The following is a 55,544-nucleotide window of genomic DNA, read 5'->3' on the forward strand; positions in this document are numbered from 1 at the left end:
CTTGGACCTCGACGGCGTCTTGTCCAGGACGGTCGTCTCGCCGTAGATCGTGTCGCCGTGGAAGGTCGGCGCGATGTGCTTGAGCGACTCGACCTCCAGGTTGGCGATGGCCTTCCCGGACACGTCCGGGACCGACATGCCGAGCAGCAGCGAGTAGATGTAGTTGCCGACGACGACGTTCTTGCCGAAGTCGGTCGTCTTCTCGGCGTAGTTGCTGTCCATGTGCAGCGGGTGGTGGTTCATGGTCAGCAGGCAGAAGAGGTGGTCGTCGTACTCCGTGACCGTCTTCCCGGGCCAGTGCTTGTAGACGGCGCCGACCTCGAACTCCTCGTACGTGCGTCCGAACTGCATGATCAGGCCTCCGGAGCTTCGAACGTGGAGGTGCGCCGCATGCCGGCCGCGCGTCCCTTGCCGGAGATGACGAGCGCCATCTTGCGGCTCGCCTCGTCGATCATCTCGTCACCGAGCATCGCGGAACCCTTCTTGCCGCCCGCCTCGGAGGTGTAGTAGTCGTACGCGTCCAGGATCAGCTCCGCGTGGTCGAAGTCCTCCTGCGACGGCGAGAAGATCTCGTTCGCGGCGGCGACCTGGTCCGGGTGCAGCACCCACTTGCCGTCGAAGCCCAGGGCGGCGGCCCGCTGCGCGACCGCGCGGTAGCCCTCCTGGTTGCGGATCTGCAGGTAGGGACCGTCGATGGCCTGGAGATTGTGCGTACGGGCCGCCATCAGGATGCGCATCAGGATGTAGTGGTAGGCGTCCGCCGGGTAGCCGGGCGGCTGCTCGCCCACGACCAGCGACTTCATGTTGATCGACGCCATGAAGTCGGCCGGGCCGAAGATGATCGTCTCGACGCGCGGCGAGGCGGCCGCGATCGCGTCGACGTTGACCAGGCCCTTGGCGTTCTCGATCTGCGCCTCGATGCCGATCTTGCCGACCTCGAAGCCCATCGTCTTCTCGATCTGCGTCAGCAGGAGGTCCAGTGCCACGACCTGCTGCGCGTCCTGGACCTTCGGCAGCATGATGCAGTCGAGGTTCTGGCCCGCGCCCTCCACCACCGTGACGACGTCGCGGTACGTCCACTCGGTGGTCCAGTCGTTGACGCGCACGACCCTGGTCTTGCCCGTCCAGTCGCCCTCGTTGAGGAACTTCACGATGGTGTGCCGGGCCTCGGGCTTGGCGAGCGGCGCGCACGCGTCCTCCAGGTCCAGGAAGACCTGGTCGGCCGGCAGGCCCTGGGCCTTCTCCAGGAAGCGCGGGTTCGAGCCCGGTACGGCGAGGCAGGAGCGGCGCGGGCGCAGCCGGTCGACGGCGGGCGTGGGCGTGGTCATGCGGAGACCTCCAGGGGGTCGAGCTTGTTCGCTGTGCGGATCTCGTCGACGATACGGCCGATGATCTCCGTGATGCCGAAGTCCTTCGGGGTGAAAACCGCGGCCACTCCGGCGGCCCGCAGCGCCTCGGCGTCCGCCGGCGGGATGATCCCGCCCGCGATCACCGGAATGTCGGTGGCGCCCGCCTCGCGCAGGCGCACGAGAACGTCCGGCACCAGCTCGGCGTGCGAGCCGGACAGGATGGACAGACCGACGCAGTGCACGTCCTCCGCGAGGGCGGCGCTCACGATCTGCTCGGGGGTGAGCCTGATGCCCTGGTAGACCACCTCGAAGCCCGCGTCGCGGGCCCGCACGGCGATCTGCTCGGCGCCGTTGGAGTGACCGTCCAGGCCGGGCTTGCCGACCAGCAGGCGCAGCCGTCCCGAGCCGAGTTCGCCGGCCGTACGGGCCACCTTCTCCCGTACGTACGCGAGCGGGGTGCCGGCCTCGGCGGTGACCGCGACCGGGGCGCTGCTCACGCCCGTCGGCGCGCGGAACTCGCCGAAGACGTCCCGCAGCGCCCAGGACCACTCGCCGGTGGTGACGCCCGCGCGGGCGCACTCGACCGTGGGCCCCATCAGGTTCCCGGTGCCCGCCGCGGCCTTCTTGAGGGCCGCCAGGGCCTCGGAGGCGCGGGCCTCGTCGCGGTTGTCGCGCCACTCGTGGAGCTTGGCGACGACGCGGGCCTCGTTGGCCGGATCGACCGTCATGATCGCCCCGTCCAGATCCGCGGTGAGCGGGCTGGGCGCGGTCGACTCGTAGCAGTTGACGCCGACGATCTTCTCCTCGCCCGACTCGATGCGCGCGCGGCGCTCCGCGTGCGAGGAGACCAGCTGCGACTTGAGGTAGCCGGACTCGACGGCCGCCATCGCGCCGCCCATCTCCGCGATGCGGTCCATCTCGGCGCAGGACTCGGCGACCAGCGCCTCCACCTTGGCCTCGATGACGTGCGACCCCGCGAAGATGTCCTCGTACTCCAGCAGGTCGCTCTCCAGGGCGAGCACCTGCTGGATGCGCAGCGACCACTGCTGGTCCCAGGGGCGGGGCAGGCCCAGCGCCTCGTTCCAGGCGGGGAGCTGCACGGCGCGGGCGCGGGCGTCCTTGGAGAGGGTGACGGCCAGCATCTCCAGGACGATGCGCTGGACGTTGTTCTCCGGCTGCGCCTCGGTCAGACCCAGGGAGTTGACCTGCACGCCGTAGCGGAAGCGGCGCTGCTTGGCGTCCTCGATGCCGTACCGCTCGCGGGTGATCTGGTCCCAGATGCGGCCGAAGGCCCGCATCTTGCACATCTCCTCGACGAAGCGGACGCCCGCGTTCACGAAGAAGGAGATGCGGGCGACGACGTCCCCGAACTTCTCCGGCTCCACCTGCCCGCTGTCGCGTACGGCGTCGAGGACGGCGATCGCCGTGCTCATGGCGTACGCGATCTCCTGGACCGGCGTGGCGCCGGCCTCCTGGAGGTGGTAGCTGCAGATGTTGATCGGGTTCCACTTGGGGATGTGGTTCACCGTGTAGGTGATCATGTCCGTCGTCAGGCGCAGGCTGGGCACCGGCGGGAAGACGTGCGTCCCGCGCGACAGGTACTCCTTGACGATGTCGTTCTGCGTCGTCCCCTGGAGCCTGGTGATGTCGGCGCCCTGCTCCTCCGCCACCACCTGGTACATCGCCAGCAGCCACATGGCGGTGGCGTTGATGGTCATCGAGGTGTTCATCTGCTCCAGGGGGATGTCCTGGAACAGCCGCCGCATGTCACCGAGATGGGAGACCGGGACCCCGACCCGGCCGACCTCGCCGCGGGCGAGGACGTGGTCGGGGTCGTAGCCGGTCTGCGTCGGAAGGTCGAACGCGACCGACAGGCCGGTCTGGCCCTTGGCGAGGTTGTTGCGGTACAGCTCGTTGGACGCCTCGGCGGTCGAGTGACCGGCGTACGTCCGCATGAGCCAGGGCCGGTCCTTCCGACGCTCGCCCATCAGATGTTCCGGAAGCGGTTGATGGCGTCGATGTGCTGCTCGCGCAGCTCGTGGTTGCGCACACCGAGGCCCTCACGGGGCGCCAGCGCCAGCACGCCGACCTTGCCCTGGTGCAGGTTGCGGTGGACGTCGTACGCGGCCTGGCCGGTGTCCTCCAGCGAGTACACCTTCGAGAGCGTCGGGTGGATCCTGCCCTTGGCGATCAGGCGGTTGGCCTCCCACGCCTCGCGGTAGTTGGCGAAGTGCGAGCCGATGATGCGCTTCAGCGACATCCACAGGTAGCGGTTGTCGTACTCGTGCATGTAGCCCGAGGTCGAGGCGCAGGTGGTGATCGTGCCGCCCTTGCGGGTGACGTACACGGACGCGCCGAAGGTCTCGCGGCCGGGGTGCTCGAAGACGATGTCGATGTCCTCGCCGCCGGTGAGCTCGCGGATGCGCTTGCCGAAGCGCTTCCACTCCTTGGGGTCCTGGGTGTGCTCGTCCTTCCAGAACGTGTAGCCCTCGGCGCTGCGGTCGATGATCGCCTCGGCGCCCATCGCGCGGCAGATGTCCGCCTTCTGGTCGCTGGAGACGACACAGATCGGGTTGGCGCCGCCGGCCAGTGCGAACTGGGTGGCGTACGAGCCGAGTCCGCCGCTCGCGCCCCAGATCAGCACGTTGTCGCCCTGCTTCATGCCGGCGCCGTTGCGCGAGACGAGCTGGCGGTACGCCGTCGAGTTGACCAGGCCGGGGGCCGCCGCCTCCTCCCAGCTGAGGTGGTCGGGCTTGGGCATCAGCTGGTTGGACTTGACGAGTGCGATCTCCGCCAGGCCGCCGAAGTTGGTCTCGAAGCCCCAGATGCGCTGCTCGGGGTCGAGCATCGTGTCGTTGTGGCCGTCGGAGGACTCCAGCTCGACGGACAGGCAGTGCGCGACGACCTCGTCGCCGGGCTTCCAGGCGTTCACGCCGGGGCCGGTGCGCAGGACGACGCCCGCGAGGTCGGAGCCGATGACGTGGTACGGGAGGTCGTGGCGCTTGCTCAGGTCGCTGAGCCTGCCGTACCGCTCCAGGAAGCCGAACGTCGACACCGGCTCGAAGATCGAGGTCCAGACGGAGTTGTAGTTGACCGAGCTGGCCATGACCGCGACCAGGGCCTCGCCCGGCCCGAGCTCGGGCACCGGCACGTCCTCGACGTGGAGGGACTTGCGGGGGTCCTTGTCCCGGCTGGCGACGCCGGCGAACATCTCGGCCTCGTCCTTGTGCACGGTCACCGCGCGGTACGACTCGGGGACGGACAGGGCGGCGATGTCTGCCGCGGTGCTGTCCTGCGACTGGATCGCGTCCAGGATTTCCTTCACGGGGGGGCCTCCGGCGGATGGGGTCTCCCCTGCTCGAGCGCAGTCGAGAGCCAGGGGATGCGTTGTCTGACCACAACGCTTCGAGGGGAAACGTCGGGGTGCTGCTGTGGAGGTGTGCCGTCGGTTCGGCGGTGGTGCGGGTGTTCGGCAGCGCGGGTAGCGCGGGAGGTTGCCTGTGACGCAGGCGTCCGGGCGCGCAGGCACATGGCTTGCGGGGACAGCCGGCGTACGGGAGATCACTGCACGCCGGCCGCCCGGACAACATCAACGTATGACACCCCGTGCCACGTGACAAGACACTGAGTGCCAACAATTTCTCTCACTTGTCACCTCGCCGTCACATATGAGCGATGATCGATCGATTGGCTTCATCACAGCACGCGAAGACGCCGCCCGCCTCCCGGCTTACGGGGGGCGGACGGCGTCTTCGTCCAGGGGCGGAGCCGCCTGGTCAGTTCTGCTTGAGTGCTCGCTCGATCGTGCGCATGACCTCGTCCAGGGGCGCGTCCGTGCGGGCCACCGCCACCAGCACGTCACCGTTCACCGAGGCCGACGCCGACTGCGCCGGCTTCGGGCGGGCCGTCGAGCGGCCCGCGCCGATGCCGGTGCCGAAGGTGTCGCGGACGATCGAGAACGCGTGGTCCAGCTGCGCCTCCACGTCGCCCTGGCCGCCCGCCCGCAGCCACCGCCGCAGTACGTGGTTGTGGGCCGTCACCACGGCGGAGGCGGCCACCTCCGCCAGCAGCGGGTCGTCGTTGTCGTCGTGGTGGTCGTGCTCGTCGAAGTGGCCCAGCAGGTAGCGCGTGAACAGCCGCTCGTAGCGGGCCACCGAGGCGATCTCCGCCTCGCGGAGCGTGGGGACCTCACGGGTGAGCTTGTAGCGGGCGACGGAGACCGCGGGGGACGCCGCGTACATCCGCATGACTTCCTTGATGCCCCGGCAGACGGTGTCGAGCGGGTGCTCGTGCGGGGACGCCGCGTTGAGGACCGCCTCGGCGCGCACCAGCGTGTCGTCGTGGTCCGGGAAGATCGCCTCTTCCTTGGAGCGGAAGTGCCGGAAGAAGGTCCGGCGGGCGACCCCGCCGGCGGCGGCGATCTCGTCGACGGTCGTCGCCTCGTACCCCTTCGTCGCGAACAGCTCCATCGCCGCGGCCGACAGCTCACGGCGCATCTTGAGCCGCTGAGCCGCCGCGCGGCTGCCCGCGGAGCTTTCGGGCGCGTCGGACGCGGAGCTCGTACGGGACGGCCGTCGGGGGGAGTCAGCGGGCTCGGACATGCTCCGAACGTACTGCATCTGCGCAGGAGAGCGCGCCTGTGGGTGCGGACCGCCGGCCGGCTCCAGCAGTCCGCCCCATCCGGTCACACCCTCCTGCTCAGCGCCCGGCATACTCCCGGAAGCCGCGTCCCGTCTTGCGGCCGAGGCAGCCGGCCGCCACCAGGTGTTCGAGCAGCGGCGCCGGGGCCAGGCCCGGGTCGCGGAACTCGCGGTGCAGGACCCGCTCGATGGCGAGGGAGACGTCGAGGCCGACCACGTCGAGGAGCTCGAAGGGGCCCATCGGGTAACCGCCGCCCAGCTTCATCGCGGCGTCGATGTCGTCCAGCGACGCGTAGTGCTGCTCGACCATCTTGACCGCGTTGTTCAGGTACGGGAAGAGCAGCGCGTTCACGATGAACCCGGCCCGGTCGCCGCAGTCCACGGGGTGCTTGCGGATCTTCCCGCACACCTCGCGGACGGTCGCGTGGACCTCGTCCGAGGTGAGGACGGTACGGACCACCTCGACCAGCTTCATCGCGGGCGCCGGGTTGAAGAAGTGCATCCCGACGACGTCCTGGGGGCGCGAGGTCGCGCGGGCGCAGGCGACGACGGGCAGCGAGGACGTGGTCGTGGCGAGCACCGCGCCCGGCTTGCAGACCTTGTCGAGCGTCGCGAAGAGCTGCTGCTTGACCTCCAGGTCCTCCGCGACCGCCTCCACCGCCAGATCGACGTCGGCGAACGCATCGAGCGAGTCGGCGGGAGCGACCCTGCCCAGGGCCTCCTCGCGCGCCTCGGCCGTCATCCGGCCCTTGTCGACAGAGCGGGAAAGGGACTTGGCGATACGGGCCTTCGCCTTCTCCGCCTTCTCCTGGCTCCGGGCCGCGAGCACCACGCCGTACCCGGCCTTCGCGAACACCTCCGCGATGCCGGACGCCATGGTCCCGGAGCCGGCGACCCCCACCGACCGCACCGGCCGCCCGACGGCGGCGTCCGCGGACTCCCGGGGGGTGAGCGCGTCGGGCACCACGTCCTGGCTGCCGGCCGCCGCGTACGTGTAGAAGCCGCGGCCCGACTTGCGCCCGTTCAGCCCCGCCTCGCTGAGCTGCTTCAGGACGGGGGCGGGCGCGTGCAGCCGGTCGTGGGACTCGGAGTACATCGCCTCCAGGACGGTGCGGGCCGTGTCGACACCGATCAGGTCGAGCAGGGCGAGGGGGCCCATCGGCAGGCCGCAGCCCAGCCGCATCGCGGCGTCGATGTCCTCGCGGGAGGCGTACTTGGCCTCGTACATCGCGGCGGCCTGGTTGAGGTAGCCGAAGAGCAGGCCGTCGGCGACGAAACCGGGCCGGTCGCCGATCGCGACCGGCTCCTTGCCCAGATCCCGGGCGAGCGCGGTGACGGCCTCGACCGCCTGCGGCGCGGTGAGCACCGAGGAGACGATCTCGACCAGCTTCATCGCGGGCGCCGGGTTGAAGAAGTGCAGGCCCAGCACGCGCTCGGGACGCGCCGAGTCGGCGGCGAGACGGGTCACGGACAACGCGTTCGTGCCGGTCGCCAGGACCGTCGTGGGGCGCACGACGGCGTCCAGGGCGCGGAAGACCTGCTGCTTGGCCTCGTACGACTCGGGCACGACCTCGATCACGAGATCGGCCTCCGCGACGGCCTGGAGGTCGGAGAAGGTACGGAAACGGGCGAGGGCGTCGCGCCGCTCCTCGCCGGTCATGCGCCCACGCTCCACCGCGCGGGCGGTGGAGGCTTCGAGGGAGGAGACGGCCTGCCGGGCGGCCGCTTCGCTGATGTCGACGCCGATGACTTCGCGGCCGGCGCGGGCGAGGACCTCGGCGATGCCGGTGCCCATGGTGCCGAGACCGATCACGCCGACAGTACGGAGAGGGATGTCCATCACGGGACTCCAGAGAATGAGTGACGACTGAGGGGCGCACGGCGCGGGGAAGTCGCGAATCGCGTGCGGAAAGCACAGGTCGTAGTGCGGGGGCCGACGGACTCTGTCCCGGAGTCACGTCGCGGAGGAAAACACCGAACCGACAAAGCACTCGGGGCGGCTGCGTCACCAGGCCGCCATGAGGTGATCAATCAGCGGGGGGTGGCCCGCTCACTTGAGGGTAACCGGCCAGTAACGAGCGCGCCAGACCTGGAGGGACCCGGCGAGATGTGATCTGGGACGCCCGGTGTGTCCCTACCGCTTATACGCTGACGCCATGGACGAGGAGCTGCGGTCGCTCATGGACCGGGTGCGGGGCGAGGCACGGGACGGGGCGGGCGCGGGGACGGATGCCGGGGCGGGCGCAGGGGCGGGCGGCCCGTACGAGCGGCTGTTCGCCACCGAGGACCTGGACGAGCTCGCCCTGGTGCTCACCGAGGCCGAACGGCCCCTGTGGGCCCGCGAGACCGCCGCCTTCCGCCTCGGCTGCGCCGGTGACCGGCGGGCCTTCGAGACGCTGGTGCTGCTCCTCAACCACCGTGACCCCGAGCGGTGCGTCACCGCCGCGTACGCGCTGGCGCGCCTCGGCGACCCGCGCACCGCCCGCGCCGCCGCCGCGCTCGCCACCAACCCGCTGCGCACCGCGTACGCCCTGCACCCGGTGCGGCTGCTCACCGAGCTCCGGGCGCCCGAGACCGTACCCGCGCTGATCACCACCCTGCGCGGGCTGCTCGCCCCCGCGAACCCCCACTGGCGGGTGGCGCTCGCCTGCGTCGAGGGCCTGGGGAAGCTGCGGGACGCGCGGGCGCGTCCGGTGCTCGAAGCGGCGCTGGGTCACCCGCGCCTGACCGCCGCCGCGTCCGCCGCGCTCAGCCGCCTCGCGTAGCGCGTCTCGGGGACGGCGACGCCCCGCACGTCGAAGGACGCCTCGGCGCCGTCCGGCACGAAACCCGCCTTCTCGTAGAAGCGGCGGGCGAGGGCGTTCTCCGTGAGGACCCACAGCAGCATGCGCGGGTGGCCGTCGGCGGCGGCGCGGGCGAGCAGTTCGGCCGTCAGGGCGCGGCCGGCGCCGGCCGAGCGGTGCCCGGGCAGGACGTAGAGGGCGTACAGCTCGGCGTCGGCGGTGGGCTCTCCCTCGTCGCGGTACGGCCCGTAGCAGCCCCAGCCGATCACCTGGCCGTCGCGCTCGGCGACCACATCGCGGCCCGCGCCTTCGCCCGCGCTCTCGACGAGATGCGCGCGCCGCCGCCCGGCGTCCTCCTCGACGCTCATCGCGTCGAGGTGGGCCTGGGGAACCATCCCGGCGTACGCCGACTGCCACCCCCGCACCCGCACGCGGGCGACGGCCTCGCAGTCGTCGGTGGTCATGTCCCGCAGGTGTATGCCGCCGCTGTCCATGGGGCCGCACTTTAACCAGGGCCGGGCGGGCGGAGCCGCCGGGCGATGCCACGGACCGGCCGGTGCCCCGACGGGGACTCGGGCGCTGCCGGCGTGCGGCGGCGACGTCCCTTCGCCCGCCGGCAGCGGTCCGCGTCGTCTGCCTCACGTGACGGCCGGTACTCATACCCCCGTCCAGCAGGCGGACTGTCGACTCGTTCTGCCGCCGCCCCCCGGCTCGCACAGGCAGAAGGGCCCGCCGCGGGGCCGCCGGCGCGTCTTCGCCGAGGTCCCGATTTTGGGCGGCCGCACCGGAGGTGGTTGGGTAAGCCGCACCCTTGAAAACCCAAGTGCTGGAGGAACAGGCATGGCGCAGGTCGAGGCCACCACGGAGCGGATCATCGCGGCGGATGCGGAGACGGTGTTCGACACGCTGGCCGACTACAGCGGCGCGCGCGGAAAGCTCCTGCCCGAGCACTTCTCCGAGTACGAGGTGCGCGAGGGCGGCGACGGCGAGGGCACCCTCGTGCACTGGAAGCTCCAGGCCACCAGCAAGCGCGTCCGCGACTGTCTGCTCGAGGTGACCGAGCCGACCGACGGGCAGCTCGTCGAGAAGGACCGCAACTCGTCCATGGTCACCACCTGGACCGTCACCCCGGCCGGCGAGGGCAGGTCGAAGGCCGTCGTCACCACCGTCTGGGACGGCGCCGGCGGCATCGGCGGCTTCTTCGAGAAGACCTTCGCGCCCAAGGGCCTCGGCCGGATCTACGACGTCCTGCTCGCCAACCTCGCCGCCGAGGTCGAGAAGTAGCCCGTCACCGGTTCGAGTGGTCTTCCCCGCGCGCCGGTTGTGCGCCGCAGGGGCTCCCACCGGGGGTGAAGCCGCCCGCGTACGCCTCCCGCCTCACTCGCCCCGCTTGCTCCCCCTTGTCGCGCAATGCGAGAAAAGGGCGGCGCAGTGCGACGAGGGGAGCAGTACGTGGGCGGGACCACTCTGGCGAAGACGGCAGCGGCCGGGGCCGTTGAGCCGCCGCCCCCAGCCCAACTCCCGCCCGCCGAAGGGGCCGAGGACCGGCCCCTCAGCCCGCGCCGCGTCCGGCTGGCCTTCTTCGGGCTGATGCTCGCGCTGCTCCTCGCGGCGCTGGAGCAGATGATCGTGGCCACCGCCCTGCCGAAGATCGTCGGCGAACTCCAGGGCCTGGACCGGATGTCGTGGGCGATCACCGCCTATCTGCTCACCGCCACGATCGGTCTCCCGGTCTACGGAAAACTGGGCGATCTGTTCGGCCGCAAGGGCGTCTTCCAGTTCGCCGTCGTCATCTTCGTCGTCGGCTCGGCGCTGGCCGGCTGGTCGCGCACCATGGACCAGCTCATCGCCTTCCGCGCCATCCAGGGCATCGGCGCAGGCGGCCTCATGGTCGGCGTCCAGGCGATCATCGCCGACATCGTGCCGCCGCGGGACCGCGGCCGCTTCATGGGGCTCATCGGCGCCGCCTTCGGCCTCGCGTCGGTGGCGGGGCCGCTGCTCGGCGGGTTCTTCACCGACCACGCGTCCTGGCGCTGGTGCTTCTACATCAACGTCCCGTTCGGGCTGGTGACCATGGCCGTCATCGCCGTCGTACTGAAGCTTCCGAAGCCCGCCGTACGGCCGCGCCTGGACGTACTCGGCGCGCTGCTGCTCGCCGCCGCGTCCACCTGCCTGGTCCTGCTGACCAGTTGGGGCGGTACGGAGTACGCCTGGGACTCGCGGGTCATCCTCGGCCTCGCCGCCGGGGCCGCCGGAACGACTCTGCTGTTCGTCGTCGTCGAGCACTACGCGCCCGAACCCCTCATGCCGCTGCGGCTGTTCCGCGACTCCGTCTTCACCGTCACCGGACTCGTCGGCGCGGTCGTCGGCATCGCGCTCTTCGGCGCCGCCAGCTACCTGCCGACCTTCCTCCAGATGGTCGGCGGCGCCAGCGCGACGGAGTCCGGGCTGCTGATGCTGCCGATGATGGGCGGCGTGGTCGTCGCCTCGATCGTCTCGGGGCAGCTCATCAGCCGCACCGGCCGCTACCGCGTCTACCCGGTCGCCGGCGGCGCGTGCTCGGTTCTCGGGATGTGGCTGCTGTCCCGGCTGGAGGCCGACACCCCACGGCTGCACTACAGCGTCTGGATGGCCGTACTGGGCGTGGGCATCGGTCTGGTCATGCCGGTGCTCATCCTCGCCGTGCAGAACTCCGTGCCCCCGGCCGACCTCGGCACCGCCACCAGCGCCCACACCTACTTCCGGCAGATCGGCGGCAGCGTCGGCGCCGCGGTCTTCGGCACCCTCTTCGCGAACCGGCTCGCCGACGGGCTCGCCGAGCGGCTGCCCGCCGGCGCCGGCCTCCCCGATCCGGCGGGCATCACGCCCCAGCTCGTGCACGCCATGGAGCCCGCGCTGCGCGACGCCTACATCGCGGCGTACGCCGAGGCGATGCCGCGGATCTTCCTCTACCTCGTGCCGGTGCTCGTACTCGGCCTGCTCATCGCCTGCTTCCTCAAGGAGAAACCGCTGGTGTCCCACAACGCCCCCGCAGCCGAGCCCTCCACGATCCCCACGGCCCGCGCCGGCGGCCCGTACCCCGCCACCCCCTGCCCGGCGGGCGTCCCCGTCTGCGGCACCGTCCAGCACCACGACGGCAGCGTCGTGCCGCGCGCGGCCCTCACCCTCATCGACGGGTCGGGGCGCCAGGTCGGGCGCGGCGCGAGCGGCGACGACGGGCGGTACGCGCTGAGCGTGGCCGGATCGGGGTCGTACGTGATGATCGCCGCGGCCGGCGGGCACCAGCCGCAGGCCGTCACCGTCACCGTCGGCGAACGCCCCGTCGAACTCGATGTGGTGCTCGGTGGCGCGGGCCGCCTCGCCGGGACCGTACTCACCGCGGACGGGACGCCGGTGCCCGGCGCCGCCGTGACGCTCACCGACGTACGCGGAGAGGTCGTCGCGTCGACGCGCAGCGGCCGCGAAGGCGGGTACGTGATCACGGAGCTGGTGGCGGGGGAGTACACCCTGGCCGGGAGCGCGCCCGCGTTCCGGCCCGCCGCGCTGCCGGTGAGCGTGCAGGCCTCGCGGGAGACCAGGCAGGACGTCGAGCTGGCGGGCGGCGCGATGCTGCGCGGCACCGTACGCGCGACCGGTGGCCGGCCCGTCGAGGACGCCCGGGTGACGCTGCTCGACGCCGGGGGCAACGTGGTGGACACACTCACCACGGGGCCCGACGGCACGTTCCGCTTCGTCGACCTGTCGTCCGGCGAGTACACGGTGATCGCCGCGGGCTACCCGCCGGTCGCCACCGTGCTCCAGGTCGCCGGCGGCGGACGGACCGAGCGCGACCTGCAACTCGGCCACGCGGACTGACCTCCGCGCGGGCCTCGGACCGCCGGCCGTGGGCCGTGGGCCGTTCGGAGTGGGGCCGGAGGTTCGCGGGCCGCTGGGGCGGGGCACGGCCGGTGCCCGGTTCTACGCTGGACCCGGCCCCGGTGCGGGGCGCCGGTGGACCCACGGGAGAAACGATGCCGGAGCAGGGCCGTGAACCGGCCGACGCACAGCGCGGACAGTGGCAGCGGACGTACGCCGACCACCCGTGGATGTACGGGGACGCCCCCTCCGCGGCAGCTCTCCATGCCGCCGCGGTGTTCCGGGTGGCCGGTGCGCAGGACGTGCTGGAGCTGGGGGCGGGGCACGGGCGCGACGCCCTGTACTTCGCCGCCTGCGGCTTCACCGTCCGTGCCGCGGACTTCAGCGCCACGGGGCTGGAGCAACTGGAGGAACGGGCGGCGGAGACGGGCCTCGGCCCTTCGGTGAGCGTCATGGTCCACGACGTGCGGCGCCCGCTGCCGCTGCCGGACGGATCGGTGGACGCCGTCTTCGCCCACATGCTGCTGTGCATGGCGCTGACGACGCGGGAGATCCACGCGCTGGTGGGCGAGGTCCGGAGGGTGCTGAGGCCCGGCGGCGCCTTCGTCTACACCGTCCGGCACACCGGCGACGCCCACTACGGGGCGGGCACGGTCCACGGCGACGGCATCTTCGAGCACGACGGGTTCGCGGTGCACTTCTTCGACCGCGAGCTGGCCGACGCCCTCGCCGAGGGGTGGGAGTTCCGTGAGATCCACGCCTTCGAGGAGGGCGACCTGCCGCGCCGCCTGTGGCGGATCACGCAGACGCTGCCGGCCGCCGGGGAAGGCGAAGGCGCCGGGGAAACCGGGGAAACCGGGGAAAGGTGACGGCGGACAGTGACAGCGCCGGGGAATCTCCTCAGCGCGCGGAGAGGCCCGCCGCCGGATCGCCGTCCCCGAGGCCGACCCACCAGTTTCCCTCATCCTCGACGAGAAGGAGTGTCTGCCTCTTTCCCGTCTTCTCGTACACCAGCTCCACCTCGTGGAAGTACGGCACCGCGCCTTCGAGCACCGTCGCTTCCACATGGCCTTGCGCGCCCGCGGCGTACTCACGGACGAACTTCCGTGCCGCTGCGTCAGGCTGGTCGAAGTCCGGGCCCGAGAGCTGTGCCAGCCCTTCGGCGTCCTTGGCCTTGAGCCGCTGCACGTACACCCGTACGAGCGGGTCGACGTCCTCCGCGGTCTCCGCGACGTCCGGATACTCCGACTTCTGGGCCCGCACGGTGACGTCGACCGACGGGGAGCCGGCCAGGCTGTAGGGCGGCCGGAACCAGGTCAGCCAGACGCCGACCGCCACGCCGACCGCCACGACGGCTGCCCCCAGGGCGCCCGCACCCGCCAGCGTGAAACGTCTGCTCATCAGCCCCTGCTCTCGTACCGCCTCCACGGGTGGGGGCCTGGGAGAATGATCTTCACGGGGGAGGGGCGGGAACAGGGCGCGGCGCGATTCGATACCCACACGTGATCACGGGAGGCGCACGGGGGCAGCCGCGCCGGACCGGCGCGCTACGTGTCGCCGCGCTGGGCGGCGGAGCGGCGGCGGAGCCGCAGCGGGAGCACGTACCAGCAGAGGGCGAACCACAGCATCACGCCGCCGGCCATGACCTCGGCGAGGATGCTGGGCAGCACCACGCGGAGTATCAGCAGGAGCGTGCAGCCGATGGTCAGTGCGAGCAGCACTATGCCGCACATCATCAGCCGGCTCGCGGCCTCCACGACCTCGTCCTTCATGCGCTGCCCGGACAGGAAGCGGTGGATCGACACCGGCGCGATCAGCGATCCGGTGGCCGACGCGCCGAGCACCACGGTGGCCACGTAGATGACACGGTCGGCCGTGCCCAGGTCCCGGAAGAGGGGGGTGAAGGCCACGCTGAGCAGAAAACCGAAGAGGATCTGCACGCCGGTCTGCGCGACCCTCGTCTCCTGCAGGATCTCGTTCCACCGGCGGTTGACCCGCTCGCGCGCCGGCTCCGGCGGTTCGGGGGCGGGGCCGGCGCCAGGTGCGGCCTCCTGACAAGAGCCGCACCCGTGAACCGCCGTGTTCGAGCCGGCCGGTTCTTCCGTCATGGTCATGGCATCCTCCGCTTCCGAGGAAATCCAGATGCCCACTTCCGGCGACGTCATGCCCCCGGGTGTTCGACCGCCGGGCTGCGACGGTCAGCCGGCGGGCTTCGCCACCGCGGTGAGCAGGTCCTGGTCGGTGACGGTCGCCAGCGACAGGGTGCGGTATCCCATGGAATCGAACAGGACGGTGATCCGGTCGCCCTCCTCGGCGAGAACCATGCCGTCGCCCCACTCGCTGTGCCGCACCCTCGTCCCCGTGGGGAACTCGGCGGCCGCCGGATGTCCGGGCGTACCGCTGTCCCGTCCGCCCCGTTCGAAAAGCCTCTCCTCGAGCCCTCCTCCGGTCCTGGCCCCGGTCCCGGCCCCGGTCCCGCCGCCGTCGGAGCTTGTCGTGCACACGTCGCAATTTCCGCACGGAGCCTCGTAGGACTCGCCGAAGTAACCGAGGAGGAAGCGGCGGCGGCAGCCGGTGGTCTCGGCGTACGCCCGGGCCATCTCCACCCGCGAGCGCTCCAGCTTCCGCCGTGCCTGCGCCGCCTCCACCGCCCGCTCGGCGGCGTCGTCCGCCGCCACGTCCGGGACGGCGCGCACCTCCCCCCCGTCGTCCGTGGCCACCGCCCCGGCCTGTTCGAGGAGGTTGGCCGCCGCGGTCACGCGGTTGCGCGACAGGCCGGTCTCCTCGCTGAGCTCCTTCAGCGCGAGGGGGCCGCCGTGCTCGTGCAGACGGGCCGTGACCTCGGTGAGCGTGTCCTCGCCGGGCGTGCGGGCGGCGAAGAAGTTCTGCATGCCGGTGTCCTGCGGCCGGTAGTGGAGTACGGCGACGGCGCGCGCGCCGTCACGTCCGGCCCGGCCGATCTCCTGGTAGTACGCGTCGAGTGACCCGGGCACGGAGGCGTGCAGGACGAACCGCACGTCCTCCTTGTCGATGCCCATGCCGAAGGCCGAGGTCGCGGCGACCACGTCCGTCTCTCCGGCCAGGAAGGCGTCGTGCACCCGCGAGCGCTCTTCGCCGCGCAGGCCGGCGTGGTAGGCGGCGGCCGTCAGACCCAGCCCGGCGAGTTCGGCCGCGTAGCTCTCCGCGTCCTTGCGGGTGGCCGTGTACACGATTCCGGGCTTGGCCTCCGCCGCCGCCCTCTCCACCACCGCCCGGCGTTTGTCCTCGTCGTCCAGGAAACGGCGGACCTCCAGCGTGATCTCCGGCCGGTCGAACCCGGCGACGACCAGCGTGGGATCCTCCATGCCCAGCCGCTCCACGATCTCCTCGCGCACCGGAGGAGCGGCCGTGGCCGTCAGCGCGAGGACCGTGGGCCGGCCCACCCGCCGGACCACCTGGGCCAGACGCAGGTAGTCGGGGCGGAAGTCGTGGCCCCAGGCGGACACGCACTGCGCCTCGTCGACGACGAAGAGCGCGGGCCTCGCCCGCGCCAGGCGTTCGACCACGTCGTCCTTGGCGAGCTGCTCGGGGGAGAGGAACAGATACTCGGCGTCACCACCGCGCACCGCCTCCCAGGCCGCCGCGGTCTCCCCGGCCGCCTGGGCCGAGTTGACGGCGACCGCCTGCGGGGCGCTGCGTCGCAGCAACCCGGCGATCTGGTCCCGTTGCAGGGCGATGAGCGGGGAGACGACCACGGCCGGGCCGGGAAGAGCCAGCGCGGCCACTTGGTAGACGGCGGACTTCCCGGCGCCGGTCGGCATGACCACGAGGGTGTCGCGGCCGGCCGCGACCGCTTCCATGGCCTTCAGCTGTCCGGGCCTCAGTTCCTGCCAGCCGAAGACCTCGGTGGCCGTCCGTTCGAGACGGGCGGCGGTGGTGCGGGCGGTGGCGCGGGCGCTCTTTCCCGGCGTGGCGCGCTTCTCCTCGTCGCTCATGCCCTGCGACTACCCCGCATCCGCCTGCCCACCTCCCCCGGCGAGCGGCTCCCGCGTCGTACGGCGCGACGTGTGCGGCCCGTCCGGCCCTCGGCCCGTCCGGCCCCCGACCTGTCCGGCCCCCGACCCGTCCGGCCCCCGACCCGTCCGGCCCCCGACCCGTCCGGCGCAGGCGCGTCAGCGGCGGCGGGACAGCGAGGAGTCCCGCACCACCAGCTCCGGCTGGAGCACGATCCGCTGGTGCTGGTGACTCCGTGCCCCGTCGCCGGTCTCCTCGATGAGCAGGTCGGCGGCCATCCGCCCCATCCGGAAGGCCGGCTGGCGCACGGAGGTCAGCGGCACCGCGGCCGCCGAGGCGAACTCGATGTCGTCGTAGCCGACCAGGGCCACGTCGTCGGGAACGCTCACCCCGGCCCCGTACAGCGCCTGCAGCATTCCCAGCGCCAGCAGATCGTTGGCGCAGAACACCGCGGCGGGGCGGGACGACATGCCCAGCAGCCGCGCACCGGAGTCGCGTCCCGCCGCCACGTCGAGCCGCTCGGCCTCGATCAGCCGCAGCCGCTCCGCCGGCAGCCCGGCCTCGGCCAGCGCCTGGAGGGCGCCCGCCCGCCGGTCCCGGCACTGGGCGAGGTGCAGGGGCCCGCTGACGTACGCGATCTCGGTGTGGCCCTGGGAGAGGAGGTGCCGTACGGCCAGCGCTCCGCCCAGGACGTCGTCGACGGAGACGGAGCACCCCTCGGTGCTGGGGGCCACCCGGTCGACGAGCACGTAGGGGATGCCCTGCTTCCGGAAGTGGCGCAGATTGCCGCCGGTGGGGTCGACCGGAGTGATCAGTACGCCCCGTACCCGCTGCTCGCTGAAGAGGCCGAGGTACTCCGTCTCCTCGTCGGTGCTCTGGCCGCTGTTGCACAGCATCACCCCGAGCCCGGCCTCCCGCGCGGCCCGCTCGGCGCCGGAGGCGACGTCCACGAAGAAGGGGTTGGCCATGTCGAGCACGAGCAGGGAGATGATCCGGCTGCGGCCCGCCCGCAGCTGGCGGGCCGACTCGCTGCGTACGTAGCCGAGCCGGTCGATGGTGGACAGGACACGCGCCCGCGTCTCCTCCGTCACCGATTCGGGCCGGTTGATGACGTTCGAGACCGTGCCGACGGAGACCCCGGCGATCCGGGCGACGTCCTTGATACCCACCGACTGTGCCATCAGGCGGAGACCTCCACGAGCTCCAGTCCACTCGGACCGGCCGGTGCCCGCGGGCCGGGCAGAGGACTGCCCGTGGCGAGCGCCCGGTGGCGGGCGACACCGTTCGCGTTCCACGCGTCGGTCCCTCCACCGGGGTCGCGGCCGAAGCCGACACGCGATGTCGTGTTGCCGGTCTCCAGCAGCGGGCCGCGGATCACCTTACCTTCGGAGGCGACGAGCTGGTACTTCCCGTTCCCGCTCCGGCAGGGCCCGGGGCGGGAACGGGACGTGCGGGTGAAGGCCATGGTGTCCTTCCGGTCTGCTTCGAGGGGCCTGCTAGGCCAGGTGGAACACTTCGGTGAGCGGCTTCATCGCCTCGTCGGGGCGATCGCCGCCGCTGGGAGCCTCCGTCGCGAAGGGGGCCTGTTCGTTCTCGAAGTAGGGGGCCATCTCGGCCTGCCAGCGGGCGTTGACGTCCGTGGCGGCCATGGCGGCCCGGGCCTCGGCGAAGTCCTCCGTCTCCAGGTATCCGACGAGCAGCCCGTCCTCGCGCAGGAAGAGCGAGTAGTTGTGCCAGCCGGTGGCCGAGAGCGCTTCGAGCATGTCGGGCCAGACCGCCGCGTGCCGTTCGCGGTACTCCTCGACGCGGTCCTGGCGGACCTTCAGCAGAAAGCAGACACGTTGCATGTCCTCGTAGTGCCTCTCTCGTCCCGGGACCGGGACCGGAATCGGGACCGGAATCGGGACCGGAATCGGGACCGGAATCGGAATCGGAAGAATCGGAAGTCGGGCTCGTCGGTGTTCTTCCTGTCGAAGACGGTCGGCGGGCCGGGGGCGACCTCGCCGTCCTCGTACGCGCGGGGCCGTCCGGTCCAGGACTTCTCACCCCCGGCGCCGTGAAAGGTTTCAGGGAGCTTTCCCGGAAGCTAGGCGTGGTGTGCCGGTCCCGTCAATGGGTCGGTCCCTGAAACTTTCTCCACCTGTTCAATTCGTAGGGTGCGTACGGTCGCCCCACTTCAGACCCTTGACAGGCGCTGCGGGCACCCATAGCTTCACGCCGATGAAACGATTCATGCATCCGCGTGGCACACAGGAGCGCTGACGATGACGAGCCGAGCCGACGTCTCCACCGTGAAGGCAGCCCTCAGGGCACAGGCCATCGAGACGCCGTCATGGGCGTACGGGAATTCGGGCACCCGCTTCAAGGTGTTCGCGCAGCGCGGGGTCCCCCGTACCCCGCAGGAGAAACTGGACGACGCCGCCCGCGTCCACGAACACACCGGCGCGGCCCCGACCGTCGCTCTCCACATCCCCTGGGACAAGGTCGACGGTTCCGGCGGATACGCGGAGCTCGCCACGTACGCCGGGGAGCGCGGCCTGCGGCTCGGGGCGATCAACTCCAACGTCTTCCAGGACGACGACTACAAGCTCGGCAGCGTCTGCCACCCGGACGCCGCCGTGCGCCGCAAGGCCCTGGACCACCTGCTGGAGTGCGTCGACATCATGGACGCCACCGGCTCCCGCGACCTGAAGCTGTGGTTCTCCGACGGCACCAACTACCCCGGCCAGGACGACATCCGGGCCCGCCAGGACCGGCTCGAGCAGGCCCTCTCCGCGGTGTACGAGCGCCTCGGCGACCACCAGCGGATGCTGCTGGAGTACAAGCTCTTCGAGCCCGCCTTCTACACCATGGACGTGCCGGACTGGGGCACCGCGTACGCGCACTGCCTCAAGCTCGGCGAGAAGGCGCAGGTGGTCGTGGACACCGGACACCACGCGCCCGGCACCAACATCGAGTTCATCGTCGCCCTGCTGCTGCGGGAGGGCCGGCTCGGCGGGTTCGACTTCAACTCGCGCTTCTACGCCGACGACGACCTGATGGTCGGGGCGGCGGACCCGTTCCAGCTGTTCCGGATCATGTACGAGGTGGTGCGCGGCGGCGGGCTCACCTCCGACGTGGCCTTCATGCTCGACCAGTGCCACAACATCGAGGCGAAGATCCCGGCGATCATCCGCTCCGTGATGAACGTCCAGGAGGCCACCGCCAAGGCCCTGCTGGTGGACGGCGGCGCGCTCGCCGAGGCCCAGGCGTCGGGCGATGTGCTGGCCGCCAACGCGGTCTTCATGGACGCGTACAACACCGATGTCCGGCCGCTGCTCGCCGAGGTGCGCGAGGAGCAGGGCATCGACCCCGACCCGATGGCGGCGTACCACCGCTCGGGCTGGGCCCGGAAGATCATCGACGAGCGCGTGGGCGGAGCCCAGGCCGGATGGGGAGCGTGATCCGTATGACACAGCGCCACGAAGCGGTGGACGCACTGCTGGAGCGCTCCCACCGGCTGGGAGCCGATCCGCGCACCACCAACTACGCCGGCGGCAACACGTCGGCCAAGGGCACCGCCGTCGACCCGGTGACCGGCGGCGACGTCGAGCTGATGTGGGTCAAGGGGTCCGGCGGCGACCTGGGCACGCTCAGGGCGGAGGGGCTCGCCGCGCTGCGCCTGGACCGGCTGCGCGCACTGACCGGGGTGTACCCGGGCGTGGAGCGCGAGGACGAGATGGTCGCCGCCTTCGACTACTGCCTGCACGGCAAGGGCGGCGCGGCCCCCTCGATCGACACCGCCCTGCACGGACTCCTCGACGCGGCCCACGTGGACCACCTCCACCCCGACGCGGGGATCGCGCTGGCCTGTGCGGCGGACGGGGAGAAGCTGACCGCCGAGTGCTTCGGCGACAGCGTGGTGTGGGTGCCCTGGCGGCGGCCCGGCTTCCAGCTCGGCCTGGACATCGCCGCGGTCAAGGAGGCCAACCCCGGGGCCGTCGGCTGCGTCCTGGGCGGGCACGGCATCACGGCCTGGGGCGAGACGTCCGAGGAGTGCGAGGCCAACTCGCTGCACATCATCCGCACCGCCGAGGCGTTCCTCGCCGAGCGGGGCCGCCCCGAGCCCTTCGGCCCGGTGCTGGAGGGGTACGAGCCGCTGGGCGGGGCCGAACGCCGGGAGAGGGCGGCGGCCCTCGCCCCGTACGTACGGGCGCTCGCCTGCGCCGACCGGCCGCAGGTCGGCCACTTCGACGACTCCGACGCCGTACTGGACTTCGTCTCCCGCGCCGAGCACGGGCGGCTGGCCGCGCTGGGCACCTCCTGCCCGGACCACTTCCTGCGCACGAAGGTCAGGCCGCTGGTGCTCGACCTGCCGGCGTCCGCGCCCGTGGACGAGGCGGTCGCCCGGCTGAAGGAACTGCACGCCGAGTACCGCGAGGAGTACCGCGCGTACTACGAGCGGCACGCGGAGCCGGCCTCGCCCGCGATGCGGGGCGCGGACCCGGCGGTCGTCCTGGTCCCCGGCGTCGGGATGTTCTCCTTCGGCAAGGACAAGCAGACCGCGCGGGTCGCGGGCGAGTTCTACCTCAACGCGATCAACGTGATGCGGGGCGCGGAGGCGGTCTCCTCGTACGCGCCGATCGGGGAGCGGGAGAAGTTCCGCATCGAGTACTGGGAGCTGGAGGAGGCCAAGCTGCGGCGGATGCCGCCGCCCGAGCCCCTCGCGACACGGATCGCGCTGGTCACCGGTGCCGGCTCCGGCATCGGGCGGGCGATCGCGCACCGGCTCGTGGCGGCGGGCGCGTGCGTCGTGGTCGCCGACCTCGACGCGGGGAAGGCGGCGGAGACCGCCGAGGAACTGGGCGGGCCGGACAAGGCGGTCGCGGTCACGGTCGACGTGACGAGCGAGGAGCAGATCGCCGGGGCCTTCCGGGAGGCGCTGCTGGCGTTCGGCGGGGTCGACCTGGTGGTCAACAACGCCGGCATCTCCATCTCCAAGCCGTTGCTGGAGACCTCGGCGAAGGACTGGGACCTCCAGCACGACATCATGGCGCGCGGCTCCTTCCTGGTCTCGCGGGAGGCCGCGCGGGTCATGATCGCGCAGGGTGTGGGCGGCGACATCGTCTACATCGCCTCCAAGAACTCCGTCTTCGCCGGACCGAACAACATCGCCTACTCGGCCACCAAGGCCGACCAGGCGCACCAGGTGCGGCTCCTGGCCGCGGAACTCGGCGAGCACGGGATCCGGGTCAACGGCGTCAACCCGGACGGGGTGGTGCGGGGCTCCGGCATCTTCGCGGGCGGCTGGGGGGCGCAACGCGCCGCCGTGTACGGGGTGGAGGAGGCGGAGCTGGGCGAGTTCTACGCCCGGCGGACGCTGCTGAAGCGGGAGGTGCTGCCCGAGCACGTCGCGAACGCGGTGTTCGCGCTGACGGGGGGTGAGCTCACACACACGACGGGGCTGCACATTCCGGTGGACGCGGGGGTCGCCGCCGCGTTCCTGCGGTAGCGGCGGGGCCGCCCGCGGCGGGCTTTTCCCCGCCCCGCCCCTTCCCGAACCGGGGGCAGGCCCCCGGACCCCGGACGGGCTGGATTTTGCGCGCTCAACGGCACATTCAGCCTCTTGGGGGCCCCGGGACGGAGTCTGGGGGAGTTTGAGGGGCGGGGTGGGGAAGAGGCCCGCCGCAGGCGTCCTGCCTCCGCCCCGGCCCCCGGTGTCCGCGCCGCCACCCCCGTCCCACCCCACCCGTACTCCACGAGGAACTCATGCCACCCACCCGCACCCGCACCTTCGCCGCCGTGGACCTGGGCGCCTCCAGCGGACGCGTCATGGTCGCCCGGGTCGGGCCCGAGACCCTGGACCTCCAGGAGGTGCACCGCTTCGCGAACCGGCCCGTGAGGACCGGCGGGACGCTGCACTGGGACGTCCTCGCCCTCTACCGGGGCGTGCTCGACGGCCTGCGGGCGGCCGGAGCGGCGGCCGGCGGGCCGCTGGCGGGGGTCGGGATCGACAGCTGGGCGGTGGACTACGGGCTGCTCGACGCCGCCGGCGCCCTGCTCGGCAACCCCGTGCACTACCGGGACGCCCGGACCGACGGCGCCCCGGAGAAGGTCGCCGCGGCGCTGCCGCCCGAGGAGCTGTACGCCGCCACGGGGCTCCAGCACCTGCCGTTCAACACCGTCTTCCAGCTCGTCGCGGCCCAGGGGACGCCGCAACTCGCCGCCGCGCGGCGGCTGTTGCTGATCCCCGACCTGATCTCGTACTGGCTGACGGGCGAGGCGGGCACCGAGATCACCAACGCCTCCACCACCCAGCTCGTCGATCCGCGCACCCGCACCTGGTCGCCCGTCGTCGCCGCGCGCCTGGGCATCGACCTCGGGCTGTTCCCGCCGTTGCGCAGCCCCGGCGACCCGGCCGGGCTGCTGCGGCCCGAGGTGCTGGCCGGGACGGGACTGGCCGGTCCCGTCCCGGTGACCGCCGTGGGCTCGCACGACACGGCGTCGGCGGTGGTGGCCGTCCCCGCGGACGGGTATGAGGCCGGGGACGGGGGCGGCTTCGCGTACATCGCCACCGGGACCTGGTCCCTCGCCGGGCTCGAACTCGACCACCCGGTGCTCACGGAGGCGTCCCGGGCCGCGAACTTCACCAACGAACTGGGGGTGGACGGCACCGTCCGCTACCTCCGCAACATCATGGGGCTGTGGCTGTTGCAGGAGTGCCTGCGCACCTGGGAGGCGCAGGGGGATCCGCAGGACCTCGACGCCCTCCTCGACGGGGCGGCGCGGGCGGCCCCGCTGCGCTCGGTCGTGGACGCGGGCGACCCCGCCTTCCTCGCGCCGGACGACATGCCCCGCCGTATCGCACGGGCCTGCGCCCGCACCGGGCAGCCGGAGCCCCGCACACCCGTCGAGACCACCCGCTGCGTGCTCGACTCGCTCGCCCTGGCCCACCGCGCGGCCGTCGAGGAGGCCCAGGCGCTGTCCGGCCGGACGGCGGGCACGGTGCACGTCGTCGGCGGCGGCGCGCACAACACACTGCTGTGCCGGCTGACGGCGGACGCGACCGGCCTGCCGGTCGTCGCGGGACCCGCCGAGGCGGCGGCGCTCGGCAACGTACTGGTCCAGGCGCGCGCGGCCGGGGTGGTCGGCGGCGGACTCGCCGGGCTGCGGGCCCTGCTGCGCGCCACCCAGCCCTTGCGGTACTACCGTCCGGCGGGTGATCGTTCCGCATGGGACGAGGCCGCGGACCGGATCGGCACAGGCTGCCGGGGGAGGAGGACGTGACGTGCGCGTAGCTCTCTTCGTCACGTGCGTGAACGACACGCTCTATCCGCGCACCGGGCAGGCCGTCGTGCGGCTGCTGGAGCGACTGGGGGTGGAGGTGGACTTCCCGCAGGCCCAGACCTGCTGCGGGCAGCCGCAGTTCAACACCGGCTACCGCCACGAGACCGAACCGCTGGTACGGCGGTACGACGCGGCCTTCGCCGACTACGCGTACGTCGTCACGCCCTCCGGTTCCTGCGCCGCGATGGTCCGCGACAACTACCCGCGGATCGGCGCCAAGGCGGCCGCCGAGGGGCGCGGCCGGGCGCTGGCGGACGCCGCGGCGCGGGCCGTGCCGAAGACGTACGAACTGACGGAGTTCCTGGTCGACGTCCTCGGGGTGACCGACGTCGGCGCCTGGTTCCCGCACCCCGTCACCTACCACCCCACCTGCCACGGGCTGCGCGTGCTGGGACTGCGCGACCGGCCGCGCAGGCTGCTGGAGCAGGTCGGGGGGCTGGAGCTGCGCGAACTGCCGGGCGCTCAGGAGTGCTGCGGCTTCGGCGGCACGTTCGCGGTGAAGAACGCCGCCGTGTCGGCGGCGATGGGCGCGGACAAGGTGCGCAACATCGAGTCCACGGGCGCCGGGGCGGTGTGCACCGTCGACAACTCCTGCCTGATGCACATCGGCGGGACGCTCACCAGGCAGGGGTCCACGGTGCGGCCCGTGCACATCGCGGAGATCCTCGCCGCGACCGAGGAGGAGCCGTACACATGAGCGGTACGAGCGGTACGTATCTGGGGATGCCGGCGTTCCCGGCCGCCGCGCGGGAGGCCGTGGGCAACGAGACGCTGCGCAGGAACCTCCGCCATGCCACGCACACCATCCGCGACAAGCGCGCCAAGGCCGTCGCCGAGCTGGACGACTGGGAGCGGCTGCGCGCCGCCGGCAAGGACGTGAAGGACCGGACGCTGCGCCACCTCGACCACTACCTCGTCCAGCTGGAGGAGTCGGTCACGGCGGCGGGCGGCACCGTGCACTGGGCCGTGGACGCCGAGGAGGCCAACCGGATCGTGACCGGGCTGGTGAAGGCCACCGGCCAGAGCGAGGTCGTCAAGGTCAAGTCGATGGCCACGCAGGAGATCGGGCTCAACGAGGCGCTGGAGGCGGAAGGCATCCGCGCCTACGAGACCGACCTCGCGGAGCTGATCGTGCAGCTCGGCGACGACCGGCCGTCGCACATCCTGGTGCCGGCCATCCACCGCAACCGGGGCGAGATCCGCGACATCTTCGCCCAGGAGATGGGGAATTGGGGACGGGCCGCCCCCGAAGGGCTGACCGACACCCCGGCCGAACTGGCCGAGGCGGCCCGGCTGCACCTGCGGGAGAAGTTCCTGCGCGCCAAGGTCGGCATCTCGGGCGCCAACTTCATGGTGGCGGAGACGGGCACCCTCGTCGTGGTCGAGTCCGAGGGCAACGGACGGATGTGCCTGACCCTCCCCGAGACACTGATCTCCGTCGTCGGCATCGAGAAGACCGTCCCGGCCTGGCGGGACCTGGAGGTGTACTTGCAGCTCCTGCCCCGCTCCTCGACGGCGGAGCGGATGAACCCGTACACCACCATGTGGACCGGTACGACGGACGGCGACGGGCCGCGCGACTTCCACCTGGTGCTCCTGGACAACGGCCGCACCGACACGCTGGCCGACGAGGTGGGGCGCCAGGCGCTGCGCTGCATCCGCTGCTCGGCGTGCCTGAACGTGTGCCCGGTCTACGAGCGGGCGGGCGGGCACGCGTACGGCTCGGTCTACCCGGGGCCGATCGGCGCGATCCTCAGCCCCCAGCTGCGCGGTACGGGAAGCGAGGTCGACGCCTCACTGCCGTACGCGTCGTCGCTGTGCGGCGCCTGCTACGAGGTGTGTCCCGTCGCCATCGACATCCCGGAGGTACTGGTGCACCTGCGGGAGCGGGTGGTCGAGGGCGGGACGGTGACCAGGAACGGGGCGCGGGTCACGATCAAGCCCGCCAAGGGGCACGCGGCGGAGCGCGCGGCGATGCGCGCGGCGCGCTGGGCGCTGGACCGTCCGGGCGTCCTGCGGGCCGGACAGCGGCTGGCGTCCCGTACCCGCCGCGTCCATCCGAAGCGGCTGCCGGGGCCGGGGCGCGCGTGGAGCGACACGCGGGCGCTGCCCGAGCTGCCCGCGGAACCGTTCAGGGACTGGTGGCAGCGCACCCGCGGAGGAGCCGAGTGAGCAGCGGCAGGGAGCGGGTGCTGGCGCGGGTGCGCCGGGCCCTGGCGGACGTGCCGGCCGACGAACGGCCGCAGGATGTGCGGGTGGAGCGCGGCTACCTGCGGGTGCACGGCGACCGGAGCACCGAGGAGACGGTCGGACTGCTCGCGGAGAACCTGGCGGACTACCGGGCGCTCGTGCACCGGACGGACCCGGCCGGGCTGCCGGCGCTGCTGATGCGGCTCCTGGCCGGGCGGGGCTCGCGGACGGTGCTTGTACCGCCGGGACTCCCGCCGCACTGGCTGGCCGCCGCGGACCCGGTCCGGGTGCACGACCGGGAGGCGAGCACCACGCACCGGCTCGACGCCGTGGACAGCGTGGTCACGGGCTGCGCGGTCGCGATCGCCGAGACCGGCACGATCGTCCTGGACGGCGGCCCCGACCAGGGCAGACGCCGGATCACCCTGGTGCCCGATCACCACATCTGTGTCGTACGGGTCCCGGACCAGGTGGTCGGCTCGGTGCCCCAGGCCCTGGAGCGGCTGGACCCCCGGCGGCCGCTGACCTGGATCTCGGGTCCTTCGGCGACCAGTGACATCGAGCTGGACCGGGTCGAGGGCGTGCACGGTCCGCGCACCCTGGAGGTGGTTCTGGTCGAGGGGCCGGACAGCTGACCGGCTCCCCCCCGCGCTCTCTCCGCTCCCCTTCCGCCCCCCCCGGCGCTCCCCTCCCGCCCCCCGGCGCTCCCCCCGCCGTCTCCGTGTGCTCTCCTTGCAGAGGACTGGACCACTGAACCCGCATGTGGCCTGGCCCGGCGGTTCCCCGGCGCGTAACGTGACGCGGCATGACCTGCGAGGGGACAGCTGACCCATGAAGATCCTCATCAGCGCCGACATGGAGGGTGCCACCGGTGTCACCTGGCCCGCCGACGTGCTGCCGGGCACACCGCAGTGGGAGCGCTGCCGCTCCCTGTTCACCTCCGATGTCAACGCGGCCGTTCTCGGCTTCTTCGACGGGGGCGCCGACGAGGTGCTCATCAACGAGGCGCACTGGACCATGCGCAACCTCTTCCTGGAGCACCTCGACGAGCGCGCCGAGATGCTCACGGGCCGCCACAAGGCACTCAGCATGGTCGAGGGCGTGCAGCACGGGGACGTGGACGGCATCGCCTTCGTCGGCTACCACACCGGCGCCGGCACCGAGGGCGTCCTCGCGCACACCTACCTCGCCAACTCCATCACGGGTGTGTGGGTCAACGGCGAGCGGGCCAGCGAGGGACTGCTCAACTCCCGTGTCGTCGCGGAGTACGGCGTACCGGTGATCCTTGTCACCGGTGACGATCTGACCTGCGAGGACGCCAAGGGGTACGCTCCCGGGGCCCACAAGGTCGCGGTCAAGGACCACGTCTCGCGGTACGCCGCGGTGTGCCGTACCCCGGCCCGCACCGCCGCCGACATCAGGGCCGCCGCGAAGGAGGCGACGGCTCTCGCCGTACGCCACGCACCGGTGCGCGGCGGCCCGTTCACCGTGGAGCTGGAGTTCGACGCGGAGCACCTCTCCGGCGTCGCGACCGTGGTGCCGGGGGTGGAGGCGACCGGAGAGCGGCGTGTCGCGTACACCAGCGGGACGATGTATGAGGGCATTCGTACGTTCAAGGCCGTGACGACTGTCGTCTCGGCCGCGGTGGAGGAGCAGTATGGCTGACCAGCATCGGCATCAGCAGCCGGTCGACGGGGGAACGATCGACGCGCTCGCGCTCGACGAGGTCGTGACCTTCACGTCCGATCTCATCCGGATCGACACCACCAACCGGGGCGGCGGCGACTGCCGCGAGCGCCCGGCGGCCGAGTACGTCGCCGAGCGGCTGGCCGGTGCCGGGCTCGCGCCCCTCCTGCTCGAACGGACCCCCGGACGGACCAACGTCGTGGCCAGGATCGCCGGCACGGACCCGTCCGCCGACGCCCTCCTGGTCCACGGCCACCTCGACGTCGTACCCGCCGAGCCCGCCGACTGGAGCGTGCACCCCTTCTCCGGGGAGGTCCGCGACGGGGTGGTCTGGGGCCGTGGCGCCATCGACATGAAGAACATGGACGCGATGGTCCTCGCCGTCGTACGGGCCTGGGCGCGCTCCGGCACCCGGCCCCGCCGCGACATCGTGCTCGCCTTCACCGCCGACGAGGAGGCCAGCGCGGCCGACGGCTCCGGCTTCCTCGCCGACGAGCACCCCGAGCTCTTCGAGGGCTGCACGGAAGGCATCAGCGAATCCGGCGCCTACACCTTCCACGCGGGCCCCGGCATGGAGATCTACCCGATCGCGGCGGGGGAGCGGGGCACCGGCTGGCTCAAGCTCACCGGCGTCGGCACGGCGGGCCACGGCTCCAAGGTCAACCGGGACAACGCCGTGAGCAGGCTGGCCGCCGCCATCGCCCGGATCGGCGCGTACGAGTGGCCGGTGCGGCTCACCCCGACCGTCCGGGCCGCCCTCACCGAGCTCGCCGCCCTGCACCACCTCGACGCACCGGACTTCGACGCGCCCGGCTTCGACGTGGACGCGCTGCTCAACAAGCTGGGTCCGGCCGCCGAGCTGGTCGAGGCGACGGTACGGGGCAGCGCCAACCCGACCATGCTGGACGCCGGTTACAAGGTCAACGTCATCCCGGGTCGGGCGACCGCCTACGTCGACGGGCGGTTCCTGCCCGGCGGCGAGGAGGAGTTCCGCCAGACCATGGACCGGCTCACGGGAGAGCAGGTGGACTGGGAGTTCCACCACCGGGAGACCGCCCTCCAGGCGCCCACCGACTCGCCGACGTACGCGAAACTGCGCGCCGCGGTGGAGCACTTCGCCCCCGGCGCGCACGTCGTGCCGTACTGCATGTCGGGCGGCACGGACGCCAAGCAGTTCTCCCGGCTCGGCATCACGGGTTACGGCTTCTCGCCGCTGAAGCTGCCGGTCGACTTCGACTACGGGGCGCTCTTCCACGGCGTGGACGAACGCGTTCCGGTCGAGGCCCTCCACTTCGGCGTTCGGGTGCTCGACCATTACCTGAGGACCGCATAGCCAGACCGCACAGCGGACCGCGCAGCGGACCGCCCGGCACGGGGAGTTGAAAGGCATGGTGCCCACAGGGCCGTACGGAAGCTGGCCGTCGCCGATCGGCGCCGGGCTCGCCGCCTCGCACGGCGGGCACCCGGAGTACGTCGGCATGGTCGGCGACGAGGTGTGGTGGACCGCGCCGCGCCCCACCGAGGGCGGCCGGCGCGCGCTGGTGCGCCGGCGGGCGGACGGCGCCGAGGAATCGGTTCTGCCCGCACCCTGGAACGTACGCAGCCGAGTCGTCGAGTACGGCGGCCTGCCCTGGGCCGGCGCCCAGCGCGCGGTGGGCGGACCGCTCGTCGTCTTCGTCCACTTCCCCGACCAGCGGCTCTACGCGTACGAACCCGACGTGCCCGGCGCCGCGCCCCGGCCCCTCACTCCCGTATCGGCCGTCGGCGGCGGGCTGCGCTGGGCAGACCCGCAGCTGCGCGTGGACCGGGGTGCGGCGGGCGAGGTGTGGTGCGTGCTGGAGGAGTTCACGGGCGAGGCCCCCACCGACGTACGGCGCGTCATCGCCGCCGTACCGCTCGACGGCTCGGCCGCCGAGGACCGCGCCGCCGTCCGCGAACTCTCCGACGGCGCGCACCGCTTCGTCACCGGGCCCCGCGTCTCCCCGGACGGGCTGCGGGCGGCCTGGATCGCCTGGGACCATCCCCGGATGCCCTGGGACGGCACGGAAGTGATCCTCGCGGACATCGCCGAGGACGGCACCTTCCGCGACCCGCGGCGCTTCGCCGGCGGACCCGAGGAGTCGGTCCCCCAGGTCGACTGGACCGCCGACGGACAGCTGCTCTACGCCAGTGACGCCGACGGGTGGTGGAACCTGTACCGCGCGGACCCGCACCGGGGAACGGCGGCCTCGCTCTGCGCCCGCGCCGAGGAGTTCGGCGGGCCGCTCTGGAAGATCGGCCTGCGCTGGTTCCACCCGCTGGACAACGGCCTGATCGCCGTCATCCACGGCAGCGGCACCACCGCGCTGGGCATCCTCGACCCGGAGAGCTGCGAAGTCGTCGACTCGGCGGGCCCCTGGACCGAGTGGGCCCCCACGCTCGCCGTGCACGGCAGCCGGGTCGTCGGCGTCGCCGCCAGCCCGCGCAGCGCGTACGAGGTCATGGAGCTCGACACCCGCACCGGGCACACCCGGGTCATCGGCGCCGCGCACGAGGACCCGGTGGACCCCGCCTTCTATCCCGAGCCGCAGATCCGCGTCTTCACCGGACCCGACGGCCACGAGATCCACGCCCACATCTACCCGCCGCACAACCCCGGCCGCATCGCCCCCGGCGACGAGCTGCCGCCGTACGCGGTGTGGGCGCACGGCGGGCCGACCGGGCGCGCCCCGCTCGTACTCGACCTGGAGATCGCCTACTTCACCTCGCGCGGGATCGGCGTCGCCGAGGTCAACTACGGCGGCTCCGCCGGGTACGGACGCGAATACCGCGACCGGCTGCGCGAACAGTGGGGCGTCGTGGACGTCGAGGACTGCGCCGCCGTCGCCGTCGCCCTGGCCGAGGAGGGCACGGCCGATCCGCGCAGGCTCGCGATCCGCGGCGGCAGCGCGGGCGGCTGGACGGCGGCGGCCTCGCTGGCCGGCACCGACGTCTATGCCTGCGGCACCGTGATCTACCCGGTCCTCGACCTGGAGGGCTGGGCGACGGACGGGACCCACGACTTCGAGTCGCGGTACCTGGAGAGCCTCGTCGGACCGCTCGCCGCCTGCCCCGACCGCTACCGCGACCGTTCGCCCCTGCACCGGGCCGACGGGATCACCGCGCCGTTCCTGCTGCTCCAGGGGCTCGACGACGTGATCTGCCCGCCCGCGCAGTGCGAGAGGTTCCTGGAGCGCATGGCGGGGCGCGGCGTCCCGCACGCGTACCTCGCCTTCGAGGGGGAGGGGCACGGTTTCCGCAGGGCCGAGACCCTGACCCGTGCGCTGGAGGCCGAACTCTCCCTCTACGCCCAGACCTTCGGCATCGACCGCGACGACGTACCCCGTCTGGAACTCACCATATGACTCCTGCGCCTCCTCTGACTCCTCTGGCCAGGCCCGCGCGACTGAGGGCGGGGGCGCGGGTCGCCGTCGTGGCCCCCAGCGGGCCCGTCCCCCCGGAGCGGCTCGAAGAGGGTCTCGGCATCCTGCGGGGCTGGGGCCTCGAACCGGTGGTCGGCCCCCACGTGCGGGACGTGCACCGGCAGTTCGGATACCTGGCGGGACCGGACGAGGCGCGGGCCCGGGACCTGGAGGAGGCCTGGTGCGACCCGTCGGTGGACGCGGTGATCTGCGCGCGGGGCGGCTACGGCGCCCAGCGCATGGTGGACCTGGTCGACTGGACGGCGATGCGCGCGGCCGGACCCAAGGTCTTCGTCGGCTACAGCGACATCACCGCGCTGCACGAGGCCTTCGCCGTACGGCTGGGCCTGGCCACGCTGCACGGGCCGATGGCCGCGAGCGTCCCCTTCCTCGAGGACGGCCCGACGCGGGATGCGCTGCGGGCCACGCTCTTCGAGCCCGAGTCGGTCATGACCCTCGGCCTGGAGGCGGCGGGCGTCCTGGTCCCCGGCCGGGCGCGCGGCGTCACGCTCGGCGGCTGCGTCAGCCTGCTCGCCGCCGGCCTGGGCACTCCGTACGCCAGGCCCGGCGCCCGCGGCGGCCTGCTGCTGATCGAGGACATCGGCGAGGAGGCGTACCGCCTCGACCGGATCCTCACCCAACTGCTGCGCTCCGGCTGGCTGGACGGCGTGGCGGGCATCGCCCTCGGCTCGTGGGAGGGGTGCGGCCCGTACGAGGAGGAGGTGCGGACGCTGCTGTACGACCGGCTGGGCTCCCTGGGGGTGCCGGTCGTCGAGGAGCTGGGCTTCGGGCACTGCGCGACGGCCCTGACCATGCCGCTCGGTGTGCCCGCCGTACTCGACACGGACGCCCGCACCCTCACCCTCGACGTGCCCGCGCTGCGGTGAGGCGGCAGGCGCTCAGGCCCCCGGGTGGTCGCCCGTCGCCCCGTCGACGAGCTCACGCATGATGTCCATGTGACCCGCGTGCCGCGCGGTGTCCTCCAGCATGTGGATGAGCACCCAGCGCATCGACACGGTGTTGCCCGACCACGACGTGCCCCGTGTGTCCAGGTCGAGCTCGGCCACGGCCCGGTCGGCGGCGGCCCGCGCGCGGCCGTAGAGCTCCACGATGTCCGCGGTGGACTCGCCGTCCGTCACCGTCATGTCGTCCTGCGGCTCGAACCACAGCGGCTCGCTCCCGCGCCCGAACGTGGTGCAGAACCAGCCGTACTCGACACTCGCCAGATGCTTCACCAGGCCCAGCAGGCTGGTCCCCGACGGGGTCATGGGCCGGCGCAGCTGCTCGTCGTCGAGGCCGTCGAGCTTCCACAGCACGGCATCGCGGTGCCGGTCCAGGGAGACCTGGAGACTTTCCTTCTCGCCACCGGTGAAGGGAACGCGTTTCATCATCCCCGGACCGTAGCAGCCGGGTCTGACAGCGCACTTCCGGGCGCCGTCGGCAGGACCGGTCCGAGCCGTCTTCACCGGCCTTCCAACGGTCGCCCCGCTCCGACCGTTGACAGCCGTGCGACGCGTGTCCCAGCATGACGGGCGCCGGTACCGACCGGTCGGTAAGGTGCCCTCAGTGTGGAGGTCCGCATGCTCCGTCGCCCCCGCCGTCGCCGCTCCGTGTCCGCGTCCCGCGGACCGGTCGTCTTCGCCGCCGCCGCGGCGCTCGCCGCGCCCCTGGCCCTGACCGCCCCCGGACAGGCCGGCGCGGCGGCCGAATTCACCGTCACCCCCCTGAGGTTCACGGTGCGGGCGGGCGAGGGGACGTGCACCGTCGACGCCGACCTCTACCGCCCCGCCGGAGTCGGCAGGGCCCGCCCCGCGCCCGCCGTCCTCACCACCAACGGCTTCGGCGGCAGCAAGGCCGACGGCTCCACCGACGCCATCGCCAAGGCCTTCGCCACCCGCGGTTACGTCGCCCTCGCCTACTCGGGTCTCGGCTTCGGCACGTCCGGCTGCCCCATCTCGCTCAACGACCCGGAGACCGACGGCCGGGCCGCGTCGGGCCTGATCGACTTCCTGGGCGGCATCCGCGCCGCCGACGACGGCACCCGCGCCGACTACGTCGTCAAGGACGGCGCGGGCGACCCGCGCGTCGGGATGATCGGCGGCTCGTACGGCGGCACCGTCCAGCTGGCCACGGCCGCGAACGACCGCCGCCCGGACGCCCTCGTGCCCCTGATCACCTGGAACGACCTCGCCTACTCCCTCGACCCCAACAGCGCCACGGACGACCGGGCCGTCCCCGGGGCGTACAAGTACCAGTGGACGTCCGGCTTCTTCCTCATGGGCGAGGCGCAGGGCCTGCTCAACCCGGGCCTCGACCCGTCCCGGGCCGGTGGCGGCGGCTGCCTGCACTTCGTCGCCGAGGCCTGCGGGACCACCCGGCTGCTGGCCTCGGGCCGCTACCCCGCCGGCCGCACCGCCGAGATGCTCGCCTACGCGCGCGGCGTCTCCCCGGTCTCGTACCTCCACAAGGTCAGGACGCCGACGCTGATCGTCCAGGGCCAGGCCGACACCCTCTTCAACCTGAACGAGGCGGAGGCGACGTACAGGGCCCTCAAGGCCCGGGGCACCGAGACCCGCATGATCTGGCAGTCCTGGGGCCACAGCGGCGGTCTCACCGACCCCGCCGCCGGCGAACTGAACCTCGGGCAGGGCAATCTGGAGACCAGTTATGTCGGCCGGCGCGTCCTCGCCTGGTTCGACCGCCACCTGCGCGGCAGGAAGGGCACCGGCACCGGCCCCGCCTTCGCGTACTACCGCGACTGGCAGAGCGGCTACGGCACGGCCGCCGCGCCGCCCGCCCTGTCGCGGAAGGTGTACCTCTCCGGCGACGGCAAGCTCGTCGACAACCGCTCCAAGGTCGTGCGCGGCGCCCGCGAGTACCGCAACCGCCTCTTCCCCACCAGCCACTCCGAGAACTCCCTCTCCGGCCTGACCGGCCTGCCCGACCGCGCTCCCAGCGACGCCCCGGGCACCTACCTCGGCTGGTCCACCGAGCCGCTCGAGGCCCCCGTGGACGTGGTCGGCGCGCCGAGGGCGACTCTCAGGGTCGTCTCCCCGAGGACCGAGCGCGTACAGCACTCGGGTGACGCCGCCGACAAGCTCGTCCTCTTCGCCAAGCTGTACGACGTCGCCCCCGACGGCACCAGGACGCTCGTCCAGCGCCTCGTCGCGCCGGTCCGCGTGCCCGACGTGAGCCGTCCCTTCACCGTCTCGCTCCCCGGCATCGTGCACCGCTACGAGACCGGGCACCGGCTGGAGTTCGTCGTCGCGGCGAGCGACGACGCGTACTACGGCAACCGGGGCGTCAAGCCGGTGACGGTCACCAGCGCCCCCGAGGACACCGGCGTCCTGGAGCTTCCGGTGACCAGGGGCTCGCTCGGCTGACGACGTTCCCCCTCACACGTCCGCCCGCCCGGTCGCGCGCGCCGGGGAAGGGCGGAAGTAGCCTGGAGGGATGTCCGAGAGCCCCGAGTGCGCCGCCTACCTCGCCGAGGGCCCGCGCGTGGGCCTGCGGCACTTCAGCCACGCCGACGCCGACGAGTTCACCGCGCTGGCGCGCGAGAGCAGGAGCCTGCACCACCCGTGGCTCTTCCCGCCGGAGCGGCCCGCCGCGTACGCCGCCTACGCGGATCTGCTCATCGACAATCCGGCACGGGTCGGCTTCCTGGTGTGCGAGCGCCCGGACGGCCGCATCGCGGGCTTCATCAACATCAACAACATCATCGGGGGCAACTTCCTGTGCGGCGCGCTGGGCTACGGCGCGTTCGCGCACGCGGCGGGCCGAGGTCTGATGAGCGAGGGCCTCGGCCTGGTCATGGACCGGGCCTTCGGCCCCATGGGCCTGCACCGGCTGGAGGCCAACGTCCAGCCCGCGAACAAGGCGTCCCTCGCGCTCGTCCGCGGGGCCGGGTTCCGGCTGGAGGGCTTCTCACCGGACTTCATCCACGTCGACGGCGCCTGGCGCGACCACGAACGGTGGGCGATCACCTCGGAAATGCGTCGCTGACCCCCGGCGGTCTTCCCCGGGACCCCCTGGTCAGGGAGGCGTCCGCCGTGTTCGGATGGGCGTCGGGCGCCGGTGGACGGCGGCCCGTGTGAGGGAGTGAGACTGCCTTGGCCACGACCGTGCGACGCGCCGTACTGACCCTGCCCGCCGCCCCCTTGGGGCCGGAGAACCCGCTGCCGGTGCTCCGCCCCCTCGACGAGACGCACGCCGTCGACGAGCGTTCGCGCGCCCGCCTGCCGCGCGACATGGCCCGCCAGGCCGGTTACGGACCGCTGCGCACCCTCCTGCCCGTACGCGTCCTGGACGGATACGGACGCGAGCGCGCGCGGACGGACCTCGACGCGATCGTCATCGAGAACGACCGGCTGCGAGCGACCGTGCTGCCGGGGCTCGGCGGGCGCGTGCACTCGCTGTTCCACAAGCCGACGGGACGCGAACTGCTCTACCGCAACCCGGTCCTCCAGCCCGCCGACTTCGCACTCAACGGAGCCTGGTTCTCCGGCGGACTGGAGTGGAACATCGGCGCGACCGGACACACGACGCTGTCCTGCGCCCCGCTGCACGCCGCGGTCGTCCCCGCCCCCGACGGCGGTGACATGGTCAGGCTCTGGGAGTGGGAACGGCTGCGCGACCTGCCCTTCCAGGTGGACCTGTGGCTGCCGGCCGACTCCGACTTCCTCCACGTCGGCGTACGGATACGCAACCCGCACGAGCGGACCGTACCCACCTACTGGTGGTCCAACACGGCGGTCCCGGAGGACGAGGGGACCCGGGTACTCGCCCCGGCGGACGAGGCCTGGCACTTCGGGTACGAACGCCGCCTGCGGCGCGTGCCGGTGCCGGAGTCCCACGGCGACGGCGTCGACCGTACGTACCCGCTGCGCGGCGAGTTTCCGGCCGACTACTTCTACGAGGTGCCCGGAGAGGCCCGCAAGTGGATCGCCTCGCTCGGCGCCGACGGGCAGGGGCTCGTCCAGACCTCCACCGACCTGCTGCGCGGCCGCAAGCTGTTCCTGTGGGGCGCGGGGCGCGGCGGGCGGCGCTGGCAGCAGTGGCTGACCGAGCCGGGTACCCCGGGCTACGCCGAGATCCAGGCCGGCCTCGCCCGTACCCAGCTGGAGCACGTACCGCTGGAGGCCGGCGCCGAGTTCAGCTGGCTGGAGGCGTACGGTCCGCTGGCCGCCGACCCCGGGGCGGTGCACGGCGGGGACTGGGCGGCGGCCCGCGCGGAGGCGGAGGCCCGGCTGGAGGACGCGCTGCCGCGCGCGCGGGTGGAGGCGGCCTACGAGGCGTGGCGGCCGTACGCCGACCACGCGCCCGGGGAGTCGCTCGCCACCGGCTCCGGATGGGGCGCGCTCGAAGTCGTGCGCGCCGCACTGGAACTCCCCGGTACGCCCTTCGACGAGGCGACGCTCGGCGAACAGCAGCTGCCCTGGCTGGAGCTGGAGCGCAGCGGCACCTTCCCGGCGTCGCGCGAGGCGGCCCTGCCGGGCCCGTCGCTGGTCGCGCCGCACTGGCGGGACATGCTGGAGACGGCGCCGGCGGAGCCCCTCACCGAGTACCACCTGGGGGTCGCCCAGTGGCACGCGGGCGATGTGGCGCAGGCCGTGCGCAGCTGGGAGCGGGGGCTCAAACTGGCCTCCGTGCGCTGGCCGTTGCTGCGCTGCCTCGCCGTCGCCGACCGGGAGGCGGGCAACTCCGGGCGCGCCGCCGACCATTACGCCGAGGCGTTCGACGACCTCCTCCGCCAGGAGCGGGGCGACGGCGAGCACCGGGAGCGGCACGACGGCGAGGCGTGGACGGCGGCGACGGCCGCCCTCGGCCGCGAGGCGATCGCCGCGCTTCTCGCGGCACGGCGTGAGGAGGCGGCCCGCGCCGTCTGGGAGGGGCTGCCCCCCGCCGTACGCGGAAGCGGCCGCTTCCGGCTCGTCGAGGCGCAGCTCCTCGTCGCCGAGGGGGACCGGGAGGGCGCCCGCGCGCTCTTCGACGCCGGCTTCGAGGTGCCCGACCTGCGCGAGGGCGCGGAGGTCCTGGGCGAGGTGTGGGCGGCGGCGGCCGGCGACGAGCCGCTGCCCGAGGCGTACGACTACCGGATGCGGCCGGCGGGGGAGTAGCCGGCGGTCACACGGCGGCGCGCCGGTCGGCGTACTCGAAGACCGAGCCGTCCGGGTGCGCGGCGATCAGGTTGCGGCCCACCGGGGTCGGGACGGGGCCCGCGATGATGCGGGCGCCGGCCCCGGCCAGGGCCGCGCCCGCCTCGTCGACGTCCTTGACGGCGATGGTGGCCGACACCTTGCGCAGCACTTCGAGTTCGGACTCGGGGCCGCTCATCAGGAGGAAGCAGCCGACCGCGGCGACGGAGACTCCGCCGCGCTCGAAGCGCAGCGCGCGGCTCTTGGTGAGGCGTTCGTAGAAGGCCACCGTGGCCTCCAGGTCGTCGACGCAGATGCGCAGCGTGGTTCCGAGGATCTCCATGGGGGCCAGGGTAGTTGGTGCCCTGCCTGCCCGGCGTGAGTACGTCGATGGTGCCCTGCGGGGCGTGTTCCCCGGCCCGCAGGGCCGCCGGCCCCGCAGCGGCACCGGTCCGCACTCCGCCGCCTCACACGCGGCAGAGCACCTCCCCGTGCGGCACCATGAACCACGCGTCGTCCCGGCCGCCCCACTCACGCCACGCCCCCGCGATCGCCGCCAGTTCGTCCGCGGTCGCGTGGCCGCCGGCCACCGCCAGTTCGGCGTACACGGATGCCGTCGTACGGTCCGCCCACAGCCCGCTCCACCAGGCGCGCTCGTCCGGCGCGGCGAAGCACCAGGCCGCCGCCGAGGCCCGTACGTCGGTGAAGCCGGCGTGCCGCGCCCAGGACAGGAGCCTGCGGCCCGCGTCCGGTTCGCCGCCGTTCGCGCGGGCGACCCGGCCGTACAGCCGCTGCCACTCGTCCATGAGCGGCACCTGGGGGAACCACGTCATGGCCGCGTAGTCGCTGTCGCGCGCCGCGACGACGCCGCCGGGGCGGCACACGCGGCGCATCTCCCGCAGCGCCCGCACCGGGTCGCCGACGTGCTGGAGCACCTGGTGGGCGTGGACGACGTCGAAGGAGTCGTCGGGGAAGTCGAGCGCGTGGACATCGGCCACCGCGAACTCCACGGTGGCCAGGCCGCGTTCCGCCGCCACCTCGCGCGCTCGCCCGAGGACGTCCTCGGCCGCGTCGACCGCCGTCACCCGGCCGGGGGCGACGAGCGCGGCCAGGTCGGCCGTGATGGTGCCGGGACCGCAGCCCACGTCCAGCACGTCCAGTCCCGGCCGCAGTTCGTCCAGGAGGTACGCCGCCGAGTTGGCGGCGGTCCGCCAGCTGTGCGAGCGCAGCACCGACTCGTGGTGCCCATGGGTGTAGACCGCGGTTTCCTCCGGCATGGCGTACTCCTTCTCTCGGCTTCTCGCGGAAGCGGTACGCCGTACGTTACGTCGCTGTGCCGGAATGTGAGATGTGAATCTTGAGATGTGAGACGACGGTCTCCGTCGGCCTCACGTGCCCAGGACCTGCGGCAGCACCTTCGTGCGGTAGAAGTCGAAGAAGCCGCGCTGGTCGGGGCCGATCTGGTTCACGTACACCCGGTCGAAACCGGCGTCGGCGTAGGCCAGCAGCTCACGCGCGTGCGCGTCGGCGTCGTCGCCGCACACCACGTTCGAGGCGACCATGTCCTCGGTGACGAGGGTCGACGCCTGCTCGAAGTGGCGTGGTGTGGGCAGGATCTGGCCCAGCTCGCCGGGCAGCTGCTCGTTCGGCCACAGCCGGTGGACCGTGCGCACCGCCGCGTCGCGGTCGGGCCCGTAACAGACCTTGGTGCCGCCGCTGACCGGCTTGGAGCCGCCGCCGCCCTTCCGGAAGCGGGCCACCGACTCCCCGTCGGGGGCCATGGTGATCAGCCCGTCGCCGATGCGCGAGGCCAGCGCCATGGCCTTGGGGCCGAAGGCGGAGACGTCGATCGGGACGTGCTCCTCGGGCACGGTGTAGAGCCGGGCGTTCTCCACCGTGTAGTGCTTGCCCTCGTGGCTGACCTCGTTGCCGTCGAAGAGGCTGCGGATCAGCTGTACCGCCTCCTCCAGCATCTCCAGCCGCACCCGGGTGCTGGGCCAGGCGCCGCCCAGGATGTGCTCGTTGAGCGCCTCGCCGCTGCCCACGCCGAGCCGGAACCGGCCCTCGCCGAGCTGGACGGCCGCCGTGGCCGCGGCCTGGGCGACCACGGCCGGGTGCATCCGTACGGTCGGGCAGGTGACGGCGGTCTGCACCGGCAGGGAGACCGCCTCGGACAGGGCGCCGATCACCGACCAGACGAAGGGGCTCTGCCCCTGTTCCTCGTTCCACGGATGGTAGTGGTCGGAGATCCACAGGGCCTGGAAGCCGGCCTGCTCGGCCATCCGTGCCTGTTCGACGAGGGCCTTGGGGCCGAACTCCTCGCTCGACAGGAAATATCCGAACTCGGTCATGGGAAGTGCCTCCAGCGCCTCCGGCGCGAACGGTTTCTGCGGGCCGGGTAACCAGCGCGCACCCGGGGAAACCCGCCCCGCCCGGTGTTTGGCCCCCGGGCTCGGGGGCACCGGGAAGGTCCATCGCCCCAGCCCCGTGCACGAGGTGAAAGCGTGACCCGTCAACGTCCCCGCATCGTGATCGTCGGAGCCGGATTCGCCGGCCATCAGGCCGCGAAGACCCTCTCCCGGGAGGTCCGGGACAGGGCCGAGATCGTCCTCCTCAACCCCACCGACTACTTCCTCTACCTGCCCCTCCTGCCGCAGGTCGCCGCCGGCATCCTCGAACCGCGCCGGGTGACGGTCTCGCTGCCGGGGACGCTCCCGCGCGTACGGCTGGTCCTCGGTGAGGCGGACCGCGTCGACCTGGCGTCGCGCCGCGTGCACTACACGGGCCCCGAGGGCGACGCCGGCGAGCTGGAGTACGACCGGCTCGTACTGGCCGTCGGCAGCGTCAACAAGCTGCTGCCGGTCCCCGGCGTCTCCGAGTACGCCCACGGCTTCCGGGGCCTGCCCGAGGCTCTCTACCTGCGCGACCACGTGACCCGCCAGATCGAACTGGCCGCCGCCACCGGCGACCCCGGCGAGTGCGCCGCGCGCTGCACCTTCGTCGTCGTCGGGGCCGGCTACACCGGGACCGAGGTCGCAGCCCAGGGCAAGATGTTCACCGACGCCCTCGTCCGCAAGCAGCGCGCCTGGCGCCACGCCAAGCGCAAGCCGCGCTGGCTGCTCCTCGACATCGCGCCGCGCATCCTGCCCGAACTGGACCGGCGCCTGTCGCAGACCGCGGACAAGGTGCTGCGCGGGCGCGGGGTCGACGTACGGACGCGGACGTCCGTCAAGGAGGCCACCCCGGAAGGGGTCCTGCTGGACGACGGCGAGTTCGTCGACACGAGGTCCCTGATCTGGTGCGTCGGCGTACGGCCCGACCCGCTGGTCTCCGAGATCGGCCTGCCGGTCGAACGCGGGCGCCTGCTCGTCGAACCCGAACTGAACGTGCCCGGGCACCCGGAGGTCTTCGCCTGCGGCGACGCCGCGGCCGTGCCCGACCTCACCCGGCCGGGGGAGTTCACCCCGATGACCGCGCAGCACGCCGCCCGGCAGGGGAAGGTGGCGGGCCGCAATGTCGCCGCGTCCCTGGGGTACGGGGAACGGCAGGCGTACCGCCACCACGACATGGGGTTCCTCGTGGACCTCGGCGGGGTCAAGGCCGCCGCCAACCCGCTCGGGATCCCCCTGTCCGGGCCGGTCGCGGGCGCGGTCACGCGCGGTTACCACCTCGCCGCCATGCCGGGGAACCGGATCAGGGTCGCGGCCGACTGGGCGCTCGACGCCGTACTGCCGCGCCAGGCCGTACAGCTGGGCCTCGTACGGTCCTGGTCGGTCCCGCTCGACACCTCGTCACCGGAACTGGCCCGGGTCCCCGGCCCGCGCGGGCGGCCGGACGACCATCACGCCCAAGAGGTGAACACGAGGAGTGACCACAAGGAGTGACATGGACAGCGAACAGCTCATCCAGCTCGGACAGCAGCTGAGGGTCGACGCGGTACGGGCCGCCGACGCGGCCCAGTCGGGCCATCCGACCTCGTCGATGTCGGCGGCGGACCTCGCGGCCGTGCTCCTCGCCGGGCATCTGCACTACGACTTCGACCGGCCCGACCATCCCGGCAACGACCGGTTCATCCTCTCCAAGGGCCACGCGTCGCCCCTGCTGTACGCCATGTACCGGGCGGCCGGAGCCGTCGACGACGAGGAACTGCTGACGTACCGGCGGCTCGGCAGCCGCCTCGAAGGACACCCCACGCCCAGGCTCCCCTGGGTGGACGTGGCGACGGGCTCGCTCGGGCAGGGGCTGCCGGTCGGCGTCGGCGTGGCCCTGGCGGGCAAGCGCCTGGACCAGGTCCCCTACCGCGTGTGGGTGCTGAGCGGCGACAGCGAGATGGCGGAGGGATCGGTGTGGGAGGCCGTCGAGCACGCGGCCGACCAGCGCCTCGACAACCTCACCCTGGTCGTCGACGTCAACCGGCTCGGGCAGCGCGGCCCCACCCGGCACGGCTGGGACCTGGCGGCGTACACCCGCAGGCTGCGGGCCTTCGGCTGGCACACCGTCGAGGTCGACGGGCACGACGTCGAGGCCGTCGACGCCGCCTTCAACGAGGCGCGCTCGACCACCGGGCGGCCCACCGCGGTCGTCGCGCGCACCCGCAAGGGGCGCGGCGTCGCCGCCGTGGAGGACCAGGAGGGCAAGCACGGCAAGCCCCTGGAGGACGCCGGGGAAGCGATCGAGGAGCTCGGCGGCCCCCGGTTCGTCCGGGTGGAGGTCAGCAGGCCGCACACCGCCCGGAGTTCGGACGCCCCCGCCGCGGGCCCGCTGGAACTGCCGCGCTACGAGCGGGGCGACGAGGTCGCCACCCGCAACGCGTACGGCGAGGCGCTCGCCGCACTCGGCTCCGCGCGTCCCGACGTCGTGGCCCTGGACGGCGAGGTGAGCGACTCCACGCGGGCGCAGTTCTTCGCGAAGGAGCATCCGGACCGGTTCTTCGAGTGCTACATCGCCGAACAGCAACTGGTCGCGGCGGCGGTCGGGATGCAGACGCGCGGTTACGTCCCGTACGCCTCCTCCTTCGCGGCGTTCCTCACCCGCGCCCACGACTTCGTGCGGATGGCGGCGGTCAGCAGGGCCGGCATCAACGTGGTCGGCTCGCACGCCGGAGTGGCCATCGGCGAGGACGGGCCCTCCCAGATGGGACTCGAAGACCTCGCGATGTTCCGCGCCGTCCACGGCAGCACCGTCCTGTACCCGTGCGACGCCAACCAGACCGCGCACCTCGTCGCCGCGATGGCGGAGGGCGACGGGCGGAGCCGGGGCGTACGCTACCTGCGCACCAGCAGGGGCGCGATGCCCGTCCTCTACGGGCCCGACGAGGAGTTCCCGGTCGGCGGCAGCAAGCTGCTGCGCTCCGGCGACGACGACAGGCTCACCCTGCTCGCCGCGGGCGTGACGGTCCACGAGGCGCTGCGCGCGGCCGACCTGCTCGCCCAGGACGGCCTGCCGGTCCGGGTCGTCGACCTGTACTCGGTCAAGCCGGTCGACGAGCGCGCCGTACAGGCGGCGGCGGAGGCCACCGGCTGCCTGGTGACGGTGGAGGACCACCACCCGCAGGGCGGCCTGGGCGACGCGGTCGCCGAGGTGTTCGCCGACGGACGCCCGGTGCCGCGGCTGGTCCGCCTGGCCGTGGGGAACATGCCGGGCTCCGCCACGGAGCAGGAGCAGCTGAACGCGTCGGGCATCGACGCGGACTCGATCGCGGCCGCCGTGAAGCTCCTGGTGGAGAAGGCGGTCGTACGGTGAGGACGCGGCGGGGAGGGGGCGGCGGGGTGCCCTGAACGCCCCGCCACCCCCTCCCCGCGCAGTGCGGGCCCGCCCACCGGGACGGGCCCGTGCCCGCGCTGTTCCGTGTACGGCTGCTGTTTCGAGTACGGCCGCTGCGGCTGTACGGCCCGGAGCGAGCTCAGGAGAGACGATGACGACGACGAGTGACGACACCACGACCGTGCGGGCCGGACACCGCACGGTGACCGTCCACCGGCCCGGAAAGGTCCTCTTCCCCGACTGCGGTCTCACCAAGGCCGACGTCGCCGACTACTACCGGCGCGTGGCGGCGTTCATGGTGCCCCAGCTGCGCGACCGGCCCCTCATGCTGGAGCGCCGGCCCGACGGCACCGAAGGCCCGCGCTTCATGCAGAAGGACACCCCCGCCCACTACCCCGGGTGGGTGCGCCGGGAGCGGGTCGCCAAGGAGGGCGGCACCGTCACGCACACCGTGTGCGACGACAGCGCCACCCTCGTCTTCCTGGCCGACCAGGCGTGCCTCACCTTCCACCGCTGGCTCTCCCGGGCCGGCCGCGTCGACCGGCCCGACCGGCTGGTCTTCGACCTCGACCCTCCCGGGGACGACTTCCCGGCCGTACGGGAAGCGGCGCACCGGCTCGGCGAGCTCCTCGACCAGCTGCGGCTGCCGTCCACGCTCATGACCACGGGCTCCAAGGGCCTGCACGTGATCGTGCCCCTCGACGGGAACACCACGTTCGACGACTCCCGCGCCTTCGCCAGGGAGGTCGCGGACACCCTCGCCGAGCGCCACCCGGACGCGCTGACCACGGCCGTACGCAAACAGTCCCGCGGCGACCGCCTCTACCTCGACGTCCAGCGCAACGCCTACGCGCAGACGGCCGTCGCTCCCTGGTCGGTCCGGCCCAAGGAGGGCGCGCCGGTCGCCGCACCCCTCTCGTGGGAGCAGCTCGACGACAAGGAACTGACCGCGCGCAGCTGGACGTTGACGGATGCCGACGGCGTACTGGAACAGGCCCGCACGAACCCCTGGGCGGACGTGTCCTCCCGGGGCCGGGCGCTGGGCCCGGCGCGCAGGCGCCTGCGCGCCCTGCGCTGACGGACCCCGGCGTACAGCCGGGCCCGCCCGCCGCCCTCCGGCGTGCGGGGGACTTCCCGAGAGGACGGCGTCTTCCCTCGTGCCCTCTTGCGCCCCCTCGCGGCCGTGACCGCCCGGAGCAGCGCTACGCGGGCGAGGACCCGCCGGGCCGTACGCCCCCGGCACCGCCGCCCGCGTCCAGGCGGGTGATGCGGCGTTGCGCGGCGAACGCGGCGGCCGGGTAGCGGGGGTCGGGCAGCAGGGCGTACTCGCGCAGGCACGCCTCGGTGAACTTGATGACGTGCTCGTCGCCGTGTTCGGCGGCCCGCGCGCCCAGTTCGTCCATCGGCGGCAGGTCCGGGACCTCCGTCCGCCAGGCCGCCGTGCCCTCGTCGCGCCGGTCGGTGGTGAAGGCCAGCAGGAACGCCGCGTGCACCTGCCACAGCTGGGCCAGCGTCGGCTCGTGGAGCTCGTGCGGCAGGTGCGGGAGCAGGATGCGTACGGCGGCCGGTGCGGTGACGCCGTGGATCAGCGGGACCGGGTAGACCTCGGGGTGGCCGAGAAAGACGTCGGCGAACTGGACCGTCATCTCGCTCAGCAGCCGGGGCGCCTGCTCCGGGGCCAGCCACTCCAACGACTCGTTGTAGCCGGGCAGCTCGTCGAGCCCGTCCAGCCGCCGGCGGGCGATACCCGGTCCCATCGGGCCGTCCTGTGCCACGCGGGGCAGCGCGGCGACCGCGGCGGGCAGGTCGTAGGAGCCGTGCAGCCGCGGGCGGCCGGGAAGCTCGGTGTAGCGGGCGGCCCAGTACGCCAGGCCGCGGGCCAGCTCGTCGAGCTGGAGGCGCGTGGGCCTGTCGGCGGCGGCGTACAGGCCGCGTACCGCGTGCGCGGTGCGGATGAGGCCGTGGGTCAGACCGGCGAACAGGCCCGGGAGCAGACGCGGCCACCAGCGGACCAGCACCTCGCGCCAGTGCGCCCCGGCCAGTTCGCGGACGAAGAGCCGCTCCCAGTCCCCGGCCCGGTCGAAGCTCCCGAGCGCGGGGCGCCAGGAGGACTCGTCCGCGGGGTCCAGGGCGAAGCGCGCGGCGGGCGGCTCATGGTGCTCCATCGCGGCCCGGTAGCGCCGCACCCACCGGGCGACTTCGTCCTCCTGCCCGAGCAGGGCCAGGGCCTCGGCGCCCATCGGGCCGTGGTTGGCGAGGTCCACGCCCTGTCCGCGCTCGTACCCGAGGCCGTCCAGCTGTTCCAGGGCTTCGTTGACCGCGTCGCTGTAGCTGATCGACGGCATGGGAACCTCACCTTCCGGGCGTCCGACTGCTGGGGGAACGCGCACCGGTGCCGCCCTGGCGCCGTGGGAGCCGTGCGGGTCCCACGACGCTGTCCGTGCCGACGGCACCGTGGTGCGGGCGGGTTCAGAGGGCGTAGGGCTGTTCGGCGCGCGCGGTGCGCAGCGCCTTGCCCCACCAGGCCACCTGGTCCAGCAGCTTCTTCGCCGCCGCGTCCGAGCCCTGGGGCGCTTCGCCGTCGGCGAACGCGGTCCAGGGGTTGTGCAGGCTGACCATCTCGCGCACCGTCATGGCGTGCACCTCGGCGAAGACCTGCCGCAGGTGTTCGGCGGCCCGCAGGCCGCCGCCCATGCCGCCGTAGGACACGAGACCGACCGGCTTGGCGGCCCACTCCTGCAGGTGCCAGTCGATGATGTTCTTCAGCGAGGCGGGGTAGGAGTGGTTGTACTCCGGGGTGACCACGACGAACGCGTCGGCCGCCGCCAGCCGCAGGGACAGGGCGTCCTTGACCGGTCGCACGTGGTCCTCCGGCTCCTCGCCCATCGCCGGCATGGACAGCGGCAGCGGGTGCTCCAGGACGTCGATCACATCGACCGTCAGGTCGCCGCGGGTCCGGGCCTGCTCGGCGAACCAGTGACCGACCTTGTCGCCGAGGCGCCCGCCGCGCGCGCTGCCGATGATGATGGCGAGGGACAGGGGCTGGGTGGTCATGGACTACCTCCGGAAGGGACGGACGGGTGCCGGCGGGGCAGGGCGCCCCGGCTCAAAAGTAAACTACACCGTGCGGAGCAAAAAGTCTCCCGGCCCTCCTCGTTTCACTTCCGCCGACCAGGCCGGAGCGGTCGTGGGGCGTGGCGCGGCCGAACGCACGGCCTCGCCGCCGGCCGCGGAAGTGGCGGACGGAGCGCGGCAGCCGGCGAAACCCGTCAACCGCCGCGGGGGCGCGCCGGAGTGCCGGCCGGCCTCGCGGGGGAGCGGAGTCAGAACCCGCTTCCGTACAGCCGCAGAAAGGCGGCCACTCCTGAGGCGACCAGTGCGTCCAGCTCGTCCTGGGGCAGGGGGAGGGCGCCGTGGAAGGACCGTTCGTACGCCTCGGACATGACCAGTTGGGTGAAGTGGGCGGCGGCGTCCTGGGGGGCGTCCGTGTGCAGCCGGCCGGCCGCTGTGAGGGCGGTGAAGTGCTGGGCGAGCCGCGCCTGGGTGCGTCGCGGCCCCTCGGTGCGCCAGCTCTCGATGACCTCGGAGGGCAGCCGTGGCGCTTCCGCGAAGATGACCCGCACCAGGGCGAAGTGCCCCTCGAACCCGCTCTGCGGAGCGGCCAGGGCGCGGCCGAGCACTCTCAGCTCGGTTCTCAGGTCGGCCGGGTCGGTCAGGTGCTGGTCGATCAGCTCCTCCTGATGGGCCGCCACCGCGTGCGTGCTCTCCTGGAGCACGCTCAGCAGGAGCTGCTCCTTGTCCTGGTAGTGGTTGTAGATGGTGCGTTTGGAGACTCCGGCCTCGGCGGCGATGGTGTCCACGCTGGCGCGGGTGTAGCCCTCGCGGCCGAAGACGGCGCGGGCGGCGCAGTCGATCGCGGTGCGCTTCGCGGGACGCCCTGTTCGGGTGGCGGTGGCGGGGGTCGTCATGATGGCTCACTCCTCGGATCGCGCCGGCCGGCGTGAATCGAACGAAACTACACCGGCTAGTTTACGTGACACCCCTCCGACGATCCCGCCCGCGCCGCGCTCCGGCGCCCGCCCGTCCGTGGCGGATCGCTTTTTGCCCTACCCGGTTTACTTCTGGAACTACACCGTGTAGTTTCCTTCTTGTCGGGGGAGATCCGGCGAGGCCCCGCGTCTTCCGTCTCCGCCCCGGGCCTGTCCGGCCCCGTCGACACATCAACAGCCCCCTGGAGAAGGGGGGTTCATGAGAGGTAGGACGTCATGTTCGGCAAGCTGACGGTCATCAAGATCTTCTGCACGGACCTGGACACCATGGTCGCCTTCTACCGCGACCGGCTCGGTCTGAAGATCCGTGAGGAGTACCCCGGTGTCTCCGTGGTCTTCGACACCGGCCACGACGGCGAGCTGATCATCCAGAAGGGCGACCAGCCCATCAGCCTCGCCTTCACGCAGGTGGACATCCCCGCCGCCCACTCGGCCGTGGAAGACCTCCGCCCCACCGGCGTCGTTCCGCACAAGACAGGTGAGCGTTTCGAGATCAGTGACCCCGCGGGCAACAACCTGATCTTCGTCAACGCCTGATCACCCCCTCCACTCGCGGGCCGTCCGACCCTTCCTTCCGCTCCCAGGGCGGCCCGCGTCCATCTGTCGTGATTGGGAACCCGTCATGTCGAAGTTGCTCAGCACCCACGCCCACGTCCGGCCCCGTCAGCACATCAACCTCCGCGACCGCATCCAGGGCTACGCGCTCTATCTCGCGGGGTGCCTGATCTTCGCCTCCGGTGCCACCCTGTTCATCCACTCCGGTCTCGGCGTGGACCCCCTGGACGTCCTCTCCCTCGGTCTCCTGGAGCACTTCCCGTTGACCATCGGCCTGGCCCAGGCGCTCATCGCGGCCGTATGCATCGTCATCTGGTCCGTGTGGAACCGTCGTCGCCCGGTCGTGATGCCGTTCGTCACCTTCCTCCTGTGCGGCAGCCTCATCGACCTGATGCTCCTGGCCGACCTGGGCTGGTTCGCCTCCGTACCGTCCCTGGTCGTCGCGGTCCTGCTGTGCTCCTACGGCTCCGCCCTGATCATCATGAGCGGTACCGGCATCCGTGCCATGGACCTGATCGTCATCTCGCTCAACCAGCGCCTGAAGGTGCCCTTCTGGGCCGCCAAGGTCGGCGTCGAAACCGTCCTGCTCACCCTCGGCTGGCTGCTGGGCGGCCCCGTCGGCATCGGGACCCTCGCCTTCCTGATCTTCGTCGACGGTCTCATCCAGCCCTTCATGACCTTCAACACCCGCACCCTGCACCTGACCAACCACGGTCTGACCAGCCCCGGCGGAGTCGGTGCCCCCGTACTGGAAGGCGCCCGGTGAGCACTCCCGCATCCGAACCCGCACCGGCTCCGGCTCCGGTCCGGCCCGGCACGCTGCCGCTCCTGCTGTTCGCCTCGACCCTGACCGTGATGGCGGGATCCATCCTCGCGCCGGTCATCCAGGTCATCCGCGGCGACCTCCAGCTCAGCGGCACCGAGGCCGGCCTCATCATCACCACGCACAGCCTCTCCATCGCGGTGACCAGTCCGCTGGCCGGCTGGATGCTCGACCGCTGGGGCGTACGGCTGCCGCTGGCGGGCGGACTCGTCCTGTACGGACTGGCGGGCGGCACCGGTCTGGTCGCCGAGACCTACCCGGCGCTCATCGCCAGCCGGATCGCGTTCGGTGCCGGAGCCGCCCTGGTGTTCTCGGGCACCACCCTGGCCCTGCTCAACCTCTACAAGGGGCCCGCGCAGGACCGTGCGATGGGCTGGCGCGGGACGGCCACCAGCATGGGCGGGGTGCTGTGGCCGCTGCTGGCCGGAGGCGTCGGGGGAATCTCCTGGCACCTTCCCTTCGGGGTCTATCTGATCGGCGTGCCCCTCGGGATCGCCACCGCCCTGCTTCTGCCCCGCGAGCGGCCGAAGGGGACCGGCCGCCCGGCCGAGAAAAGGCTCGGAGCGTGGCAGATGCTGCGCCGGCACCGCATCCTGCTCGTCTGGTACGGGCTGCAGTTCTGCGGCTCGCTGCTGCTGTACGCGCTCGTGGTCTTCCTCCCGCAGCGCCTGGCGGAGGCCGGTGTCGAGGATCCGCTGCTGGTCTCCCTGTACACCGTGGGCATGTCCGGCGCGATGAGCCTCATCGGCCTCGCGTACGCCTCGCTCCGTACCCGCCTGGCCTACAGCCTGCTGCTGCGGGGGTCACTGGCGCTGTGGACGGCCGCCTTCCTGCTGCTCGCCGTCGCACCCAACGCCCCCCTGCTGTTCCTGGCGCCGCTGCTGTTCGGCCTCGGCCAGGGCGTGTTCTTCCCGGTGACCACCGTGCTGATCGGCGAGGGCGTGCCCGCGGCCGTACGCGGCCAGGCCACCTCACTGTCGGGAACGGCCACCTTCGCCGGGCAGTTCGCCTCCCCGCTGCTGATCGGCCCGCTGATCCAGGCCACCTCGCCCACCACCGGGTTCCTCCTCGCGGCAACCGTGCCCGCACTGGCCCTGACCGCCCTGTGGGTCAGCCGAGCGGGCACGACCGGTCCCCAGCCCGGCAGCCCGGCCCCTTCCCCCGCTCCCGCCGCCCGGGCCGAATGAGGGGCCGCCCGTGCCGGTGGTGAGCGTCGTCCGCCGGGTCCCGCAGCCGGTGGCGGGCCACCGCCACCGGCGTCTACGGGTGCTGGGCCATCGCACTCACGGGGGCATCACCGGCGCCTTCCGGATCGTCCCTGCCCGTCATGGCGAAGAGCCGGGCGGTACGGCCCGTGGAGATCTCCAGCCGGGGGAGGACGGTGGGCACGGCGATGCTGGGCAGCATCAGCTGGAGCAGCCCGGCCACCTCGGTGGGCAGGTCGTACTCACCCGGCAGCCCCTCGGACACGATGCGGACGCCGGTCCAGGCGGACAGCAGCAGGCGGGCGGTCCCCGTCTCCTCGATGTACGGATGCACCTCGCCCCGCGCCTTGGCCTCGCCCAGCAGTGACGCCAGGAGATCGGTCCAGTCGGGCCAGCGCGTTCCGAACATGCTCCGTGAGTTCCGGTCCACCGCCAGGCGCAGCGCGGCGCTGAACATGGGCTCCCGGGGCAGCCGGTGGGCCATGAGCATCATCATGTCCAGGACTTCCTGGAGCTTGATCTCCTGGGGCAGGACGCCCTCGGTCGTCACCGCCTCGCTGAGCACCCCCCGGGCCATGTCCTCCTTGGAGCGGAAGTGGAAATAGAAGGCGCCCTTGGTCACGCCGGCCCGCTCCAGGATCTCCGAGATGGTCGCGGCTTCGTAGCCCAGCTCGTCGAAGACGGCAGCGGCGGCCTCCAAGATGACCCTGCGGGTCCGGATCGCCCGCTCCTGTTGCGCCACGCCTGGGCTCCCTATGGAAATAATCAAACGCTCAAAAAAGAACCGTTGGGTCGGTATCTTAACTCGAGCAGGAGCTTTCAGCGGCCTTTCGAGGGGGAAATATGTCCGGCAGTTTGCTTTCGGGTTACGACCAGGTGGACCGGTACGACGGGATCGACGCCCTCAAGAAGTACGTGCATCTGCACCGGGAGGAGGCCGTCCTGCTCACCGGCTGGTCCTCGCGCGGTTCCGACCGGTATACGGTCACCGCGCGGTGGCCCGCGGCAGCGGGCGGGCCGTGCGAACCCTGGTTAGTCACGCAGACCATCCGGCAGAGCTGCCTGGTCGTCGCCCATGCCGAGCGATCGGTTCCGCTGGCGCACCAGACGCTGATGGAGCGCCTGGACTTCTCCCTGGCCCGGGACTACCGGGTTCCCCGGGACGAACCGGTCGACCTGACCGTCGACGTGTTCTGCCGGAGTACGGGCCACCGCTCGATGCGGGTCGAGCTGACCCTGCTGCACGCGGGGCGCCCGGTCGGGGAGTCGGTGGTCGACTTCAGCTGGATAGCTCCCGCGGTCTACCGCCGACTGCGCGGCGAGCACCTGCACGTCGCCTGGGGAGAAGGCCCCGTTCCCGCGCCCGTGGCCGCGCACACGGTCGGGCGCGACCACGCGTCCGACGTGGTCCTCGCGCCCGCCGGCCGGCCCGGACGGTGGCAACTGCGTACGGACGTCGGCAACGCGGTCCTGTACGACCACCCCGTGGACCACGTCCCCGGACTGGTCCTGATCGAGGCGGCGTGCCAGGCCGCCCAGGCCCTCACCGGTCCGGCGGTGTTCTGTCCGGTCGAGGTGGCCAGTACGTACGCCCGCTACGTCGAGTTCGACGTCCCGTGCTGGATCGAGGCGGCCGTCGTTCCTCCGGCGGACGACGGTGTCACGCGGGTCGAGGTCACCGGCGTGCAGTACGGCAGCACCGCGTTCAGCGTCATCCTCGCCTCGGAGACCTAGACCGGCCCGGTGAGGACGCCCCGTCCCGCCGGGGCGTCCTCACCCCCGTGGGGTCAGCGGTTGACGAAGCCGCCGTCCACCGGCATGACGATGCCGGTGACGTACGACGCCCGGTCGCTGAGCAGCCAGGCCGCCGCCTCGGCGATCTCTTCCGGGGCCGCGGTGCGCCCCTGGGGGGTGATCGCGTGGATCGAGTCCTCCAGACCGGGGTTGCGGTCGTACCAGTCGGCCGTGATCTCGCTACGGGTCGACCCCGGTGCCACGGCGTTGACCCTGATCCCCTGGCGTGCGTACTCGTCGGCCGCGGCCCGGGTGAAACCGACCACCGCGTGCTTGGAGGCCACATAGGGGGCGGCCGCCGGTATGGCCACCAGGCCCCCGACACTGCTGTTGTTCACGATCGAGCCGCCGCCGTTGTCCAGCATGGCGGTGATCTCGGCCCGCAGGCAGTTCCACACCCCACGGACGTTGGTGTCGATGATGGAGTCGTAGACGTCGTCCTTCATGCGGTGCAGTGGTGCCTGGTCGCCGCCGATACCGGCGTTGTTGAAGGCGCCGTCGAGCCGGCCGTGGCGTTCCACCACGAAATCGACCGCCTCGCGTACGTCCTGCGCGCGGGTCAGGTCGGTCACCACGTAAGAAGCGTCGAATCCCTTGTCGTTCAGTTCGGCCACGACGGCCGAGAGCCTCTCCTTCCGGCGTGCCGCGAGTACGACCGCCGCCCCCTCCCGGGCGAAGACGGAGGCGGCTGCGGCGCCGATACCGCTGCTCGCTCCCGTAATGAATATGACTTTGTCTTGCAGGAGTTGACCTTTTCCGATCATGCCCTGCAGTCTTCCAGCCCGATGTCGACGAGTTCGCACCAGGCAGGTAAACGGTCTGCGGCGTCACGCAGGGGAATACCGGTCCGGCCGGACGGCGTTCCCTCACCATGCGTGCTATCCAGTTCGACCGCTTCGGCGGCCCGGAGGTACTGACCCTCCGCGATCTGCCCGAACCGACCCCCGGCCGGGGCGAGTTGCTGATCGCCGTCGAGGCGGCCGGTGTCAATTTCGCCGACACCCACCAGGTCGACGGCTCCTACCTGAGCCCGGACCGGCTGCCGTACGTACCGGGCAGCGAGGTGGTCGGCAGGACCCAGGACGGGCGGCGGGTCCTGGCCCGGACGACGGGCGGCTACGCCGAACTCGCCGTGGCCGAAGCGGAGTCGGCGATCGACATCCCCGAGGACCTGCCCGCGGGCCACGCGCTGGCCCTGCTGATGCAGGGGCTGACCGCCTGGCACCTGCTGCGCACCGCCGCCCGCCTGCTGCCCGGCGAGAGCGTCGTGGTCCATGCCGCCGCGGGCGGTGTCGGCAGCCTCGCCGTGCAGCTGGCCAAGCAGTTCGGCGCACGGCGGGTGCGGGCCATGGCCTCCACCCCCGCCAAGCGGGAACTCGCCCTGGCGCTGGGCGCCGACGACGTGGCCGAGTATCCGCTGGACGAGCCCGCCGACGTGATCCTTGACGCGACGGGCGGCCGGCTCTTCGACCAGGCCCTCGGCTCCCTCGCCGACTCCGGCCGCCTGGTGACCTACGGGAACGCCTCCCGCACCCCGTTCACCCCCGTCGACCCCGCGCGGCTCAGCCGCCTCAACGCGGGAGTCGTCGGCTTCTGGCTGCGCCCCGCCCTGGCCCGCCCCGGCGGCTTCACCGAGCCGCTCAAGGAACTGCTCTCGCTGACCGCCCGGGGGCGCCTGCGGCCCGTCACCGGCGCCGTGTACCCGCTGGCCGAGGCGCGTCGGGCGCACGAGGACCTGCTGGCCCGTCGCACCACGGGCAAGGTGACCCTACGGCCGTGAAGGCGCGGTGCGACAGCGGCGGCTGTGCGGTGGCGGGCCGGTTCCCGGCACGAACTCCTCCGGGATGAGCAGTGACTTGTCGATCACGAAGTCCGCGCCGTCGGGGCTCAGCGTGCTCAACGCCCGGGGGGTGGCCACCCGGGGCAGGAGCAGCTGCCAGAACCCGGTGAGCGAATGGCGCGACAGCCACTCCGCCTCCCCCCGGCCCAGCACTTCGAAGCCGGTGGTCGCCGCCACCACGGCCGCGGTCAACGGCTTCAGGGCCACTTCCTCGGCGAGGACACCCTCGTCCAGGGCCCGGGCCAGCAACCGCTCCACGCACTCCCTCCATTCCTGCCGGAGGTTCGGGCCGGGGGGCCGGACGGTGTCGTAGCCGAGCTGGAAGCCGGCGCGCACCACCACGTCCTGGCTCAGGAGGAAGGCGAAGGTGTGCGAGATGTCGGTGAGTTCCTGGAGTGCGTTCGGCCGGCCCTGCGCGGCCCTGCACGCCGCACGGTGAAGGGCATGTGAGGCCGAGGTCACGACGGCGTCGGCCACGGCTGCCTTGTTCCTGAAGTGGAAGTGCAGCGCGCCGGGGCTCACACCCGCGTCCGAGCTGATCTCGGCCAGGCGCGTCCGTTCGTATCCATGACGCTCGAACAGCTTGGCCGCCGAGCGGATCAGCGCATGGCGGGTGCGGGCGCCCCGTTCCTGTTTGGTCACGGAGGGCTCCAGTCCTGGGACTACTTCTGCGGCCTGGCGGCCTCGGGGGAGGGGAGGGGGAGATGGCACTGCGGCAACTATAAAACCAACTACGTGGTTTGTATACTGGTGGTTACTCTCTGTCGCATCAGGAGAGGCCGATCATGGGTTCCCCCCTCGGGCCTGGGGGTCAAACAGGCGTCATCACGGGAAACTTGCGCTTTACTTGCCCTGTTATTACAGGGATGCGCGAGAGGATGGTCGGGTGAGGGCGGGGGTGAGTGGAGGAGTGCCTCCGTACTTTTAAACTTTGACAAACCGGCGTACCGGTTTGTATCTTCGCGGCGGAAGGGTCTACTGGTGATGCGCCCATCGCGCGGATGTGCAGGAGCGGCAGATGACACAGCAGTCCACTGGCACACTCGAACCTCACATACTTGGCCGGAATCATGAAGATCGATTAGTTCCGCTGCCCACCCATGCGCCGTCCGCGGAGGCGGGCGTCCGTCCCCGGCGAAAAGCCGTGCGGGTCCTTGTCGTGGAGAACGAGCCGCGCACCGCCGAAGCCCTGGTCCAAGGGTTGCGCCGACACGGTTATCAGGTCGAGAGCGTGGCCACCGGCGCCAAGGCGTTGCAGGTGCACCGCAGCTCCGATCTGGTCCTCCTCGATCTCGAACTGCCCGACCTGGACGGACTGGAGGTCTGCCGGAGCATCCGGGCCACGTGTGACACGCCGATCATCGTGGTCACCGCCCGGGACACCGAACTCGACCGGGTGCTGGGTCTGCAGGCGGGCTCGGACGACTACCTGGCCAAGCCGTACGGTTTCCGTGAGCTGATGGCCAGGATGGAAGCGGTCATGCGCAGGGCCCGGCCGCAGCAGTCCCTGGAGCAGGTCATCACGCGTGGGCCGCTGCGCATCGACGCGCGAACGCGCGAGGTCCGGCTCGACGGGCGGCACATCGAGGTGACCCGTAAGGAGTTCGACCTGCTGCATCTGCTGGCCTCTCAGCCGGAGGCCGTCATCTCCCGAAGACAGCTCATGGTCCAGGTGTGGGACGACTCCTGGTCGCGGCCGGGCCGGACCATCGACACACATGTGAGCAGCCTGCGCAACAAGCTCGGTTCCAGTAACTGGATCATCACGGTCAGGGGGGTCGGCTTCCGTCTCGGACACCCGTAAGCGGTGTCCTGGGGGGTTACGGGGCGTCAGGGGCCCCGTGGCCCGGCCGAAGGTCTGACATATCCCTGACATTCTGCTCAACGGTTTCTCACCTGCCACGCGAAACCGCAGGGGCCGTGAAGGAAGTTCACCAAAGCCTGGACCATGGCGCCTTGATCCTGATGAGTGCCCGGAACAAGCTGACATCCAGCTTCCGGACCAGCCATGAGGAGATCCGTCGTGCGCAAGGTGCTCATCGCCAACCGTGGCGAAATCGCTGTCCGCGTTGCTCGGGCCTGCCGGGATGCCGGGATCGCGAGCGTGGCCGTCTAC

General features: G+C 72.3%; 50 protein-coding genes (1 of these 50 only partly in view). 27 read left to right on the forward strand and 23 right to left on the reverse strand.

The annotated features are described in order from the left end of the window. The 6 genes from ACWDZ4_RS08455 to ACWDZ4_RS08480 form a co-directional block, all read right to left on the reverse strand. Positions 1-351, reverse strand: the 5' portion of a protein-coding gene (locus ACWDZ4_RS08455) for a MaoC family dehydratase (protein WP_451507645.1). It extends 195 nt beyond the left edge of the window; 351 of the gene's 546 nt are visible here — the first part of the coding sequence; the start codon lies at positions 349-351; its stop codon lies off the left edge, out of view. A gap of 2 nt (positions 352-353) precedes the next feature. Next, a complete protein-coding gene (locus ACWDZ4_RS08460; RefSeq protein ID WP_451507646.1) occupies positions 354-1,328 on the reverse strand; it encodes an HpcH/HpaI aldolase/citrate lyase family protein in 975 nt (324 codons plus the stop codon). Further along, entirely contained in the window at positions 1,325-3,337 is a 2,013-nt protein-coding gene (locus ACWDZ4_RS08465; protein WP_451507647.1) for a protein meaA, read from the reverse strand. The genes ACWDZ4_RS08460 and ACWDZ4_RS08465 overlap by 4 nt, the downstream gene beginning before the upstream one ends. After that, a complete protein-coding gene (gene ccrA, locus ACWDZ4_RS08470) occupies positions 3,337-4,674 on the reverse strand; it encodes a crotonyl-CoA carboxylase/reductase (protein WP_451507648.1) in 1,338 nt (445 codons plus the stop codon). The genes ACWDZ4_RS08465 and ccrA overlap by 1 nt, the downstream gene beginning before the upstream one ends. 451 nt (positions 4,675-5,125) lie before the next feature. Beyond that, complete coding sequence (locus ACWDZ4_RS08475) at positions 5,126-5,968, reverse strand: TetR family transcriptional regulator (RefSeq protein WP_451507649.1); 843 nt, start codon at positions 5,966-5,968, stop codon at positions 5,126-5,128. A 79-nt stretch (positions 5,969-6,047) separates the two neighbouring features. Further along, positions 6,048-7,829 (reverse strand): 3-hydroxyacyl-CoA dehydrogenase family protein, encoded by a 1,782-nt coding sequence (locus ACWDZ4_RS08480; RefSeq protein ID WP_451507650.1) that lies wholly within the window; start codon positions 7,827-7,829, stop codon positions 6,048-6,050. A 316-nt stretch (positions 7,830-8,145) separates the two neighbouring features. Here ACWDZ4_RS08480 and ACWDZ4_RS08485 point away from each other — a divergent pair, with 316 nt between their 5' ends. Next, a complete protein-coding gene (locus tag ACWDZ4_RS08485) occupies positions 8,146-8,754 on the forward strand; it encodes a HEAT repeat domain-containing protein (RefSeq protein ID WP_451507651.1) in 609 nt (202 codons plus the stop codon). Here ACWDZ4_RS08485 and ACWDZ4_RS08490 read toward each other — a convergent pair. Continuing rightward, positions 8,703-9,266 carry an N-acetyltransferase family protein gene (locus ACWDZ4_RS08490; protein WP_451507652.1) on the reverse strand — a complete coding sequence of 188 codons (564 nt, stop codon included), beginning with the start codon at positions 9,264-9,266 and terminating at the stop codon, positions 8,703-8,705. The genes ACWDZ4_RS08485 and ACWDZ4_RS08490 overlap by 52 nt on opposite strands. Before the next feature lie 346 nt (positions 9,267-9,612). On the opposite strand from ACWDZ4_RS08490, the gene ACWDZ4_RS08495 reads away from it, so the two are divergent. The 3 genes from ACWDZ4_RS08495 to ACWDZ4_RS08505 all read left to right on the forward strand — a co-directional run bounded on the left by ACWDZ4_RS08495 (position 9,613) and on the right by ACWDZ4_RS08505 (position 13,496). After that, complete coding sequence (locus ACWDZ4_RS08495; protein WP_451507653.1) at positions 9,613-10,056, forward strand: SRPBCC family protein; 444 nt, start codon at positions 9,613-9,615, stop codon at positions 10,054-10,056. Positions 10,057-10,224: 168 nt separating this feature from the next. Then, positions 10,225-12,627 carry an MFS transporter gene (locus ACWDZ4_RS08500; RefSeq protein WP_451507654.1) on the forward strand — a complete coding sequence of 801 codons (2,403 nt, stop codon included), beginning with the start codon at positions 10,225-10,227 and terminating at the stop codon, positions 12,625-12,627. 155 nt (positions 12,628-12,782) lie between these two features. Next, positions 12,783-13,496, forward strand: a complete 714-nt coding sequence (locus ACWDZ4_RS08505) for a class I SAM-dependent methyltransferase (RefSeq protein ID WP_451507655.1) — start codon at positions 12,783-12,785, stop codon at positions 13,494-13,496. A gap of 31 nt (positions 13,497-13,527) precedes the next feature. Here ACWDZ4_RS08505 and ACWDZ4_RS08510 read toward each other — a convergent pair whose 3' ends face one another. The 6 genes from ACWDZ4_RS08510 to ACWDZ4_RS08535 all read right to left on the reverse strand — a co-directional run bounded on the left by ACWDZ4_RS08510 (position 13,528) and on the right by ACWDZ4_RS08535 (position 18,467). Beyond that, on the reverse strand, positions 13,528-14,028 hold the full coding sequence (locus ACWDZ4_RS08510) for a hypothetical protein (protein ID WP_451507656.1): 501 nt from the start codon (positions 14,026-14,028) through the stop codon (positions 13,528-13,530). 146 nt (positions 14,029-14,174) lie between these two features. Further along, on the reverse strand, positions 14,175-14,741 hold the full coding sequence (locus ACWDZ4_RS08515) for a DUF6328 family protein (RefSeq protein WP_451507657.1): 567 nt from the start codon (positions 14,739-14,741) through the stop codon (positions 14,175-14,177). A gap of 84 nt (positions 14,742-14,825) precedes the next feature. Further along, positions 14,826-16,601, reverse strand: a complete 1,776-nt coding sequence (locus tag ACWDZ4_RS08520) for a RecQ family ATP-dependent DNA helicase (protein ID WP_451507658.1) — start codon at positions 16,599-16,601, stop codon at positions 14,826-14,828. Positions 16,602-16,778: 177 nt separating this feature from the next. Then, positions 16,779-17,801 carry a LacI family DNA-binding transcriptional regulator gene (locus ACWDZ4_RS08525; protein WP_451507659.1) on the reverse strand — a complete coding sequence of 341 codons (1,023 nt, stop codon included), beginning with the start codon at positions 17,799-17,801 and terminating at the stop codon, positions 16,779-16,781. Beyond that, positions 17,801-18,085, reverse strand: coding sequence for a hypothetical protein (locus tag ACWDZ4_RS08530; protein WP_451507660.1), 285 nt, complete (start codon positions 18,083-18,085; stop codon positions 17,801-17,803). The genes ACWDZ4_RS08525 and ACWDZ4_RS08530 overlap by 1 nt, the downstream gene beginning before the upstream one ends. A gap of 31 nt (positions 18,086-18,116) precedes the next feature. Then, positions 18,117-18,467 (reverse strand): L-rhamnose mutarotase, encoded by a 351-nt coding sequence (locus tag ACWDZ4_RS08535; RefSeq protein ID WP_451507661.1) that lies wholly within the window; start codon positions 18,465-18,467, stop codon positions 18,117-18,119. Positions 18,468-18,884: 417 nt separating this feature from the next. Here ACWDZ4_RS08535 and rhaI point away from each other — a divergent pair, with 417 nt between their 5' ends. The 10 genes from rhaI (at position 18,885) to ACWDZ4_RS08585 (ending at position 32,149) form a co-directional block, all read left to right on the forward strand. Then, positions 18,885-20,063, forward strand: coding sequence for an L-rhamnose isomerase (gene rhaI / locus ACWDZ4_RS08540; protein ID WP_451507662.1), 1,179 nt, complete (start codon positions 18,885-18,887; stop codon positions 20,061-20,063). 5 nt (positions 20,064-20,068) lie between these two features. Then, the gene (locus ACWDZ4_RS08545; RefSeq protein WP_451507663.1) at positions 20,069-22,111 is read left to right on the forward strand and encodes a bifunctional aldolase/short-chain dehydrogenase; all 2,043 of its coding nucleotides are present in this window, start codon (positions 20,069-20,071) and stop codon (positions 22,109-22,111) included. A 257-nt stretch (positions 22,112-22,368) separates the two neighbouring features. Then, positions 22,369-23,886 (forward strand): rhamnulokinase, encoded by a 1,518-nt coding sequence (locus tag ACWDZ4_RS08550; protein ID WP_451507664.1) that lies wholly within the window; start codon positions 22,369-22,371, stop codon positions 23,884-23,886. Between the two features lies 1 nt (position 23,887). After that, complete coding sequence (locus ACWDZ4_RS08555) at positions 23,888-24,643, forward strand: (Fe-S)-binding protein (protein WP_451507665.1); 756 nt, start codon at positions 23,888-23,890, stop codon at positions 24,641-24,643. Further along, the gene (locus ACWDZ4_RS08560) at positions 24,640-26,118 is read left to right on the forward strand and encodes a LutB/LldF family L-lactate oxidation iron-sulfur protein (protein ID WP_451507666.1); all 1,479 of its coding nucleotides are present in this window, start codon (positions 24,640-24,642) and stop codon (positions 26,116-26,118) included. Before ACWDZ4_RS08555 ends, ACWDZ4_RS08560 begins: the two co-directional genes overlap by 4 nt. Beyond that, a complete protein-coding gene (locus ACWDZ4_RS08565; RefSeq protein ID WP_451507667.1) occupies positions 26,115-26,771 on the forward strand; it encodes a LutC/YkgG family protein in 657 nt (218 codons plus the stop codon). The genes ACWDZ4_RS08560 and ACWDZ4_RS08565 overlap by 4 nt, the downstream gene beginning before the upstream one ends. 196 nt (positions 26,772-26,967) lie before the next feature. Continuing rightward, positions 26,968-27,801 (forward strand): M55 family metallopeptidase, encoded by an 834-nt coding sequence (locus ACWDZ4_RS08570; RefSeq protein ID WP_451507668.1) that lies wholly within the window; start codon positions 26,968-26,970, stop codon positions 27,799-27,801. Next, positions 27,794-29,155 carry a M20/M25/M40 family metallo-hydrolase gene (locus tag ACWDZ4_RS08575; RefSeq protein WP_451507669.1) on the forward strand — a complete coding sequence of 454 codons (1,362 nt, stop codon included), beginning with the start codon at positions 27,794-27,796 and terminating at the stop codon, positions 29,153-29,155. Before ACWDZ4_RS08570 ends, ACWDZ4_RS08575 begins: the two co-directional genes overlap by 8 nt. 55 nt (positions 29,156-29,210) lie before the next feature. Next, on the forward strand, positions 29,211-31,205 hold the full coding sequence (locus ACWDZ4_RS08580) for an LpqB family beta-propeller domain-containing protein (protein WP_451507670.1): 1,995 nt from the start codon (positions 29,211-29,213) through the stop codon (positions 31,203-31,205). Beyond that, on the forward strand, positions 31,202-32,149 hold the full coding sequence (locus ACWDZ4_RS08585; protein WP_451507671.1) for a S66 peptidase family protein: 948 nt from the start codon (positions 31,202-31,204) through the stop codon (positions 32,147-32,149). Before ACWDZ4_RS08580 ends, ACWDZ4_RS08585 begins: the two co-directional genes overlap by 4 nt. Before the next feature lie 12 nt (positions 32,150-32,161). Here the strand turns inward: ACWDZ4_RS08585 and ACWDZ4_RS08590 are convergent, their stop codons facing one another. Then, positions 32,162-32,650, reverse strand: coding sequence for a DinB family protein (locus ACWDZ4_RS08590; RefSeq protein ID WP_451507698.1), 489 nt, complete (start codon positions 32,648-32,650; stop codon positions 32,162-32,164). 192 nt (positions 32,651-32,842) lie between these two features. Here ACWDZ4_RS08590 and ACWDZ4_RS08595 point away from each other — a divergent pair, with 192 nt between their 5' ends. The 3 genes from ACWDZ4_RS08595 to ACWDZ4_RS08605 all read left to right on the forward strand — a co-directional run bounded on the left by ACWDZ4_RS08595 (position 32,843) and on the right by ACWDZ4_RS08605 (position 37,381). Next, positions 32,843-34,645 (forward strand): alpha/beta fold hydrolase, encoded by a 1,803-nt coding sequence (locus ACWDZ4_RS08595; RefSeq protein ID WP_451507672.1) that lies wholly within the window; start codon positions 32,843-32,845, stop codon positions 34,643-34,645. A gap of 70 nt (positions 34,646-34,715) precedes the next feature. Beyond that, entirely contained in the window at positions 34,716-35,267 is a 552-nt protein-coding gene (locus ACWDZ4_RS08600; protein WP_451507673.1) for a GNAT family N-acetyltransferase, read from the forward strand. Between the two features lie 107 nt (positions 35,268-35,374). After that, positions 35,375-37,381: a DUF5107 domain-containing protein gene (locus ACWDZ4_RS08605; protein WP_451507674.1), complete on the forward strand. Its 2,007-nt coding sequence runs from the start codon at positions 35,375-35,377 to the stop codon at positions 37,379-37,381. Between the two features lie 7 nt (positions 37,382-37,388). Here the strand turns inward: ACWDZ4_RS08605 and ACWDZ4_RS08610 are convergent, their stop codons facing one another. The 3 genes from ACWDZ4_RS08610 to ACWDZ4_RS08620 all read right to left on the reverse strand — a co-directional run bounded on the left by ACWDZ4_RS08610 (position 37,389) and on the right by ACWDZ4_RS08620 (position 39,750). Further along, the gene (locus tag ACWDZ4_RS08610) at positions 37,389-37,742 is read right to left on the reverse strand and encodes a VOC family protein (RefSeq protein ID WP_451507675.1); all 354 of its coding nucleotides are present in this window, start codon (positions 37,740-37,742) and stop codon (positions 37,389-37,391) included. Positions 37,743-37,866: 124 nt separating this feature from the next. Next, on the reverse strand, positions 37,867-38,676 hold the full coding sequence (locus ACWDZ4_RS08615) for a class I SAM-dependent methyltransferase (protein ID WP_451507676.1): 810 nt from the start codon (positions 38,674-38,676) through the stop codon (positions 37,867-37,869). Between the two features lie 111 nt (positions 38,677-38,787). Beyond that, positions 38,788-39,750, reverse strand: a complete 963-nt coding sequence (locus ACWDZ4_RS08620) for a TIGR03557 family F420-dependent LLM class oxidoreductase (RefSeq protein WP_451507677.1) — start codon at positions 39,748-39,750, stop codon at positions 38,788-38,790. Between the two features lie 177 nt (positions 39,751-39,927). Between ACWDZ4_RS08620 and ACWDZ4_RS08625 the strand changes: the two genes are divergently transcribed. The 3 genes from ACWDZ4_RS08625 to ligD all read left to right on the forward strand — a co-directional run bounded on the left by ACWDZ4_RS08625 (position 39,928) and on the right by ligD (position 44,240). Further along, complete coding sequence (locus ACWDZ4_RS08625; RefSeq protein ID WP_451507699.1) at positions 39,928-41,283, forward strand: NAD(P)/FAD-dependent oxidoreductase; 1,356 nt, start codon at positions 39,928-39,930, stop codon at positions 41,281-41,283. 1 nt (position 41,284) lies between these two features. Beyond that, positions 41,285-43,141, forward strand: a complete 1,857-nt coding sequence (locus tag ACWDZ4_RS08630; protein WP_451507678.1) for a transketolase — start codon at positions 41,285-41,287, stop codon at positions 43,139-43,141. 172 nt (positions 43,142-43,313) lie between these two features. Beyond that, positions 43,314-44,240, forward strand: coding sequence for a non-homologous end-joining DNA ligase (gene ligD / locus ACWDZ4_RS08635; RefSeq protein ID WP_451507679.1), 927 nt, complete (start codon positions 43,314-43,316; stop codon positions 44,238-44,240). A 124-nt stretch (positions 44,241-44,364) separates the two neighbouring features. Here ligD and ACWDZ4_RS08640 read toward each other — a convergent pair whose 3' ends face one another. The 3 genes from ACWDZ4_RS08640 to ACWDZ4_RS08650 all read right to left on the reverse strand — a co-directional run bounded on the left by ACWDZ4_RS08640 (position 44,365) and on the right by ACWDZ4_RS08650 (position 47,130). Beyond that, positions 44,365-45,507 carry a questin oxidase family protein gene (locus ACWDZ4_RS08640; protein WP_451507680.1) on the reverse strand — a complete coding sequence of 381 codons (1,143 nt, stop codon included), beginning with the start codon at positions 45,505-45,507 and terminating at the stop codon, positions 44,365-44,367. Positions 45,508-45,631: 124 nt separating this feature from the next. Then, positions 45,632-46,216 (reverse strand): NADPH-dependent FMN reductase, encoded by a 585-nt coding sequence (locus ACWDZ4_RS08645; RefSeq protein WP_451507681.1) that lies wholly within the window; start codon positions 46,214-46,216, stop codon positions 45,632-45,634. Between the two features lie 269 nt (positions 46,217-46,485). Continuing rightward, the gene (locus ACWDZ4_RS08650; RefSeq protein ID WP_451507682.1) at positions 46,486-47,130 is read right to left on the reverse strand and encodes a TetR/AcrR family transcriptional regulator; all 645 of its coding nucleotides are present in this window, start codon (positions 47,128-47,130) and stop codon (positions 46,486-46,488) included. Between the two features lie 297 nt (positions 47,131-47,427). On the opposite strand from ACWDZ4_RS08650, the gene ACWDZ4_RS08655 reads away from it, so the two are divergent. The 3 genes from ACWDZ4_RS08655 to ACWDZ4_RS08665 all read left to right on the forward strand — a co-directional run bounded on the left by ACWDZ4_RS08655 (position 47,428) and on the right by ACWDZ4_RS08665 (position 49,776). Continuing rightward, positions 47,428-47,748, forward strand: coding sequence for a VOC family protein (locus ACWDZ4_RS08655; protein ID WP_344490945.1), 321 nt, complete (start codon positions 47,428-47,430; stop codon positions 47,746-47,748). 85 nt (positions 47,749-47,833) lie between these two features. After that, a complete protein-coding gene (locus ACWDZ4_RS08660) occupies positions 47,834-48,532 on the forward strand; it encodes a YczE/YyaS/YitT family protein (RefSeq protein WP_451507683.1) in 699 nt (232 codons plus the stop codon). Further along, positions 48,529-49,776, forward strand: a complete 1,248-nt coding sequence (locus ACWDZ4_RS08665; RefSeq protein WP_451507684.1) for an MFS transporter — start codon at positions 48,529-48,531, stop codon at positions 49,774-49,776. The genes ACWDZ4_RS08660 and ACWDZ4_RS08665 overlap by 4 nt, the downstream gene beginning before the upstream one ends. Positions 49,777-49,849: 73 nt before the next feature. On the opposite strand, the gene ACWDZ4_RS08670 is transcribed toward ACWDZ4_RS08665, so the two are convergent. Then, positions 49,850-50,536, reverse strand: coding sequence for a ScbR family autoregulator-binding transcription factor (locus ACWDZ4_RS08670; protein ID WP_451507685.1), 687 nt, complete (start codon positions 50,534-50,536; stop codon positions 49,850-49,852). 101 nt (positions 50,537-50,637) lie between these two features. On the opposite strand from ACWDZ4_RS08670, the gene ACWDZ4_RS08675 reads away from it, so the two are divergent. Continuing rightward, complete coding sequence (locus ACWDZ4_RS08675) at positions 50,638-51,528, forward strand: ScbA/BarX family gamma-butyrolactone biosynthesis protein (RefSeq protein ID WP_451507686.1); 891 nt, start codon at positions 50,638-50,640, stop codon at positions 51,526-51,528. Between the two features lie 53 nt (positions 51,529-51,581). On the opposite strand, the gene ACWDZ4_RS08680 is transcribed toward ACWDZ4_RS08675, so the two are convergent. Continuing rightward, positions 51,582-52,352 (reverse strand): SDR family NAD(P)-dependent oxidoreductase, encoded by a 771-nt coding sequence (locus ACWDZ4_RS08680; RefSeq protein ID WP_451507687.1) that lies wholly within the window; start codon positions 52,350-52,352, stop codon positions 51,582-51,584. A gap of 107 nt (positions 52,353-52,459) precedes the next feature. Here ACWDZ4_RS08680 and ACWDZ4_RS08685 point away from each other — a divergent pair, with 107 nt between their 5' ends. Next, complete coding sequence (locus ACWDZ4_RS08685; protein WP_451507688.1) at positions 52,460-53,368, forward strand: quinone oxidoreductase family protein; 909 nt, start codon at positions 52,460-52,462, stop codon at positions 53,366-53,368. Here ACWDZ4_RS08685 and ACWDZ4_RS08690 read toward each other — a convergent pair. Beyond that, a complete protein-coding gene (locus ACWDZ4_RS08690) occupies positions 53,357-54,070 on the reverse strand; it encodes a ScbR family autoregulator-binding transcription factor (RefSeq protein WP_451507689.1) in 714 nt (237 codons plus the stop codon). The genes ACWDZ4_RS08685 and ACWDZ4_RS08690 overlap by 12 nt on opposite strands. Positions 54,071-54,446: 376 nt before the next feature. Here ACWDZ4_RS08690 and ACWDZ4_RS08695 point away from each other — a divergent pair, with 376 nt between their 5' ends. Both ACWDZ4_RS08695 and ACWDZ4_RS08700 read left to right on the forward strand, forming a co-directional pair. Further along, positions 54,447-55,232 (forward strand): response regulator transcription factor, encoded by a 786-nt coding sequence (locus tag ACWDZ4_RS08695; RefSeq protein ID WP_451507690.1) that lies wholly within the window; start codon positions 54,447-54,449, stop codon positions 55,230-55,232. Between the two features lie 219 nt (positions 55,233-55,451). Next, on the forward strand, positions 55,452-55,544 hold a 93-nt coding region (locus ACWDZ4_RS08700; RefSeq protein ID WP_280842533.1), incomplete at its 3' end, for a biotin carboxylase N-terminal domain-containing protein.

The sequence above is a fragment of the Streptomyces sp. NPDC003016 genome (genome assembly GCF_053591455.1).

Bases quoted from the DNA above. Each gene is read 5' to 3' on its own strand.
- ACWDZ4_RS08680 (WP_451507687.1), bottom strand. From the start codon at position 52,352: ATGATCGGAAAAGGTCAACTCCTGCAAGACAAAGTCATATTCATTACG.
- ACWDZ4_RS08460 (WP_451507646.1), bottom strand. From the start codon at position 1,328: ATGACCACGCCCACGCCCGCCGTCGACCGGCTGCGCCCGCGCCGCTCC.
- ACWDZ4_RS08660 (WP_451507683.1), top strand. From the start codon at position 47,834: ATGTCGAAGTTGCTCAGCACCCACGCCCACGTCCGGCCCCGTCAGCAC.
- ACWDZ4_RS08590 (WP_451507698.1), bottom strand. From the start codon at position 32,650: ATGAAACGCGTTCCCTTCACCGGTGGCGAGAAGGAAAGTCTCCAGGTC.
- ACWDZ4_RS08580 (WP_451507670.1), top strand. From the start codon at position 29,211: ATGGTGCCCACAGGGCCGTACGGAAGCTGGCCGTCGCCGATCGGCGCC.
- ACWDZ4_RS08685 (WP_451507688.1), top strand. From the start codon at position 52,460: ATGCGTGCTATCCAGTTCGACCGCTTCGGCGGCCCGGAGGTACTGACC.
- ACWDZ4_RS08535 (WP_451507661.1), bottom strand. From the start codon at position 18,467: ATGCAACGTGTCTGCTTTCTGCTGAAGGTCCGCCAGGACCGCGTCGAG.
- ACWDZ4_RS08475 (WP_451507649.1), bottom strand. From the start codon at position 5,968: ATGCAGTACGTTCGGAGCATGTCCGAGCCCGCTGACTCCCCCCGACGG.
- ACWDZ4_RS08495 (WP_451507653.1), top strand. From the start codon at position 9,613: ATGGCGCAGGTCGAGGCCACCACGGAGCGGATCATCGCGGCGGATGCG.
- ACWDZ4_RS08510 (WP_451507656.1), bottom strand. From the start codon at position 14,028: ATGAGCAGACGTTTCACGCTGGCGGGTGCGGGCGCCCTGGGGGCAGCC.
- ACWDZ4_RS08490 (WP_451507652.1), bottom strand. From the start codon at position 9,266: ATGGACAGCGGCGGCATACACCTGCGGGACATGACCACCGACGACTGC.
- ACWDZ4_RS08640 (WP_451507680.1), bottom strand. From the start codon at position 45,507: ATGCCGTCGATCAGCTACAGCGACGCGGTCAACGAAGCCCTGGAACAG.
- ACWDZ4_RS08550 (WP_451507664.1), top strand. From the start codon at position 22,369: ATGCCACCCACCCGCACCCGCACCTTCGCCGCCGTGGACCTGGGCGCC.
- ACWDZ4_RS08505 (WP_451507655.1), top strand. From the start codon at position 12,783: ATGCCGGAGCAGGGCCGTGAACCGGCCGACGCACAGCGCGGACAGTGG.
- ACWDZ4_RS08575 (WP_451507669.1), top strand. From the start codon at position 27,794: ATGGCTGACCAGCATCGGCATCAGCAGCCGGTCGACGGGGGAACGATC.
- rhaI (WP_451507662.1), top strand. From the start codon at position 18,885: ATGACGAGCCGAGCCGACGTCTCCACCGTGAAGGCAGCCCTCAGGGCA.
- ACWDZ4_RS08615 (WP_451507676.1), bottom strand. From the start codon at position 38,676: ATGCCGGAGGAAACCGCGGTCTACACCCATGGGCACCACGAGTCGGTG.
- ACWDZ4_RS08630 (WP_451507678.1), top strand. From the start codon at position 41,285: ATGGACAGCGAACAGCTCATCCAGCTCGGACAGCAGCTGAGGGTCGAC.
- ACWDZ4_RS08530 (WP_451507660.1), bottom strand. From the start codon at position 18,085: ATGGCCTTCACCCGCACGTCCCGTTCCCGCCCCGGGCCCTGCCGGAGC.
- ACWDZ4_RS08480 (WP_451507650.1), bottom strand. From the start codon at position 7,829: ATGGACATCCCTCTCCGTACTGTCGGCGTGATCGGTCTCGGCACCATG.
- ACWDZ4_RS08585 (WP_451507671.1), top strand. From the start codon at position 31,202: ATGACTCCTGCGCCTCCTCTGACTCCTCTGGCCAGGCCCGCGCGACTG.
- ligD (WP_451507679.1), top strand. From the start codon at position 43,314: ATGACGACGACGAGTGACGACACCACGACCGTGCGGGCCGGACACCGC.
- ACWDZ4_RS08485 (WP_451507651.1), top strand. From the start codon at position 8,146: ATGGACGAGGAGCTGCGGTCGCTCATGGACCGGGTGCGGGGCGAGGCA.
- ACWDZ4_RS08650 (WP_451507682.1), bottom strand. From the start codon at position 47,130: ATGACGACCCCCGCCACCGCCACCCGAACAGGGCGTCCCGCGAAGCGC.
- ACWDZ4_RS08610 (WP_451507675.1), bottom strand. From the start codon at position 37,742: ATGGAGATCCTCGGAACCACGCTGCGCATCTGCGTCGACGACCTGGAG.
- ACWDZ4_RS08515 (WP_451507657.1), bottom strand. From the start codon at position 14,741: ATGACCATGACGGAAGAACCGGCCGGCTCGAACACGGCGGTTCACGGG.
- ACWDZ4_RS08695 (WP_451507690.1), top strand. From the start codon at position 54,447: ATGACACAGCAGTCCACTGGCACACTCGAACCTCACATACTTGGCCGG.
- ACWDZ4_RS08620 (WP_451507677.1), bottom strand. From the start codon at position 39,750: ATGACCGAGTTCGGATATTTCCTGTCGAGCGAGGAGTTCGGCCCCAAG.
- ACWDZ4_RS08465 (WP_451507647.1), bottom strand. From the start codon at position 3,337: ATGGGCGAGCGTCGGAAGGACCGGCCCTGGCTCATGCGGACGTACGCC.
- ACWDZ4_RS08545 (WP_451507663.1), top strand. From the start codon at position 20,069: ATGACACAGCGCCACGAAGCGGTGGACGCACTGCTGGAGCGCTCCCAC.
- ACWDZ4_RS08520 (WP_451507658.1), bottom strand. From the start codon at position 16,601: ATGAGCGACGAGGAGAAGCGCGCCACGCCGGGAAAGAGCGCCCGCGCC.
- ACWDZ4_RS08595 (WP_451507672.1), top strand. From the start codon at position 32,843: ATGCTCCGTCGCCCCCGCCGTCGCCGCTCCGTGTCCGCGTCCCGCGGA.
- ACWDZ4_RS08655 (WP_344490945.1), top strand. From the start codon at position 47,428: ATGTTCGGCAAGCTGACGGTCATCAAGATCTTCTGCACGGACCTGGAC.
- ACWDZ4_RS08570 (WP_451507668.1), top strand. From the start codon at position 26,968: ATGAAGATCCTCATCAGCGCCGACATGGAGGGTGCCACCGGTGTCACC.
- ACWDZ4_RS08675 (WP_451507686.1), top strand. From the start codon at position 50,638: ATGTCCGGCAGTTTGCTTTCGGGTTACGACCAGGTGGACCGGTACGAC.
- ACWDZ4_RS08560 (WP_451507666.1), top strand. From the start codon at position 24,640: ATGAGCGGTACGAGCGGTACGTATCTGGGGATGCCGGCGTTCCCGGCC.
- ACWDZ4_RS08600 (WP_451507673.1), top strand. From the start codon at position 34,716: ATGTCCGAGAGCCCCGAGTGCGCCGCCTACCTCGCCGAGGGCCCGCGC.
- ACWDZ4_RS08645 (WP_451507681.1), bottom strand. From the start codon at position 46,216: ATGACCACCCAGCCCCTGTCCCTCGCCATCATCATCGGCAGCGCGCGC.
- ACWDZ4_RS08525 (WP_451507659.1), bottom strand. From the start codon at position 17,801: ATGGCACAGTCGGTGGGTATCAAGGACGTCGCCCGGATCGCCGGGGTC.